Genomic DNA, 57,671 nt, shown 5'->3' on the forward strand with positions numbered 1-57,671 from the left:
AATAACCGATTCGAAGTAAAAAACATGTTCCAGAAGGTAAAAGATGAAAAAATTCTCTTCCTTAGGCATTCGCACAATAATATGCCGTTTTCGCACGATAATGTCTAATTTCGCACGATAAACTCGATTTTCGCACGATTCGCTAGGATTTCGCACAATAAGTGGTTCATAGCGAAAAATCTGGATCAGAGGCTAAGTGCGCAGTCCAAGACAGGGTCCATAGGCAAAACAAAAACACATTGTGCAGTATTAGCATATGCTCCTCTTTAAACCGCACTTAGTATGATTAAGGGAAAGGGAAATTTCCCCTTTTTCCACTACGTGCACTGTTTCATCAAGAAACGAAACATCATTCTCGGACACTTTACCTCAGATATTTCCAAAAAGGTATGGATAAATGGATATGTATCATCCGCTGCTGTTTTGATTAGGTCAAACCACCACTCAGTTTCATAACGCGCAATCATGCTCAAATTATATAGTAGTAGGTAATGGACCATGATATCTGGAATATTGCTTAGTTGGTCAAAGGATACATTGATCCCATATAACTTCTTAAAAAGGTGGTATCTGAAAGGGGGATTTAGTTCAGATTGCTTTCCATCAATTGTTAATTCATTTGGTATCCAATGGATAATCCCACCATTTTTTTCTTCAAGAAAATTCTTTAATCGCTTTTCACCCATATGGAAGGTATGTGTTAATTCTATAGGGATGTGCCAATTATCGTTCATTTTATTGAATAAAATAATATTTCGTTTACGATGAATAAATTGAAATAAATCATCCAGTTCTGGAATGAGGGCAAGTAAATCCCCCATTTTGAATTTTTCCCCTTCCAAATGGTTCATCTGGAACATTTTCTCAGCAAAATGGGTACATAAACCGTTTTTTTGTATCTTCACTTCGTCCTGAAAAAATTGATAGTTTCTTTTTTTCTTTTTTCTTGTCGATACTCCATGGGCAAGGACAGAAGTTGAATTAGGGTAATATGGATCAATGGTAAGCAGCCCGGCCTTGATTAAATGTACGAAGCCGTAAAATAGAAGAACGGGTTTTATGGAAAAAGGGGAGCTGTAGGCCTGTTTATAGTAGGTTTGTGCCTGTTCTAAATAGTACATGAATGGGTAACAATTATCATAGCTTTTTCTCTCGGCCTCTGTAGTGCACAGATGTAGATAACATTTTTTTAAATAAAATTGCACGGTGGAGGCGGATTGAAAATAATTGAATTTAAGCCATATTTCATCATGTTTCAACATAAAAATCCCCTCCGAATAATTTGAAAAATGGAACATCAACTGTATTCCTTGACAGTATTTTAACCAATTGATAACCTACTAATAATATTTTGGGCAGGGGGATAAAAAAATGTGGGAATCTAAGTTTGCTAAAGAGGGCTTAACATTCGATGATGTTTTGTTAATCCCGGCAAAATCTGAAGTTTTGCCAAAAGATGTCGATATGAAAGTAAAGTTGACTGATACTCTTCGTTTAAACATTCCTATTATCAGTGCTGGTATGGATACTGTAACGGAAGCAGCTATGGCTATATCCATGGCACGCCAAGGCGGAATTGGCGTCATTCATAAGAACATGAGTATTGAACGGCAGGCAGAAGAAGTGGACAAGGTAAAGCGCTCTGAAAGTGGAGTTATTACCGACCCATTTTTCCTCACCCCGGAACATCAAGTGTTTGATGCCGAACATCTCATGGCGAAATACCGAATCTCCGGTGTGCCCATTGTAAATAATGAAGAAGATCGAAAATTGGTTGGCATTATTACCAACAGGGATATGCGTTTTATCCAAGATTATTCCTTACCAATCACGGATGTCATGACGAAAGAGAACTTGGTGACAGCAGCCGTCGGAACATCACTTGAGCAAGCTGAGAAAATTCTGCAGGAGCATCGGATTGAAAAGCTTCCTCTCATTGATGAAGACGGAGTATTAAAGGGCTTGATCACCATTAAGGATATTGAGAAAGTAATTGAATTCCCGCATTCAGCGAAAGATGATAAAGGAAGACTGCTTGTTGCAGCTGCTGTCGGAGTATCAAAAGATACATTTACAAGAATAGAGCAGCTTGTAAAATCGCAAGTTGATGCAATTGTAGTAGATACTGCACATGGCCATTCTAAAGGTGTTATCGAAACTGTCCGTGAAATTAAGAAACAGTATCCCGACCTGAATATTATCGCAGGAAATGTAGCGACTGCCGAAGCAACCCGTGAATTGTATGAAGCAGGAGCGGATGTTGTCAAAGTTGGGATTGGACCTGGATCTATTTGTACGACCAGAGTTGTTGCAGGCGTCGGGGTTCCACAGATAACTGCAATCTATGACTGTGCTAGTGAAGCCAGAAAACACGGCAAAACGATTATCGCGGATGGCGGCATCAAATATTCCGGTGATATCGTTAAGGCTCTAGCTACCGGTGGACATGCTGTCATGCTTGGAAGCCTGCTTGCTGGAACATCTGAAAGCCCAGGAGAAACGGAAATCTTCCAAGGGAGAAGGTTTAAGGTATACCGCGGAATGGGTTCCGAAGGAGCGATGGAGAAAGGTTCAAAAGACCGTTATTTCCAGGAAGATGCAAAGAAATTTGTTCCTGAAGGAATTGAAGGGCGCGTTCCATATAAGGGGCCTCTTGCGGATACATTATTCCAGTTGACTGGAGGTCTTCGCGCTGGAATGGGTTATTGCGGAGCGGCTAGTCTCCACGATTTCCGCGAAAATGCGCAGTTTATCAAAATGACGGGCGCGGGCTTGCGTGAAAGCCATCCACACCAAGTTCAGATTACGAAGGAAGCACCAAACTATTCATTATCATAATGAGGGCGGGCTGATGCCCTAGTGGAAATGACAGGACTCTGAGCGAGTCCTGTCATTTTTTGTGAAAAGAGGTATAATTCCAATTTCCCCCGTAATGGAAATGACATATTTACAAGCTATTCATCCATGACCAACTATGTTAAAATGACAAACGGGTACATAATATTTGGAGGGTCTACTTTTGAAAAAACAAGCGCATAAACGGTTTATAGCTTTCTTCGTCATGGTCATCATGCTCATTACCACAATAAATGTCCCTGCAAAGGCTTCCGCTGAAGACGCATTGGACATTCATGCGGACGCTGCAATTATTGTGGAAGCAAGCACAGGGAAAATTTTATATGCAAAAAATGAAGATACTGCACTCGGAATTGCATCTATGTCTAAAATGATGACCGAGTATTTAATGTTTGAAGCTATCCAAGATAAGAAAATTAAATGGGACCAAGAACAGACAATCAGCGATTATGTTCATGAAGTTTCCATAGATACAAATTTATCCAATGTTCCGCTTGAGGCAGGAAAAAAATATACAATTAAGCAATTATATGAAGCCATGGCCATTTATTCGGCAAACGGAGCAACTATTGCTATTGCTGAGGCCATTGCAGGTTCTGAACAAAAATTCGTTGATCTGATGAATGCCAAAGCAAAAGAGCTTGGCTTGGAAAATTATAAATTTGTCAATTCAACTGGATTAAATAATAAGGATTTAAAAGGGAAGCATGTTAAAGGAACGGGTGCTGAGGAAGAAAATATTATGTCAGCGCGTGCCATGGCAAAATTGGCGTCACAGCTGTTGACTGATTATCCGGAAGTCCTAGAAACAACAAGCATTCCGGAAAAAACTTTCCCAGGAATGCCTGAAAAAATGAAAAACTGGAACTGGATGCTGCCATCCCTTATTTTCAGTTATGAAGGCGTTGATGGTCTAAAAACAGGAACAACTGACTTTGCGGGCTATTGTTTTACGGGTACGGCCAAGAAAAATGATATGCGGGTTATAACTGTTGTCATGAATGCCAAGGATAAAAACGGGAAAGGTGAATACAAGTCTCGCTTTGTGGAAACAAAGAAAATGTTGGACTATGCTTTCAACAATTTTTCTATGAAAGAACTCTATCCCGATGATTATCAAGTCAAAGGTCATGAGTCCCTCCCTGTTATTAACGGCAAAGAAAAGAAGGTTGCTATTCAATCAGACGCTCCGATCCAGGTTGTTATAAGGAACGGGGAAGAGAAGTCGTATAAGCCTGAATTCAAAGTGAATAAAAACCTTTTAAATAAGGATGGTCAATTGACTGCACCTGTGAAAAAAGGTGAAAAAATTGGATCCCTTGAATTAAAATATGAGGGTGAGCATGATTATGGATATATTAGCAAGCCTGCTTCAGCTAATATGGTAACAGTGGAAAAAGTGGAAAAGTCAAATTGGTTTGTCCTATCCATGAGAAGTATTGGCGGTTTTATTGGGGACGTATGGAACAGTGCTGCCAAGACTGTTAAAGGCTGGTTCTGATGTTGATGCAAGTTTTATAAAAAATTTGCATTTATATAGAGGATATAGTATAGTATCAGAAAATTGATATGAGCGAACGTGTAGAAAGGAAATAGTAGCAGGTAACGCGTCTTTCAGAGAGCCGGTGGTTGGTGAGAATCGGCAGCGCAACCCGCGAATCCATCCTTGAGCAAAATGCCGAATGCCTTGGCTAGTAAGCATTTTCGGGTCACACCCGTTATCCAATAAAGAGGAAAGCAGTATGCTTTCAATATGGGTGGCAACGCGGGTAAACTCTCGTCCCTTTTGGGATTGGGAGTTTTTTTGTTTTTTTAAAATGATTGGGAGGTTGTTATCATGTTGGAGATAAGATTACTTCGTGGAAATTTAGAGGAAGTGAAAAAGAAGCTGCAGCATCGCGGCGAGGATTTAGGAGATTTAGACAAGTTTGAGGATCTGGATCAAAAGCGCAGGGGAATCATTGTTCAGGCAGAGCAATTGAAAAGCAAAAGGAATGAAGTTTCCGAAAAAATCGCTCAGTTAAAAAAAGATAAGCAGAACACGGATGATCTGATTGTTGAAATGAGAGAAGTGGGGCAGCAAATCAAGCAGATGGACGGGGAGCTTCGTACTGTGGAAGACGAATTAGAAAAGATTCTCATGTCCATTCCAAATATACCGCATGAAAGTGTTCCAGTTGGAGAAACGGAAGACGACAATGTGGAAATCCGAAAATGGGGCGAGGTACGCGAATTTTTATTCGAACCGAAGCCACATTGGGATTTGGCGTCAGATTTGGGGATTTTGGACTTTGAAAGAGCTGCAAAAGTGACAGGAAGCCGCTTTGTATTTTATAAGGGACTGGGATCTAGGCTGGAACGGGCGCTAATCAATTTTATGCTCGATCTACACGTGGAAGAGCATGGCTATGAAGAGATGCTTCCGCCTTACTTGGTGAACCGCGCCAGTATGACGGGAACCGGTCAGCTTCCGAAATTTGCAGAGGATGCGTTTCATATAGACAGCGAGGACTTTTTCCTGATTCCGACCGCAGAGGTTCCGGTGACCAATTATTATCGGGATGAGATTCTTGATGGTTCACAGTTGCCTTTAAATTATGCTGCCTACAGCGCTTGTTTCCGTTCAGAAGCAGGCTCTGCGGGCCGTGATACTCGGGGATTGATTCGCCAGCATCAGTTTAATAAGGTGGAGTTAGTGAAATTTGTTAAACCGGAGGATTCTTACGATGAGCTTGAGAAATTGACCAGCCATGCCGAAAAAGTGCTCCAGCTTCTAAAACTGCCATATCGTGTAATGAGCATGTGTACAGGAGACCTCGGTTTTACTGCAGCCAAAAAATATGACTTGGAAGTTTGGATTCCAAGCTATAACACGTACCGAGAGATTTCTTCTTGCTCAAACTTTGAGGCATTCCAGGCAAGACGGGCAAATATTCGCTTCCGTACTGAACCGAAGGCCAAGCCGCAGCATGTGCATACGCTGAACGGGTCTGGGTTGGCAGTGGGAAGAACGGTTGCCGCTATTTTGGAAAATTATCAGCGTGAAGATGGCACGGTGGAGATTCCGGAAGTGCTTCGACCGTATATGGGAAATAAAGAAGTAATTGGATAAGGGGAGAAAGTATTCGCAGGATAATCCCCGTTTTTGAAAGATCAGAGCTCTACACAATTATTTCGATGTTACAAGAAGCGGCTCCAATTTTAGGAGCCGCCCTTTTTAATGATCTGATTATCTTAACTTCAGTGCCACTGATCAGACACCTAACGCTTTTCTTAGATATTTTTTTTTACATTAAAATTATCTGTAATCAGTAGCCAGTTTTGTGGGAAGGGAAGTCCGAGCTTCCAATAGCCGACACCACGGATGCCCAGTTCTTTGACCAGATTAAATTTTGCTTGTATGGACCGCGCATCTTCAAACCAAACCTCATGTTCTTTCCCGTCTTGGTCAGTATAATGGAAAAATGGTGCTTGTGCTTTTGTATCATATTCGATGGCAGCGTTGTTTTCCGCGGCGATTTGTATGGCCCTTTGAGGGCTGACGGCCGTTGCTGTCGTCCCTTGAACAAAGGGAAGTGTCCAATCGTATCCATATAGATTTTGGCCCATCATGATTTTTTCGGGTGGGATTTCGGTAATGGCGTATTCCAGCACATCTCTGACAGAGTTAATAGGAGATACGGCCATGGCAGGGCCGCCGCTGTATCCCCATTCATAGGTCATGATCAATGTATAGTCAACAATTTCTCCATGCGCCTTATAATCATGACCTTCATACCACTCACCTTTTTGTGTTGCACTTGTTTTTGGAGCCAGCGCAGTTGAAATGATAAATCCTTCCCGATGAAAAAGATCTTTGGCTCTTCGAAGAAAGTTATTATATGCTTCTCTGTCCTCGCCAGCTATTCTTTCAAAGTCAAAATGAATATCCGTAAATCCGACCCGCTTCGCTTCAGCAAGTATATTATTTAAAAATGTTGTTTGAACCTTTTCGTCTGTAAGGAGAATATGGACTAATTCCGTATTAAACTGTCCTTCTTCCTGATTGGCTAATACCATGGCAAGAGCTGTATTGTTTGCTTTTGCTATATCCGGGAATCTGTTAAGATTCGGGGGATCCAGCGATCCGTCTCGTTTTGGAAAATAAGAAAAGGGAGCTAGGTAAGTCAAATAGGGAGATGCTTCCCTTGCGCTGGATTCAAGCTGCGGTGATACTTCTCCAACCCGCCTCGGTTCCACATAGGCTAAAAACTCCCCATCTCTTTTTGCTCTTTGTGGAATGTAGAGTCGCAGTCCTACTTGAATAGGCTGGTTTACATGAATACCGTTAATTCGTGCCAATTCCTGATAGGAAATCCCAAATTTTTGGGCTATGGCCCACAGGCTGTCACCAGGCTGTACCCAGTAAAAACTGCCTAAAATAGGAATGACCAATGCTTGCCCAACGACCAACTGATCTCGATTGGGAAGTTGATTTGCTTCGGCAATAATGGCAGGAGAGATATTATAACGAGAGGCAATTGAGTTCAATGTCTCATTGGGCTCGACGACATGAATCTGCATGTTTTTCCTCCTTATAGCTGTTCAAAAATATATAATTCACCTTGTCCCATTGTATGTATTATGTAAAAATAAAAGACCAATCAATATTTTCAAAATCAGATACACTTAGGTGATACAAATGGAAAGAGAAGAAAAGTATATGCGATTAGCAATCGCTGAAGCAAAGAAAGCTGAAGAGATGCAGGAAGTTCCCATTGGAGCGGTCGTTGTACTCAATGACGAAGTAGTGGCTGCCGCCCATAACAGACGGGAGACGGATCAAAATGCTGTTGCGCATGCGGAACTGTTGGCTATTGAAGAAGCCTGTGAAAAATTGGGAACATGGAGGCTGGAAGAAGCCGAGTTATTTGTAACACTGGAACCTTGCCCGATGTGCAGCGGAGCTATTATTTTATCCAGGGTCAAAAAGGTTGTGTACGGAGCATCTGATCCGAAGGCTGGCTGTGCTGGAACATTAATGAATCTATTGACGGATGAACGGTTCAATCATCAAAGTGAGGTTATAAATGGAGTTTTGGGAGAAGAGTGCGGGAGGCTCTTGAGTGATTTTTTTCGATCCATTCGCCAAAAAAAGAAAAAGTTATAAGTGCAGGAGCAGCGACTGAGCGTTTTAACGGGATTTCTTAGTAATACATGAGCGTGACAGAAGCAGACAAAACTTTTGAACATCCTCTATTGAGTCATGGGAATTTTTGATAAAATGTAACAGACATTGATTTTTCATTGAAAAAGTAGTAAAATAGGTTATGCCGCGCTAGACGGGGAAGTAGCGGATCCCTGTACCCGAAATCCGCTCCAGCGGGGTTGAATCCCTTCCAGAGGCAGCTGTTTTGTCTGGTCTGCCTCAAGTAAGTGGTGTAGACACCCGGGTCCTGCGCAATGGGAACCCATGAATCATGTCAGGTCCGGAAGGAAGCAGCATTAAGTGGAACCTCTCATGTGCCGCGGGGCAGCCTGGGTCGAGCTAACTGCTTGAGTAACGCAGATGAAGCACTGTCGAAGGAAGGTGCGCGGTATTGACTAAGAAACGACAAACCCATTCGCAATTAAAGCGGATGGGTTTTTTGTGAGTAAAGAAAGTATAACTTGTTATGAAAAATTTAATTCAAAGGTAGCTTTTTCTTTGTTCAGCTACGACGTACAGGAAGTACTAGTGCAAGCGAAGCGACAGGACGTCGCGTTCTGATCCTGCAAGCGCCTAGCCCCTCGAGGTCACAAGCTGCTTCCCTGTGGTGGCTGAAGGACTGCCTCCTCGGGAATCGTCTTGTGCTTGTCGGGGCTAAACAAGGCGCTTGCGCTTTTCTTATGATTTGAAACCTAAACCGCTCTAAATCGTAATCAATATAACTGAAGAGAGGTGAATATTTTATGTTGAAAAAATATATCCTTCCTACTTTGATCCTTTTGTTTTTTATTCCATCGTCTGTTTATGCCGTTGACTTTTCAATCCCTGATGTGAAAATAGATGCCTATTTACAGGAAGACGGAGATGTCAATGTCAACGAACGACATACTTATACTTTTGATGGAAAGTTTAATGGCATTACCCGGGAAATATTCCCGAAAAAAGGTGCGGAAATAAGGGACTTAATGGCGAAGGAGAAAGAAAAAAGTCTAAAGGTGGAAAAAGAGGAAGAACTGTATAAAATTCACCGTAGCGGTAAGGATGAAACGATCCATGTAGATATACACTATATCATCAAGAATGGGATGGATAAGTATAACGATGTAACAGAATTTTATTGGCCATTTTTTGATGATCGAAATGAAGCTGATTATGGGAAAATGACCATTGCCATTCATCCCCCTCAACCGACAGATGATGCCATTGCGTTAGGGTATGAGTCGGCCTTTAAAACGGAGAACGTGGCAGATGATGGAACGGTCGTCTTTTCAATGGGAGAAGTGGAAGCCGGAGAAAATGGCGATGTAAGGGTTGCTTATGACTCAACATTATTTCCTGCTATGTCACTGACAGCAAATAGAGAAATGAAAGAAGAAATCGTCAGCGAGAAAAGAACGATGGAAGAGAACGCAATCATTTATGCGAAGAATAAAAGAAAGACGGCCTCAACAGCGATATGGGTTTTGGTAGGCTTCACCGCTTTGTTTGTAGTCATAGCTATGAATGAATTTAATCGATCCAAGCGGAAAAGGAAGGCTGCCATAGATGCCGTTTTTAATCAAAGACTAAAAATTCCTGAGCAGCAAATGAGTATGCCTGCGACTATCTTTTTTACAGACGAATTTCATAACAGTACGATAGCGGCAGGATTGATGGATCTTGTTCGTCAGGGTTATGTTAAACAGACAAAAGAGGGGTATTTCCAATTAATCAGTAGAGAAGCGGCAGAGGAGCATGAGAGGATTCTCATCAGTTTCTTATTCGATAAAATCGGATGGAACGGGGAGTTCTGCATGGATAACTTGGAAGAATTTATGGAAAATAAGAAAAACCACATGAAATACATCAATGAGATCAATAGATGGAAAGCGGCGGTTACAAATGAAACAAAGCAGGCTAGTTTATATGACCAAAGAAAAACAGTGAGAATAGCAGCTGGATTATTAAGCCTTTTTCCTTTTTGGTTTATCATTCTGTCGGCTAAATATGATCTTTTCTTATACATGACTTTATTTATTTTACTGTTTATTGTCTATTTGGGGTTTTCAATTTTTTACAAGTCTTTGGCAGTAAAAGGGATGCGCATGCAGGAAGAGTGGAGGAGATTGGTTAATGAATTTGATCGAATTTCTGATTGGAATTGGAAACTCTATAACGAAGATGACCGAATGCGGGCGATGATTTATTCACTTGGAATCGAAGGGGCAATCTCTGCCAAAATGAACAGAGTTCTCGATGAATCAGCCAGCTCTTCAAGCTTTTATCCGATGAACTGGTTAGTCTTGACGTCATCTTTTGATATGGCGGGAGAGCAGGCAAAAGACACAGTTGCATCTCAATCAAGCGGAAGCTCCTCTTCAGTTGGTGGTGGAGTTGGAGGCGGTGGTGGCGGATCAGGGGCATTTTAGCTGGTTCTTTCATCCCATTTATATCTTTTTTCAATGACACTCTTCCTGTGATTTCCCTTCGGATTAAGGTATAATACATTGTAGTACAAATAACTTTACAGGGAGGCAGAGCATGAGTTATCAAGCGTTATATCGAGTGTGGCGGCCGCAGGCGTTTGCGGATGTCATCGGGCAAGAACATGTAACAAAGACGTTGCAAAATGCTCTCCTCCAAGAAAAAATTTCGCATGCTTATTTGTTTTCCGGTCCCCGCGGAACTGGAAAAACAAGTGCAGCCAAAATAATGGCAAAAGCTGTTAACTGTGAAAAAATGCCAGTTGCTGAGCCGTGCAATGAATGTTCCGCTTGCCTGGGCATCACGGATGGTTCGGTTCCTGATGTCATTGAAATTGACGCGGCTTCGAATAACGGCGTGGAAGAAATTCGGGATATCCGGGACAAGGTCAAATATACGCCTAATGCGGTGAAGTACAAAGTCTACATCATTGATGAAGTACATATGCTGACTATTGGCGCATTTAATGCTTTGCTGAAGACATTGGAAGAACCGCCCAAACATGTTATTTTCATACTGGCTACGACAGAACCGCACAAAATCCCACTAACGATCATTTCTAGGTGTCAGCGCTTTGATTTTAAGAGAATTACTTCGCAGGATATCGCCGGGCGAATGTCGCATATTGCAAATGAAATTTCGTTGGAATATGATGAAAAGGCGCTTCAAACTATTGCAAGAGCTGCTGAAGGTGGTATGCGGGATGCACTGAGCCTGCTGGATCAGGCTATATCTTTCAGTACTGGGAAAGTTACTGTAGAAGATGCTTTAACTGTCACTGGATCCATATCACAAAACAGTTTGAACATGCTTGCACGTTTTATTCATGATAAAGAAGTTTCCGGAGCGCTCGGAATGCTGGAGGAACTGCTCATGCAAGGGAAGGATCCTTCCCGATTCACAGAGGACTTCATTCTGTATTTCCGGGACTTGCTGCTTTATAAGACAGCACCGAATTTGGATGAGATAGCTGAGCATGCGCTTCTTGACGAAGAATTTAAAACCCTTGCCGAAGAGATTCAGCCGCAGCAAATTTATGAATACATTGATATATTAAGTAAAACACAGCAGGAAATGCGTTTCTCTAACCATGCGCGCATTTATTTGGAAGTATGTCTGGTGAAGCTTTGCCAGACAGAAAGAGTGTTGGCTCAACCAGATGGCCCGCAGGTTCAGGAATTGCATAAGAAAATTGAAGCATTGGAAAAGGAAATCAAATGGTTGAAAAATAACAGCCAACCGATTGACAAGGCTCAAGGTCAGCCAGCACAACCTTCGAAAAGACCAGCCAAAAGTGCTGGAAAGGAATTCAGGGTCAATTCAGGTACTGTGACTCAAGTGTTGAAGGAAGCTACAAGGAAGCATCTGAATGATGTTAAAGGCCACTGGGGAGAATTTTTGAATATATTGAATCAACGTCAATTGCCTTCCCAAGTTGCTTTACTCAATGATGCCGAACCAGCTGCAGCATCGGCGGATGCCCTTGTTTTGAAATTTAAATATGACGTCATTTGTAAAATGGCTATGGAGAATCATTCGTTTATTCAAACGATCTCTCAAATCTTGGAAGAGCAGACAGGAACTAGTTTTAAAGTCATTGGAGTTCCTGAAGCCCAATGGAAAGAGATCCGGGAAGAGTTTTTACAATCGAACAAAAGTGATGGAGACGAAAGTAACGCGGAGGAGCAGGATCCGATCGTATCCGAAGCTTTGAAACTTGTTGGAAAAGATCTTTTAGAAATTAAAAATTAATCATGGTGGAGGTTGTTTATGATGCGAGGAATGGGAAATATGCAAGGCATGATGAAGCAAATGCAAAAAATGCAAAAGAAGATGGCACAGGCGCAAGAGGAACTTGGAGAAAAAAGAATTGAAGGCACAGCAGGCGGCGGAATGGTAAAAGTGATCGTTTCCGGCCATAAGGAAGTGCTGGAGGTTCAAATTGACGAAGAGGTTGTAGATCCGGAGGATATCGAGATGCTGCAGGATCTTGTGCTGGCAGCTACTAACGAAGCTTTAAAGCAGGCAGAAGAATTATCAAGCCAGACGATGGGACAATTTACAAAAGGATTAAACCTTCCTGGCTTCTAGGAGGTTACCATTATGCACTATCCAGAACCCATATCAAAGCTAATCGACAGCTTTATGAAACTGCCGGGAATCGGGCCGAAAACAGCAGCCCGCCTGGCGTTTTTCGTTCTTAATATGAAAGAAGACACCGTCCTTGATTTTGCAAAGGCCCTTGTCAATGCAAAAAGGGATCTCGGCTATTGTTCAATATGCGGTCATATCACTGACAAGGATCCATGTTATATTTGCGATGATCAAAGACGTGACCGCAGCGTCATCTGCGTCGTTCAGGAGCCGAAGGACGTCATCGCCATGGAAAAAATGAAAGAGTACAATGGTTTGTATCATGTCCTTCATGGATCTATTTCGCCGATGGAAGGCATTGGGCCGGAAGATATTAATATTCCTGATCTGCTGAAAAGGCTCCAGGATGAAACGGTCCAGGAAGTAATTTTAGCGACAAACCCGAATATCGAAGGGGAAGCTACGGCCATGTATATTTCCCGCCTTCTCAAGCCGTCGGGTATCACTGTGACAAGGATTGCCCATGGTTTGCCTGTCGGAGGAGATCTTGAGTACGCAGATGAAGTGACCCTCTCAAAAGCGTTGGAAGGTCGAAGAGAAGTTCTTTAAGGAGAGGTCTCATATATGTTCCGGAAACAAAAAATGCGTAAAGAGTTTGATCACAGGTTAATAGACCTCATGGGAATTATAAAAAAACAATGGGATCAAAAGAGCGACATGTGCAGATTGAGCTATGAGGAAAACGATGAATTGCAGTATCAGATGCGACTGGCAAAAGCAAAATATATTTTTTTGTTCCAGGAAGCAAAGAAACGAAAAATCTCAATTAAAGATCAATGAACCCCTTACCCAAAGAAAAGTTAGACTAAGTTTTTTATTAGAGAAAATATGTGTAGCTTCAGGGCCAGGCATCATTGGCGAAACTGTAATCACGGGGTCCCGAAAAGGCCTCACATCAAAAAATCGTCTTGTGCTTATCACTCAAGGCTGCACGTCTGGACTTTTCTAAATGTTCTTTTCGGACAATCCTTTCATACAATATTAAATAAGAATGAGAGGGTAGGAGGGGGAACGTTTGGATTCGATCTTGATCATTGCTTTGCTGATCGGCTTGATTATTTTTTTATTGATGGCTGTAAAGCCCGGAAGTGTTGTTAAAGTGATCGGTCAGTCATTCATAAAATTAATGATTGGTGCCCTGTTTCTATTTTTTTTAAATGCTGTCGGGAATCAGTTCGGGTTGTATATTCCTATTAATTTTGTGACCGCCGCCATTTCGGGTTTGCTCGGACTGCCAGGAGTTGCTGCATTGTCAGTCATTCAATTATGGATTATCGCGTGAAACATCCGTTAAATTGCGGATGTTTCATTTTCTTTTGAAAAAAATCCAGAGACAAACACGGCATCCGCTTTCTAGGCATAGAATGAAACAAATAGTTTTTTGAAAAGAAACACATAAAAGCCTCAGTTGTAAATGAATGTCTAGTTTCGCTGCATAAGAAATATTATTGCAAGCGAAGCGTCGGGATGTCGTGACTTGAACCTGCCAAAGCCGACCAGGCGCCATAGCGAAAGGACCATGTTGCAAGTAAGCTTATACGAGATTTATTTGAAAAAGCCAGTGGAACATCATAGAAGGCCTCTTATCAAAATTCAGCTTGCGCTTTTCTAACTGTTGTTAATTGTGTATACAATTTACCTGCGGTGGACATAATAAAAATGTGTGGAGGTGGAGAGATGGAAAAGTGCATAATTTGCAAAAAAGCACAGGATACGGGGATTCATCTTTATACATCTTTTATTTGTGCCGGGTGTGAGCAGGAGATTATTCAAACAGATTCAGATGATCCGAAATACAAATATTATGTGGAACAGATGAGGGTCATTAAAGAAACAAAAATTGTCACGTAAAACCGGGCTCCAACAGAATGGTGCCTGGTCTTTTTGTATTTGTTCAAAACAGTCACTATGTTTATTGGCATCCCGGTGTTATACTATACGCTGTAAACATTAGGGATCGGGGGAAGAGGTTGGATGAGCGGATTGTTTATCACATTGGAAGGGCCTGAAGGAGCTGGCAAAACAACCTTCATTGAAAAGCTGGTGAATGACTTGGCTGAAGCAGGGGTAAAGGCATTAGCCACAAGAGAACCTGGCGGAATTGAGATTGCTGAAAAAATTAGGACAATCATCCTTGACAAGGAACATACGGTGATGGATCCACGTACAGAAGCTTTGCTGTATGCCGCCGCACGCCGCCAGCATTTAACTGAAAAAGTCCTGCCTGCGCTTCAGGAGGGAAAAGTTGTCCTGTGTGACCGCTTTATAGACAGCTCTCTCGCTTATCAAGGGTATGCAAGAGGGATTGGAATCGATGAAGTATACAGTATCAATGAATTTGCCATTCAAGGCGCGATGCCAGATGTCACACTATATTTTGATATAGACCCGGAACTTGGACTGAAACGGATAGCCAGAAATGCAGGACGGGAAGTAAACAGGCTTGATCTAGAAAAAATCGAGTTTCACCATAAAGTAAGAGAAGGTTATCATCTTTTAATTCAGAGGTTTCCAGACAGGATCATTTTAATTGATGCTGCAGCTCCATTTGACTTAGTGTACCAAAACGCGAAAAAAATGATTGAAAGCCGGCTGGTACAAGAGGGAATACTCAATAAAGAATTTTAACGTAAATGTCGTTTTTTCGATGGAAAGTAGTTAACTGTAAACGAATAACAATGTCACATATACGATTAGCTGATATAATAAGAATAATAATAAATTTGTTTTTCACTTTATTTCAAGGAGTGAGCAGAATGAAATTAATTATGGCTGTAGTTCAGGACCAGGACAGCAACCGCCTCATGAATGCATTGGTTGAAAATAATTTCAGGGCAACAAAATTGGCAACGACTGGCGGTTTCTTGAAGTCCGGAAATACGACTTTTATGATAGGTACAGAAGATATTCGAGTAGAGAAAGCGCTTGAAGTCATTAGGGAAAGCTGCAAGTCACGTGAACAGTTGATGGCGCCTGTTTCTCCTATGGGAGGAAATGCTGATTCATATATTCCTTATCCAGTGGAAGTTTCGGTAGGAGGAGCAACTGTGTTTGTTCTCCCAATCGAGCAGTTCCACCAGTTTTAGGAGACGTCTATGAAAGTCAATGATATGGCCGGATCAAGAGCGGGGCAGTTTTCATCCATTCCTAGATCCGGCAGTACTGGAACCAAATTTTCCGAAGTGATTTCCCGTCAAGAGGTTCAGCTTTATAAAGAACAGCTAGACAAGTTGTTAGGAGATGTTTATGAAGCGGGGGAACGGCTGGGAAAATCAAGAAACTTCCAGGATTTAGTTAAATATAAAACACTTGTAAAGCAGCTTGTGAAGGAAACGGTTGAAACAGGCATGGAACTCAAGAAGTCACGCAGCTGGAACAGGTTTGCAGAAGGAAGAGTCCTTCAGACTGTCGAATTGATTGATGAGAAGCTAGTCGAGCTGACTGAAGAGGTTTTAAATAAAGAAAGGCAGTCCATCGACATTTTAGGAAGAATCGGTGAGATCAAAGGGCTGCTGATCCATTTATATACGTAGGTAGGTGAATACCGGAAGATATGAATTGGGATCAATTTGAAAAGGAGCAGCCGATTGCAGCTAGGCTTTTAAAAAACAGTCTGGTCCATCACCGGGTTGCCCACGCTTATTTATTCGAGGGTGAGCGGGGAACTGGCAAGAAAGCAGGCAGCCTGTTATTGGCAGCCAGCGTTTTTTGCGAGGAAAATGGACAGGGTGTATCTCCTTGCGGACAATGTGGAAATTGTAGAAGAATCAAAAGTGGAAACCATCCGGATGTTCATATTGTGGATCCGGACGGTCTTTCTATTAAAATAGATCAAATTCGTTCATTAAGAACAGAATTCAGTAAATCAGGTATGGAGTCGAGGAGAAAGCTGTATATTATTATAGACGCTGAAAAAATGACGGTTCAGGCGGCGAACAGCTTATTAAAGTTTTTAGAGGAGCCTCATTCCGAAACAACAGCCGTTCTTGTTACGGAGCAGCCGCAGCAATTACTCCCGACCATCATTTCACGCTGCCAATCTGTACCTTTCTATCCATTAAGACCTGAAATTTTTGCTGAAAAACTGGTAGAAGCAGGCATGCCAAAAGGAAAAACGGCTCTTCTGGCTGCACTCACAAACGACTTGCAAGAAGCGGTAAGACTAAATGAGGATGATTGGTTTGCACAAGCTAGAAAAATAGTGTTAAAATTATATGAAGTGCTGAATAATCCGCTCTATGCCATGACTTCGCTTCAAACCGATTGGATGGGGCATTTCAAAGAGAAAGCTCAGCATGATCTGGGGTTGTCTCTTTTATTATATATATATAAAGATATACTGAACATACAATTGGGGAAGGATCGGCAGCTCGTATATCCTGATTTGCGGCAGACACTTGAAAAGGATGCACTTCAAACCTCAATGAAACGACTGTCGAAACAAATGACTGCAATTTTGGAAGCCAAAAGAAAATTACACGCAAATATGAATCCTCAGCTGTTAATGGAACAGCTTGTGCTGAATTTGCAGGGGGGACCTTCTTTTGTATAACGTAGTAGGAGTCCGGTTTAAAAAAGCCGGTAAAATATATTATTTTGATCCGACGGATCATCCGGTCTGCAAAGATGATTACGTCATTGTGGAAACTGCACGCGGCATTGAATTTGGAAAAGCCGTGACCGAAAAGAAACAGGTCAGCGAACAGGATGTAGTGCTTCCATTGAAAAAAATTGTCCGGCTTGCAGATGGACAAGATCAACAGAATGTGGAATCAAACAAGCAAGCAGCTGAAGAAGCTTATCAGGTCTGTACGGAAAAAATCCTGGAACATCAGCTCGATATGAAGCTTGTGGATGTAGAGTACACATTTGACCGCAACAAGGTAATTTTTTATTTTACAGCTGACGGTCGCGTTGATTTTCGCGAGCTTGTAAAAGATTTGGCCTCTATATTCAGAACAAGGATTGAATTGAGGCAAATCGGAGTAAGGGATGAAGCGAAAATGCTCGGTGGAATCGGTCCGTGTGGGCGTATGCTATGTTGCTCAACTTTCTTGGGAGATTTTGAACCAGTATCAATCAAGATGGCCAAAGATCAAAATCTTTCCTTAAACCCGACGAAAATATCTGGTTTATGCGGCAGGCTGATGTGCTGTTTGAAGTATGAGAATGATGAATATGAAGCAGCGAAGGCTGCGCTTCCTGATGTAGGCGAGATCATCCATACACCGAATGGTTCGGGAAGAGTGGTCGGCTTAAATATATTGGAGCGCATTATGCAAGTGGAATTGTCTGACCAGGAGCGGGTTTTGGAATATACACTGGAAGAGATCATGAGTGAAAGTGTGACGTCTGTTCAGGCCACGGAATAATGAGGTGGTAAGGTGAAGGATAAAAAGGAATTCTTCGATTCAGTAAGCAATATGGAAATGCAGATCGGCCAATTGTATCAGCAGCTTGGTGAACTGAAGCAGTATCTGGTCGAGTTGATCGAAGAAAACCATGCGTTGAAGTCGGAAAATGACCAATTGCGCCGACATCTGGATCAAGGGATGGATAAGCCCAATCTCATATTGCCTGACGGAGAGAAGGACGAGCGCACTGTTGCTTTTGATCAAATGACTGAACCTGATATTGGAGAGGGCTATGATAATCTTGCCCGCCTTTATCAAGAAGGCTTTCATATTTGCAATGTTCATTTTGGCAGCCCGAGAAGGGATGAAGACTGCCTGTTCTGCCTTTCCTTTTTGACTAAAAAATAATTTGTTTATAAGAGGATGTTCAAAAAGTCACCAAATCATAACGACAAATCTTTCGTTGGTTTGTTTCTGTGCTGCACATGTATCTAAAAGCATACATTCCGTTGTGCAAACAAGCTGCCTCGATCTTTTGCTCCTATGGGCAACTTTTTGAACCCGCACTATAAGGCCTTCCTGTTCGAATGGGGAAGGCTATTTTATTGTAACTGTAATTGTGTAAAATTCAGCCGAATGCCCAGCTTCTCAAGATCAAAGCGATTCTCTGGAAACGGAAGAAAACTTCTCTCTTGGAAAACGATTGACTTGTCGCGCTTACCCGGGTGTTTCCGCTTTTTGGATTGGGGTGTTACTTACATGATTGACTTGATTGGCGATGAACGCCTGGATTATTTGCTGGCGGAAAACTTAAGGATTATCCAAAGTCCATCTGTGTTTGCTTTTTCTCTTGATGCCGTGCTGTTGGCCCGCTTTGCGTACATGCCGATTCAAAAAGGCAATATTATTGATCTATGCAGTGGTAATGGGGTTATTCCCCTTCTATTGAGCGGAAAAACAAAGGCAACCATCACGGGTGTGGAGATTCAGGAGCGCCTGTATCATATGGCGGAAAGAAGCATCAAATATAACCGTCTGGAAGACAGAATCCATATGATTCATGGAGACGTAAAAGAAATTACCCAAACACTTGGGCACGGAAAATATGATGTAGTTACGTGTAATCCGCCGTATTTTACTTCATCGGCGCCTTCCATTATCAATGAAAATGAATATTTGGCCATCGCTCGCCATGAGATTCTTTGTTCCCTAGAAGATGTTATACGGACAAGCAGCCAGCTTCTCCGGCAAGGTGGCAAAGCGGCTTTCGTCCATAGACCGGAACGGCTGATGGATATATTGACCCTTATGAGACAGTATCGCTTGGAGCCAAAGCGGCTTAGATTTGTTTATCCGAAGGCTGGGAAGGAAGCGAATACGATTTTAGTAGAGGGGATCAAAAATGGGAATTCCGGGTTGAAGGCCCTTCCGCCTCTGTTTGTCTACAATTACGAAAACGAGTATACTTCGGAAGTAAGAGAGATTCTATATGGAAAAAAATAGGCATTTTTTTTATGTACTGGAATGTAAGGATGGTTCCTATTACGGTGGTTATACAATAAACCCTTCCCGGAGGCTTTGCGAGCATAACAGTGGAAAGGCGTCTAAATATACCAGGACAAGGACGCCAGTGTCGATGATTTATGTGGAAGAATTTGAGGAGAAAGGCGAGGCATTGAAAGCGGAGTATGCTTTCAAGCAGCTGACGAGGTCAAAGAAAGAAAAATTCTTATGTGAGGCGGGTGAACGGAATGCACAGTCAGAAAAGTAATGAGTTTACGGATCAAGGCACTTTATATTTAATACCGACGCCGATCGGCAATTTGGAAGATATGACATTCCGGGCAATCCGACTGATGAAGGAAGCTGATCTAATTGCTGCGGAAGATACGCGGAACACCAAAAAGCTGTGCACTCACTTTGATATTCCAACGCCGCTTGCAAGTTATCATGAACATAATAAGGAGACAAGCGGGCGCCAGCTTGTTGAGCGGCTGTTAAAAGGGGATAATATAGCACTTGTTAGTGATGCAGGTATGCCTTGTATCTCAGATCCAGGTTATGAAATTGTCCAGGCGGCCATCGAAGCGGATATAGCAGTTATACCTGTCCCGGGCCCCAATGCTGCGCTGACTGCTTTGATTGCTTCGGGCATTAATCCACAGCCTTTCTATTTTTATGGGTTCTTGCCAAGAGGGAAAAAAGAGAGGAAAGCGGAGCTCGAAAAGCTGAAACGACAGGATGGGGCAATTCTTCTTTATGAGGCACCGCATCGATTAAAAGACACGTTAAAAGATATGGCTGCGGTCTGGGGAGACCGAGAAATTGTTTTGTGCAGGGAACTGACGAAGAAGTTCGAAGAATTCTTGCGTGGAACGCTTTTTTCTGCTGTTGAATGGGCGGAGAAGGGAGAAATCCGTGGGGAGTTTTGCATTGTTATAGAAGGCAGTAGTGATCCGAATTCCGGCGAAGGTCCGCCATGGTGGGGGCTTCTTGGATTGAAGGAGCATGTGGAACATTATATCGTAAACGAAAGCCTCACATCAAAAGAGGCGATCAAGCGGACGGCAAATGATCGTCAGCTCCCAAAACGTGAGGTTTATGAGGCATATCATATTCAAGGCAAGTAACATGAGTCTTTAAAAAGGGCTCATGTTTTTTTATTTTACCTTGATTTTTTTCAAAACTAGTGATAAATTTAGTCATACTTAATTCCGATTATTTTTATATGAAAAGGGTGAAATTAAGATGGCGAGAAATTTCAATGATTTATTTGATGCTTGGTCCGAAACGTATGATCAAACCGTTGTAGGTACTGACATAGAATATAAAGAAGTATTTGCATATTACGAACAGATTCTCGACGAGGTTGCAAAAAAATCAAAAGGGTATATAGTTGAATTTGGAGTAGGAACAGGGAATTTGACGGAGAAGTTTTTAAAAAATGGTTTTGACGTATACGGCGTTGAGCCATCGGAAGGAATGAGAAGCAGGGCAAAGGAAAAACTACCCAATGTTCCGATTGTCGAGGGTGATTTTTTGGAATTTCCTATGCCCGAAAAAAAACCGGATACAATCACAAGCACGTACGCTTTTCATCACTTGACGGATGAAGAGAAAGCGAAGGCAATTGCGCATTTCAGTGATATCCTCAACGAATCCGGGAAAATTGTGTTTGCCGATACTATTTTTATCGATGATGCTGCTAAACAAGCTATAATAAAAGAAGCTCTGCAAAACAATTATCAACGTCTTGCAGTTGATTTGCAGACAGAGTATTATACTACCATTCCAGTTTTAAAGAAAATATTTGAAGAAAACGGCTTTCAAGTCACATTCAAGCAAATGAATGCATTTGTGTGGCTGATAAATGCCGAGAAAAGGAGAGGGGATTAATGACTGAACAAAAGATGAACGTGGAGAGCTTCAATTTGGATCATACGAAAGTAAAGGCTCCTTATGTCCGTCTGGCGGGCGTAGTAGAAGGGGAAAACGGGGATATCATCCGCAAATACGACCTTCGATTCTGTCAACCGAATAAGGAGCATATGGAAATGCCTTCGATTCATTCATTGGAACATATGATGGCGGAGTTCAGCAGAAACCATTCCGATAAAATTGTTGATATCAGCCCGATGGGCTGCCAGACTGGATATTATTTATCTCTCGTCAACCATGATGATTATGAAGATGTATTAAATATCCTAGAAAAAACACTGCATGACGTATTGGTGGCAACTGAAGTTCCAGCCTGCAATGAAGTGCAATGCGGATGGGCGGCAAGCCATTCTTTGGAAGGTGCCAAAGAGCTTGCTAAGAAAATGCTGGCCAAAAGGAATGAGTGGACGGAAGTATTTGCATAGAAAAGTGATAGTGCTGATCTTCGCAGGCTGAAGTGTCTGATTATTAGGGCTAGACGAGTGCTGACGAAAGAGTGGTTTGCTTTCAGCAGCTTCCCGCTGATCATACTCAGCGGGTAACGGATGTACTATCGCTTTGCCTGCACTAGCACTTTTGATCTCCGAATACTGCGACGCTTTGTATAATATGTTGAACCACTATTATAATGGGCCACTTGCTGTTTCCAAGGACTGTAGTAATGTCCGGTAGCCATATTGAAAATTGCGGTTAAGCTCATTAAACCTATGTTTTAACTTTATTCAGCAGAAGTCTCCCACTTCTATAAGTGGTGAGATGAATGCATATTGGTATTGCATACAGTGGGGGTTCAAACCCCGGCTGAATAAAGTTAAAGCCTCCGGCGGATGCCACAGATTTTCAGAGGAAATTTATCGAGCGAAGCTCGATAAAATCTGGGCGCAAATACGCCAAGGCGCATTTGATGTGGCCGCCTCATATTTCTTATTTCAACAGTAAAAGGTCGAAGTAGAGATTTCCAAATAATAATCTTAAACAGCTTTAAATTTTTTAATTCAAACAGCAGTTTTATGATAACCGACTTTAATACCCATAGAAAAAAGCACATCCGAGTTGTATTTGAGTATTTAATACCCAAATTTCAACGAAGAGGTGCTTTTATTTTTCTTATTTTAATGGGGCAGTCCCGACTGAAGGGGCTTTTCTCAGCCTATTAATTATTCACTTTATCAAGACTAAATGATTCACTGATTTCTTGGATCAATTGCTCGGCACCTTCACGGCTTAAGACCAATTTTCCACCCGCAAAAAAGGCATTATCATCGGAAACATTGCCTGTAATATGGCAAGTCATGCTCGGTTTATATTTTTTCAGAATGATTTTTTCGTCATCTACGTAAATTTCCAGTGCGTCTTTTTCTTCAATCCCTAAAGTGCGCCTTAATTCAATAGGTATGACTACCCGTCCAAGTTCATCGACTTTTCGCACAATTCCGGTAGATTTCATACTACTTTTCCCCTCTCAAAAAAAACTTTATATCAAAAAATATGTTTTTTTACTACTTTATAATCAGATTTATCGTACCAGTCTTTCCAATTCCCGTCAATTAGAAGTTAAAAAAAATGTCAATTTTTTAGATAAAATTTCCTATGAATTCATGGTGCTAAATCGAGAAATTCTTCAAAGGACCTATTTTCGTGTTTCCTTGGTAACAGGTAAAGTTGCAGGAATCATTGATTTCACGTATATTTTTAGTGTAGAAGAGGACAAGATGCAAAGAATAGGTTTTGCATGTTATAAATGGCATCTGTTAGCGAGAGGGAGGAAATATGGTGAAGGAAAAACTCGAAACATTCTATTTGACAACCCCTATTTATTATCCGAGTGGGAATTTGCATATAGGCCATGCGTACACGACTGTAGCGGGTGATGCAATGGCGCGTTATAAGCGGATGCGCGGCTTTGATGTCATGTATTTGACCGGAACAGACGAGCACGGGCAAAAGATTCAGAAACAAGCAAATCTGGAAAATGTGACACCAAAAGAATACGTCGACAAGATTGTAAGCGGGATCCAGGAATTATGGAAGAAACTTGATATTTCCTATGATGACTTCATCCGCACAACTGAAGACCGCCATAAAGATGTTGTCCAAAAGATTTTCAAGCAGCTTGTAGATCAAGGGGATATTTATTTAGATGAATATGAAGGATATTATTGTACGCCTTGTGAATCCTTCTTTACAGAGCGGCAGCTTGAAAACGGCAACTGTCCCGACTGCGGACGTCCAGTGGAGCTTGTAAAAGAGGAGTCCTATTTCTTTAGAATGAGCAAGTATGTGGACAGACTTCTTCAATATTATGAAGACAATCCTGAATTCATCCAACCTGAATCAAGAAAAAACGAAATGATTAATAACTTCATTAAACCAGGTCTGGAAGACTTAGCGGTTTCCAGAACGACATTTGACTGGGGCATCAAGGTTCCAGGTGATCCGAAACATGTCATTTATGTTTGGATTGATGCGCTCACCAACTATATTACTGCGCTTGGTTACAGATCAGACGATGACTCCAAATATCTTAAATATTGGCCAGCGGATGTCCATATTGTTGGGAAAGAGATCGTTCGCTTCCATACTATTTATTGGCCGATTATGCTCATGGCGCTTGATCTACCGCTTCCGAAAAAGGTTTTTGCCCATGGTTGGCTGCTTATGAAAGACGGAAAAATGTCCAAATCCAAAGGAAATGTTGTCGACCCGGTTATGCTGATCGACCGCTATGGATTGGATGCAGTTCGTTATTATTTATTGAGAGAAGTGCCGTTTGGATCTGACGGTGTATTTACTCCTGAAGGGTTTGTTGAAAGAATCAATTATGATCTCGCTAATGATCTTGGAAACCTATTGAATAGAACAGTTGCGATGATCAATAAATATTTTGATGGAGAGATTCCTTCCTACGAAGGGATTGTTACACCGTTTGATCAAGACCTCCTGAATGTGAACACCGAAGCAGTAAAAAAATATGAGGAAGCAATGGAAAACATGGAATTTTCTGTTGCCCTTGCCTCCATTTGGCAGCTAATTAGCAGAACAAATAAGTATATTGATGAAACAGAGCCTTGGATTCTTGCAAAAGATGAGGAAAAACGTCATGAATTAGGCAGCGTGATGGTTCATTTGGCAGAGTCACTCAGGAGAGCAGCTATTTTACTACAGCCGTTCCTCACACAGACGCCGAAAAAGATTTTTGAACAGCTTAATATTATGGACGAGCAATTCCAAACATGGGAAAGCCTTGAAACGTTCGGCAATATCCCTTCCGAGACGAAAGTTGTATCAAAAGGAAAACCTATTTTTCCTAGACTTGAGATGGAAGAGGAAATTCAATACATCAAAGATCAAATGAAAGGTCCTGCCGCTCCAGAAAAAGAGAAAAAGCAAGAGGAAAAACCAGAGCAGACTCCTGAGATTACAATTGATGAATTCAGGAGAGTGGAATTCAGAGTAGGTCAGGTCATTGAATGTGAGCCGGTGAAGAAAGCGGACAAATTGCTTAAATTGCAGCTTGATCTAGGATATGAAAAGAGACAGGTAGTTTCGGGCATTGCAGAATTTTATAAGCCGGAAGATTTAATCGGGAAAAAATTGATAGTTGTCGCAAACCTAAAACCGGTTAAATTGCGCGGGGAACTTTCACAGGGAATGATCCTTGCGGGAGAAAAAGACGGTATCTTATCGGTTGCATCGGTAGATCAAAGTCTTCCAAACGGAGCGATTGTAAACTAACTTTAATATATATAAATTTTCAGTTAAATCTATAAATGTTGATAACATAGAGGGTATGGCGGACTAAATGCTGAGTTTAAGCCATTTCTCTATGTTCTTTTTTTGTAATCTAAATGTTAGCTTACTGTGACTTATGTTACTTTAAATTACTTTATACTCTATTGAAGGAGATTGAGCCATGTTATTTGATACACACGTCCATTTAAACGATGAACAATTTAATGAGGATCTTCAAGAAGTGATTGAACGGGCCAAGGAGGTAGGAGTCTCCCATATGGTCGTTGTCGGATTCAATAGATCTACTATAGAAAGAGCGATCAGTCTGGTAGAGGAATACAATTTCCTCTATGCTAGCATCGGATGGCATCCGGTGGATGCTATTGATATGACAGATGAAGACTTGGCTTGGATTGAAGAGTTGTCGGCTCATCCCAAAGTTGTGGCATTGGGTGAAATGGGGCTTGATTACCATTGGGATAAATCACCTCATGACATTCAACAAGAAGTTTTTCGTAGGCAAATTCGCCTGGCTAAAAAATTGAAGCTTCCGATTATCATACATAACCGTGATGCGACTAAGGATGTTATTCAAATTTTAAGGGAAGAAAATGCCGAAGACATCGGAGGTATTATGCACTGTTTTAGCGGGAGTGCAGAAACTGCCAAGGAATGCATTGAAATGAATTTCTATATTTCACTGGGCGGGCCCGTCACTTTTAAAAATGCCAAAAAGCCTAAGAGAGTAGCCGAGGAGGTTCCGCTTGATCGGATGCTGATTGAAACAGACTGCCCTTATCTTGCTCCGCATCCTTATCGGGGAAAAAGGAATGAACCGGCATATGTCAAGCTGGTTGCTGAACAGATTGCTGAGTTGAAAGAAATCAGCTTTGAGGAAGTTGCAAATAAGACAACAGAAAATGCAAAGAAACTGTTCGGTATAGATTGACTGGCTTAAACAAATAAAATTTTACTTCTTTAACATGGCTAATACCAAAGGTATCAGCTATTTGGGGAAGGAGGAGGAGTTTTTTCTTTGAGTACAGAATTGAAAAACCGAAGGAAATTAGGGTTAGTAATGGCCAGTTTTCTGGTGTTCACTGCTACCCTTATGATTTTAATTATTGAAGGAACGAAAAAGACGGTCGCCGTTACACTTAATGGTGAGCAGATTGTAGTCAAAACTCATGCGGGAACGGTTGGCGAAATGCTGGAAGAGCTTGATGTTGATGTAAAAAACACAGATTACTTATCACACGCCCCGAACTCGGTAGTTCAAGACAATCAATCTCTTATTTGGGAGCCCGCTAAGCCGGTAACACTTACGGTTGGGGATGATTCAGAGAAAGTCCTGACCACCGCAAAAACAGTGCTGCAGCTTTTAAATGAAGAAGATATAAAGCTTGGCGAACATGATAAAATCAATATATCGCCTGCAAAAAATATCATTCCTGATATGACAATTGAAATCGAAAAAGCGTTCCAAGTCGTTTTACATAACGGAAAGAACGAAGAAAAGCTATGGACCACTTCGACTACGGTCGCTGACTTTTTACAACAGCAAGATGTGGAGCTGGGAGAATTGGATCGTGTGGAACCTGGATTGGATGAAATTGTAACTCCTGACAAGTCCATTGATATCATCAGAGTAGAAAAGGTCACCGATGTAGTGGAAGAGCGGATCGATTATGATGTTGTCACGAAAGAAGACGGAAGCCTTGAAAAGGGAACAGAAAAAGTTATCCAAGAGGGCCAAGAAGGTCTAGTGAAAAAAGAGTTTGAACTAATAAAAGAAAACGAAAAAGAAGTCAAACGTACACTCGTTTCCAAAGAAAAAATGAAAGAAAGCAAAGATAAAATTGTAGCTGTCGGAACGAAAATCACAGCTGCCCCTGCTGCCGAAGAGAAAGCTTCTTCAGCAGATTCTAAAGCTTCTCAAGCTGCCAAAGCTTCAAATTCTGCACCTGAGAGCGAAGGAAAAGAAATCTACATGAATGCCACAGCTTATACAGCGGATTGTAACGGCTGTTCTGGTGTTACTTCCACCGGAATCAATTTGCGTTCTAATCCGGATGCAAAAGTAATCGCGGTGGATCCAAGCGTTATTCCACTGGGGTCCAAAGTATGGGTGGAAGGTTACGGCTATGCTGTAGCAGGAGATACTGGTGGAGCGATCAAAGGAAACAGGATCGACGTCCACGTTCAATCAGAAGGGCAGGCAAGCAGTTTCGGCAGAAAAAATGTTAAAGTACGTATCATAGACTAAGCAGAGGAGAGTCCCCTCTGCTTTTTCTTTTTTTATGTAAAGCGGGTTATAATAAGACAGTAGTAAAACTGTTTTATCGGAGGAAACATGAAGATTAAGGAAATTATCGTAGTGGAAGGAAAAGATGATACAAGCGCCATCCAGCGGGCGCTGGATGCAGATACGATCGAAACGAACGGTTCGGCCATTTCCGAAGAGACACTGGAGAAAATCAGATTGGCCCATGAAAAAAGAGGAGTCATTATTTTAACTGATCCTGATTTTCCGGGAGAAAAAATCCGCAAGACCATCATTGAGCATGTACCTGGATGCAAGCATGCTTTTATCGATAAAAAAGATGCACGCCCGAAAAATGGCCGTGGAATTGGTGTAGAGCACGCTTCTCCTGAAGTCATTCGCCTGGCTTTGAAGGATGCCCATCTCATGGTGAATACAAAAACGGAGGATATTACCAGGGAAGACTTGATCGATGCGGGATTGATTGGAGGAACAGAGGCCGCAAGCCGCAGGGGAAGACTAGGAGAGCTGTTGAAAATCGGCTATACAAATGGCAAGCAACTGCACAAACGGCTCATGATGTTTCAAATCTCCCGCCAGGAGTTTGCAGAAGCCCTTGAACACGTATTACGGGAGGAAGAACAATAATGCAAAAAGACATCGCGACACCGGTCAGGACAAAAGAGATTATGGAAAAATACGGTTTTTCTTTTAAGAAAAGCTTGGGACAGAATTTTTTAATCGATCCAAACATTTTACGGAATATAACGGAATATGCAGGCTTAACAAAAGAAACAGGTGTCATTGAAATCGGGCCAGGAATCGGGGCATTGACGGAACATTTGGCAAGGACGGCCAAAAAGGTTGTCGCTTATGAAATCGATCAGCGTCTTCTGCCAATTTTGGCAGATACACTTGCACCATACGACAATGTGAAAATCATCCATGAGGACATTTTGAAAGCGGACATCCATCAAATGATTGAAAAAGAGTTTGCTGAGGTAAAAGAAATCATGGTGGTGGCCAATCTCCCTTATTATGTAACAACGCCGATTATTTTAAAGTTGCTTGAAGAGAAGCTGCCTATACGAGGAATCGTCGTCATGCTGCAAAAGGAAGTGGGAGACCGCATTGCAGCGAAGCCAGGAACGAAGGAGTACGGCTCTCTTTCGATTGCCATTCAATATTACACCACGGCAGAGACCGTAATGATCGTTCCGAAATCAGTCTTTGTTCCGCAACCTAATGTAGACTCTGCGGTCATTCGGATGCTGCTGAGAGAGCGCCCCGCTGTGTCTGTGAAAGACGAGCGTTTTTTCTTTCACATTACCAAAATGTCATTTGCCCAGCGAAGAAAAACGCTGATGAACAATTTAACGAGTGGTCTGCCTGATGGGAAGAAGAGAAAATCAGATATTGCCAGTGCCCTTGAACTTGCCGGAATAGAGCCGTCAAGGCGGGGGGAAACCTTATCAATGGATGAATTTGCTGCGCTGAGCGAAGCGCTCTATCCCTTGTTTAGCGACTAGAATGAACAGACACAATGAGCAGGCAAACAGCATAGCCTATGACAGATAGATAAATAGCGCTGTTTATTGGAGTTGACGACCGTGATATCAATAAATACGATTGTCGGCCGCTTGTCTCACCAATGTGATCTTTTATTTCGAGTCATCGACATTCAGGAGATTGACGGTCAAACAACAGCAATACTATACGGGGAAGATTACCGCCTTATCGCTAATGCGCCTATCGAAGACCTTGTCCCTTTTACAGAAGAAGAACAGTTGACCAGGTCTTCAAAAGTCCGAACCCTTGAGGAGCAGTCCTGGGAGTTATTTCAGCAGGACCTTGATCTTGTAAGATCCCAACTGGAATACACAGCCACCGAAGGATATAAGAGGGAATATAATTACTTTCAGATGCCCGGCCGCGTTCTTCATCTGGATGGAGATCCGAACTATTTAAAAAGATGCTTAGAGCTTTATTCGAAAATTGGAGTTGCAGTTAAGGGGGTACACTGCAACGAAAAAGAAATGTATAAGCATATCCCTTCACTGATTGATTCGTATCGGCCGGATATTCTCGTCATTACAGGGCATGATGCCTATTCAAAAGCAAAAGGGAAAAAAATAGATTTAAATGCCTACCGTCATTCAAAATACTTTGTTGAAGCCGTGAGGGAAGCGCGGAAGAAAGTCCCGCATCTTGATCAGCTTGTCATTTTTGCTGGTGCCTGCCAATCTCATTTTGAATCCCTTATATTTGCAGGAGCAAATTTCGCAAGTTCACCCCAGCGAGTCAATATCCATGCATTGGATCCTGTTTACATCGTTTCAAAGATTAGTTTTACACCTTTTACAGAAAGGATCAATGTATGGGATGTTCTCCGGAATACACTGACAGGGCAAAAGGGATTGGGAGGGCTAGAAACAAAGGGAGTACTCAGGCACGGGATGCCTTATAGGCCGCTTAGCGAAGATGAGTAGTATTTAGTGTCAGCATTGGGATATTCGCCAATGCTTTTTTTTTCGAAAGAATTTATTTGAGGACTGATTTCGACAGTGTCATAGGCTCCTAAGCCGCACTACTTAAGCTTTTCTAAAGTCAATACATATTATCCTTTTAGTGAGATATACTACTATTGTTGGAAAAAGGGGCTTCTTGTAGAAAGAAAATGATTGACAAATATGAGCATTCATTGATAAAATAATTTATTTATTTGACGTTTATTCAACCGCGTGTTATAATGAAAAACAGTGAGGTGGAGCGAAAAAATGCCGAAAACATTAGCGAGCATTAAAAAATCCCTTGATTCAAATTTGGGCAAGAGATTAATGTTAAAAGCCAATGGAGGACGTAGGAAAACGATCGAACGTTCCGGTGTATTGGCAGAAACATATCCATCAGTTTTTGTAGTTGAATTGGATCAGGACGAAAATGCATTTGAACGGGTGTCTTACAGTTATGCAGATGTTCTGACCGAAACGGTTGAACTTACTTTTTACGATGAAACATCAGGAAATATAGCAATAGGGCAGCAGTAAACCAATTAGGTTTACTGCTGTTTTTATTTGTGTGGCCGACGTGGGATAAAACTTGTTGGTGAAAGTGCACTGCTGGCTTGACAGTAAGAGTTGTTAACTAATGGAGCTTACCGATAGACTGGGTATTCCTGTGACGTGTCATCCATCTTTCCGACGAGAGATCTAAATTTTCTTCTTGAAAACTTTCTTATGTTTGCCAGACTGAAGGGTTTTTGCCTTTCTTGGATATTCGCTTTTGTTCCTGCACAAAATACAAGAGCGGATGTAAAGGGGGAAATGGCTTTGGGAAGAAGAAGAGGAATCATGTCGGATCAATTGAAAGTCGAGTTGGCAAAAGAGTTGGGCTTTTATGATGTCGTCCAGAAAGAAGGATGGGGCGGTATTAGGGCTAGGGATGCAGGAAACATGGTAAAGCGTGCAATTGAAATAGCAGAACGTCAGCTCAGCCAAACGGACAGTCGTGAAGGATGATTACTTTAAGCCTAAAGACACTGAACAAATACCATCCGCAAGAGCCGAGGCGAACAAAAGCCTTGGCTTTTCTAATTCTTTTTCCCCCTCTTGGAGTTCGTGAATTGTTCGTGGTAAAATGAACATTATGTGAGGAATTGAGACGAACATAGGTGCCTAGGATCATTTTTTCCTTTTTAAAAAAAGGAGGAACCGGAGGCCTCTGTTACTCAGTTAAGTGAAGTAGGTGAGTGTGAATGAAGCTTTTGGTAAAGGCACCGGCAAAAATCAATTTATCTTTGGATGTCCTAGGAAAGCGGGAAGATGGTTATCATGAGGTAGAGATGGTCATGACGACGATTGATCTAGCAGACCGGTTGGAATTGACCGAAATCAGTGAAGACTATGTGGGCATCCTTTCCCGTAATCGTTTTGTGCCAGCCGACGAACGAAATCTAGCCTATCAAGCGGCTAGACTTTTAAAAGAAAGATATCAAATAAACAAAGGCGTAGAAATATCTATAAATAAAATCATTCCGGTCGCTGCCGGTTTGGCAGGGGGCAGCAGTGACGCCGCAGCAACATTAAGGGGTTTGAACGAACTGTGGGACCTCGGATTGACATTGGATGAACTTGCCGAGCTAGGAGCGGAAATTGGATCGGATGTTTCTTTTTGCGTGTATGGCGGAACGGCATTGGCTAAAGGAAGAGGAGAAAAAGTGACAAAGCTTCCTGCACCCCCGGCCTGCTGGGTGGTCCTGGCGAAGCCAGCCATTGGAGTGTCCACTTCCGAAATATACCGAAACCTGGATGTCAGCAGTATTCGGCATCCACATACGACGGGGATGATCCAGGCTCTAGAGAACAATGATTACGAAGGTGTATGCGAGAATATGGCAAATGCCTTGGAGAGTGTCACTCTTCATATGTATCCGGAAGTTTTACACATTAAAAAGCAAATGGAAAGGTTCGGAGCCGATGCTGTGCTCATGAGCGGCAGCGGGCCTACCGTATTTGGCCTGGTACGCCATGATTCCAGACTGCAACGAATATATAATGGCCTTCGAGGGTTTTGTGACCAGGTATTTGCGGTCAGGATGCTGGGGATGTAGAGCGTGGAAGCTTGAAAAGCTTCTGACGGATAAGGAAGTGTGAGCAGAGCTAGCGAATGTTGAAGCAGGTATTATTAGCCTTCAACAGCGGCATCCTGCTTTTTGCTCCACAACATCTTTATAGTATTAGCTAGATGACAGGACCACATCGTGCGCTATATTCTGTGTGGTTTCGTCAAGATTCAGCATTTCCTGCACAGTGAAGGCGCTAGGGTGCTCTGGCTGTTTAGACCGATAGTCGAGAGTGAGAGACAATCAAAAAAGTAGGGCGCCTACCACGCTTAAGATCAAGGCAAGAGCAAAGGAAGGAACTTTGCAAAACTTATAGTCATGCGAAAAACGAAATAAATGTGAGAAAATCAATTTTTATTGTGCGAATGCCATTTTGATGAGTATCCCAGCTTGTTTTATTTAAAATTTTTCTTCTTGCGCTTGCCTAAAAACGTACAATTGTGTATATTTTCTTTAATAATATTCGCGTTACGTTGCACGGGAGGTTACATAATGAAGTTTCGCCGTAGCGAGCGGCTCGTTGATATGACGCATTATTTGATGAATCATCCTCGGGAGCTTGTTTCCTTAACATGGTTCGCCCAGCGGTACCAGTCAGCTAAGTCCTCCATAAGCGAGGATTTGGTGATCATTAATGATATATTTAAGCACCAGGGCATCGGTATACTACAGACGGTTCCGGGCGCTGCAGGCGGTGTCAAATACTTTCCGATGGTCAAGAAAGAACAGGCGACTGAATTTGTGGATAGTCTATGCCATTTAATTGCCGACCCAGAACGTTTATTGCCCGGAGGTTACCTGTATATGGCCGACCTTATGGGTGATCCGAAAATATTGAATGAAGTGGGAAGGTATCTAGCTGCAGCGGTAGCGGGCAAAAAAGTGGATGTCATTATGACAGTTGCTACGAAAGGAATTCCGATTGCCCAGGCTGTGTCTTCTTTTTTAAATGTTCCATTCGTAATTGTCAGACGGGATACGAAGGTGACGGAGGGACCGACGGTGACGATTAATTATGTCTCTGGTTCTTCCAAAAGGATTCAAACGATGGTCTTGTCAAAAAGGAGCCTGAAAGAAGGAGCAAATGTCCTGATTGTCGATGATTTCATGAAGGCCGGTGGAACCATTAACGGCATGGTCAATCTTTTGGACGAATTCCAAGCTTCCGTAGCTGGTATCGCTGTATTGGTAGAATCTGAATATGAGGAAGAAAGATTGGTTGAGGATTATATTTCCTTGGTCAAGTTGACGGATGTAAACACAAAAGAAAAACAAATCAATGTCGTCCAAGGCAATTATTTTTCTAAAATGACCAATTTTTTATAGAAAGGACTGTTGTATATGCGTAAAGTAGAAACGAACCAGGCACCTGCTGCCATCGGACCGTACTCACAGGGAATCATTGTCAATAATATGTTCTACAGCTCTGGTCAAATTCCATTGACACCAGAGGGGGATCTTGTCGGAGAGACTGTCGAGGAACAGGCACACCAAGTTTTCCGTAATGTCCAAGGGGTATTGGAAGCAGCCGGGGCATCATTAGAGACCGTTGTTAAAACGACTCTATTTATTAAAAATATGGATGATTTCAGTACAATCAATGAGATTTATGCCCAATATTTTTCTGAGCATAAGCCAGCTCGCTCCTGTGTAGAGGTAGCAAGGCTGCCAAAAGACGTTCTCTTAGAGATGGAAGTTATTGCTTTAGTAAAATAAAAATGAATCGCCGTATAGAAAGCGGCGATTCCATTTGAATCTTTAAGTAAGCGCTTCAATGTGTTTTTCTAGAAAAGTATCATGTTGCAAATGACAGCGCTTGCGTTTTTCTAGTAATATGAAAGATTCTAAAAAATTTATTTAATTAAAGAAGGAGAATCCTAAAGTTTGTTGAATACATAGATATAGTATTTATTTAGAGCGAGAAGGTGGTGAACACAATGGAAGTAACTGATGTAAGACTGCGCCGTGTTAATACGGAAGGCAGAATGAGAGCGATTGCCTCAATTACCCTTGATGATGAATTTGTTGTTCACGATATTCGTGTGATTGACGGAAACAACGGGCTCTTTGTAGCTATGCCAAGCAAGCGCACTCCTGATGGAGAATTCAGGGATATCGCCCATCCGATCAATTCGAACACCAGAAATAAAATTCAGGATGTCGTTTTAGCAGAATACCAGCGTTTGGGTGAAATAGAAGAACCGGAATTAGAAGAAGCCGGCGCTTCCTAATTATATAAAAAAGCATCGGGAGCCTACCTTTGGAGTATGGCTCTTTTTCATTGTGGCCAATTTAAAGCGATTATTTACTTCTCATTTGAGACTGATAAATTTGCCTTTTCATTATAACAAGCCTCGTCCAAGATGTTCCAGTAACCTCGGCGCCGCAGGACGTCGCATTTTAAGACGACTAACGCTTTTGATCTTTCCTTGAAAAAAACCGAATTTTAAGCTATATTCATAATGGAAAAAAATTATTGGGGGACCTTTTATGATAAATAGATTCGCTGTAATATTGGCAGCGGGGCAAGGCACCAGAATGAAGTCCAAGCTATATAAAGTTCTTCATCCGGTTTGCGGTAAACCGATGGTAGAACACGTGGTGGATCATATTTCACAGCTCGAAGTGAACCATGTCGTAACGGTTGTGGGATACGGTGCGGAAATGGTCAAAGAGCGTCTGCAGGGAAAAAGTGATTTTGTGATTCAGGAGGAACAACTGGGAACAGCGCACGCGGTAATGCAAGCGAAGGATGCGTTAGGCGATAAAAGAGGCACAACGCTGATCATTTGCGGAGACACGCCGCTGATTACGGTAGAGACGATGTCCGCTTTGATGAAGCAGCATGAAGAAACCGGAGCAAAAGCGACGGTACTAACAGCTCATGCCGAAGATCCAACTGGTTATGGAAGAATCATTCGCAATGCAGATGGCGATGTTGCAAAAATTGTCGAGCATAAGGATGCAAATGAGGAAGAATTGAAGGTCAAAGAAATTAATACAGGTACATATTGCTTCGATAATGAAGCCCTGTTTGAGGCCCTTGACAATGTATCCAATGAAAATGCTCAAGGCGAATACTATCTTCCTGACGTGATAGAAATATTAAAGGCGAAAAACGAGCTTGTGACTGCCTATAGTACGGAGGACTTTGAGGAGACCCTTGGAGTAAACGACCGAATTGCGCTTGCTGAAGCTGAAAGAATCATGAGAGCCCGCATTAACAAAAAACATATGAAAAATGGTGTAACCATTATCGATCCAGCCAATACTTACATTGATACAGATGTGGTCATTGGAAGTGATACTGTTATTTTACCTGGAACAGTCATTCAGGGAGCGTCAAAGATAGGTGAAGGCTGTGAAATAGGTCCAAACTCTGAAATAAACAATTGTGAAATTTCTCACAATACTTTTGTACAGCAGTCGGTCCTTTCTGACAGTTCTATCGGAAGCAATGTCAAAATCGGTCCGTTTGCCCACATCCGCCCTGATTCGGACATACAGGATGAAGTAAAAATAGGGAACTTTGTTGAAATTAAAAAGACTTATTTCGGAAAAGGAAGCAAAGCTTCGCATTTAAGTTATATCGGAGATGCAGAGGTAGGAAGAAATGTGAACATTGGCTGCGGCTCGATTACTGTCAATTATGATGGAAGAAATAAGTTTTTGACTAAAATAGATGATGATGTATTCGTGGGCTGTAACTCAAATCTGGTGGCGCCGGTCACAGTAAATGAAGGGGCCTATATTGCTGCAGGCTCTACGATTACTGATGATGTTCCGGAATCAGCACTGGCAATTGCACGTGCGCGTCAAGTCAATAAAGAAAACTATGTAGAAAAGCTAAAATCTAATAAATAAAATGGAGGCTCCTCATGTCGAACCAATATCTTGACCCTACATTGAAAGTTTTTTCTTTAAATTCCAATCGTACCCTATCAGAGGAAATTGCAGAGGAAATTGGATTAGAGCTTGGTAAATGTACGGTCAGCCAATTTAGCGATGGAGAAATTCAAATCAATATCGAAGAAAGCATTCGTGGGTGCGATGTCTATGTCATCCAATCAACAAGTAAACCAGTAAATAAAAACTTGATGGAGCTTCTCATCATGATTGACGCTTTGAAACGTGCGTCCGCAAAAACAATTAATATTGTCATGCCTTATTATGGCTATGCACGCCAGGACCGGAAAGCTCGCGCAAGGGAGCCGATCACTTCTAAACTTGTTGCCAACCTAATAGAAACCGCTGGTGCAACTCGTGTCATCACGCTTGATTTGCATGCACCGCAAATTCAGGGCTTCTTTGATGTTCCGATTGACCATTTGATGGGTGTTCCAATTTTGGCTGATTATTTTAAAGAGAGAGAAATGGTAAATGGTGATCTTGTAATCGTATCTCCTGACCACGGAGGAGTTACACGTGCGAGAAGACTCGCAGACCGCTTGAAAGCTCCAATTGCTATCATTGACAAGCGCCGCCCACGTCCAAATGTTGCGGAAGTCATGAATATCGTAGGTAATGTAGAAGGAAAAACGGCCATCTTGATTGACGATATCATCGACACAGCTGGAACGATTACTTTGGCGGTCAATGCGCTGAAAGAAGCAGGGGCAAAAGAGGTGTATGCTTGCTGCACACACCCCGTTCTCTCCGGCCCGGCCATTGAGCGCATCCAAAATTCAGACTTGAAGGAACTGGTAGTAACCAACTCCATTCCGTTGCCTGAAGAAAAGAAAATCGACAAGATTAAAGAACTTTCTGTAGCTACGCTAATTGGCGAGGCTATCATCCGAATTCATGAAAATAAATCTGTAAGTACTTTATTTGACTAAAACGATCACTTAATATGAGCATAACAAGCCAATTGCTTTTTTGCCTTTGAAGCGATTGGCTTGTACTCTTAAGCTGATGGGTGGAGCTTGGATATTTGATAGAATAAACGTTATTTTCTGGTCTGAGACTCCATGGTTTATTCTTGGTCACTAACTTGAACGTTTATTTCATCCATTCGACGCCAACAATTTGCAACTCTATTTTTTCATAAAAATTTAGAAAATTGATTTTCTTCCCGCCTAGAGGTTTAACTTAATGTATGTTAAGGTATATATATGGATAGTGTACTTTTGACAACATTATGTTAGGAGAAGGTGCTAAATGGTTAATGTATTGAAGGCAAAAGAAAGGACAAGCGATCGACATTCCCAGATTAGGGAGTTGAGGGAGCAGGGAGGTATTCCGGCAATTGTTTATGGCTATAAGACGGAAAATACCCCTATTTCCATCAACAATGCGGAATTTACGAAAACGATGCGTGAGGTGGGCCGAAACGGCGTTATTAGCCTCGATGTTGAAGGAAAAAAGCTAAATGTCGTCTTGCATGAATACCAGGAAGACCCTATCAAAAAAGAAGTAATCCATGCCGACTTTTTAGCCGTTGATATGTCCCAGGAGATCGAAGCGAATGTCCGCGTCGAATTATCTGAAGATGCAGAAGGGGTAAGAAACGGAGGGGTACTTCAACAAATCCTCCATGAAGTTGTTGTTACAGCAAAGCCGGATGAAATTCCAGAAGTCATCAGTGTTGATATTTCCGGGCTTGGAATTGGTGAAACAATTTCTATCGCTGAAATCCGCGGAAATTATTCAATCACGATCAACCACGAGGATGATGAACCGATTGCTACGATTCTGGCTCCAAGAGTGGAAGAACCGGCGGAAGAAGGTGCTGAACCGGCAGGAGAAGCAGCCGATTCAGAAACGGAAGAAGCCTAAATTATACGAAATACAGGCGCAACCAAAGCGGTTGCGCTTTTCCCCGCTTGTGTAAAACACAAGTACTTGAAAGGCAAGGATCTGGTTTAACTTCATTCAGCAGAAATCTCCCACTCCTATAAGTGGTGAGATGAATGCCTATTGGTATTCCATTCAGTGGGGGTTCAAACCCCGGCTGAATAAAGTTAAAGCCTCCGGCGGACGCCACAGATTTTCAGAGGAAATTTATCGAGCTTAAGCTCGATAAAATCTGGGCGCAAATACGCCAAGGCGCATTTGATATTCATTCGGATCCGTTGCCTTATAAGTTTGTCCGTCAAATGGACAGTCATTTAGTATAAAAAAACGTCTGCCGAAAATGTTTGGGGTGTATGGGATGAAGTTGATAGTTGGACTGGGTAACCCTGGTTCTCGTTATGAAAAAACAAGGCATAATATTGGATTTGAAGTTATCGATGAGTTGGCTTCCCGTAATGGAGTTAAACTAAATGAATCAAAGTTTAACGGTTTGTACGCTAATATTCACACAAATGGTGAAAAAGCCATATTATTAAAACCACTAACATATATGAATTTATCAGGGGAAAGTATTCGTCCGCTGGCGGATTATTACAAGATACCTGTTGAAAATATACTTGTCATTTATGATGATCTTGATTTGCCGGTCGGAAAAATTAGGCTGAGGCAAAAAGGTAGTGCTGGTGGCCATAATGGCATGAAATCAACCATCCAGCATTTGGGTACACCGGAGTTCAACCGGATCAGGATCGGAATTAATCGGCCTCCGGAAGGGATGAAGGTTCCCGATTATGTATTAGGAAGGTTCTCTAGTGATGAGTGGGATAACATGCAATCCGTCATTCAAATATGTGCGGATGCATGTGAAGAGTGGATGGAAAAGTCATTTCTTGAGGTAATGAACAGATTTAACTCCAATGGATGAATAACTTCTGGCACAGGCGTTCATACTAAAAATGAAATTTGCCTTGCCAAGGAGTGATTGGTATGACTGTCCATTACTTTTGCCGCCATTGTTCGGCAAAGTTAGGTTCTATTGAAAATCATATACTACAATCCCATCAATTGGGTTTACACAAACTAACGGAAGAAGAGAGACAGGAAATGGTCACATATCAAACGGACGGAGACCTTCATATTCAGGTAATATGTGAGGATTGCCACGAGGCTTTCTCACGCAATCCTGATTTGCACCAATATGATCATCTGATCCATTAAAAGCTTTGGCATTGCCCAAAGCATTTTTCCGTTTCGATATTTGTTCTATTTTCTGGAAAGAGGAGAAAGTCATGCATGGTTTACGAGATTTGATTGTACAGCAAAGTGAACTACAGTCAGTGATTGCAGGAGTTAAGGAAGGCATACGCGAACAGCTTGTGGCAGGTCTTTCAGGGTCGGTGCGAGCTTTGTTGATAGCGGCGGCTGCAAAAGAAACAAACAAATCACTCATTGTTGTTACACATAACTTACTTCAAGCACAAAAACTTTATGAAGACCTTACACAATTGGTTGATGAGAATCAATTGTTTTTATACCCTGCAAATGAGCTGATTGCATCCGAACTCGGTGTAGCGAGCCCGGAGCTCAGATCACAGCGGATTGAGACATTGAATCATATGGTGTCTGGCCGTCAGGGTGTTTTTGTCGTGCCGATGGCTGGGCTTAGAAAAAAACTGCCGCCTGCTGATGCTTGGAGAAAACTGCAGCTCCATATTGAAGTCGGTTCTGAGTTGGATTTAGAGAAGGAACTGCCATTGCTGGTACAAATGGGTTATAACCGGGCAGATATGGTCAGTGCTCCGGGGGAATTCAGCATCAGAGGCGGGATTTTGGATATTTACCCACTGACTGAGGATGACCCTGTTAGGATTGAGCTCTTTGATGTAGAAGTCGATTCCATCCGGACGTTTTCCATTGAGGATCAGCGTTCAAAAGAGAAGCTGTCACATGTTGTGATCGGACCAGCTACGGAGTCTCCTGTTGATGCGGGGAAGCTCTCTCATGCGGCGGATAAGCTCGAAAAAAGTCTGGCTAATTCACTAAAAAAGGTAAAAAAAGATATAACCAAAGAACAATTGATGCAAAATATCAAAGCTGATATCGAGCAGATGAGAAATGGGCAAAAACCTGAACAATTTTTCAAATATATGCAATTGGCCTATGATCCTGCTGCAAGTTTGCTAGACTATGTTTCTCGCGACGCCCTTTTGATATTGGATGAGTTGAGCCGAATTCAGGAAATGAATGAACGCCTTGAAAAAGAAGAAGCGGAATGGTTCATGTCTGTCCTGGAACATGGGGAGATTACCCATGACATGGAGATTGCTCACTCCTTGAACGAACTGTTGGCTAATTCTCCACTACCAAGGATTTATTTATCATTATTTTTGCGGCATATTCCGAATACGAGCCCGCAAAATATTGCAAATGTGCCGTGTAAGCTCATGCAAAATTTCCACGGACAGATGCATTTGCTTTCAGCAGAGGTAGAGCGTTGGAGAAAAAATGGCATGTCTGTCGTTTTTCTTGCGCCTGATGAAGAGCGGAGCCAAAAAATGCAGTCTGTTTTGCGAGATTATGGGATGGAAGCCGCCATTGTGGAGGAACCCGAGAAATTTGCCGGTACCCAAATTATCAATGGCACATTGAATACGGGCTTTGAGCTTCCGTCGTTAAAATTGGCGGTGGTAACTGAGGAAGAGGTTTTCAATAAGAAAACTAGGAAAATGAAACGTCGGCAAAAACTGTCTAATGCCGAGCGCATCAAAAGCTATTCCGAATTGAATATTGGTGATTATGTGGTCCATGTCAATCATGGTATTGGTAAGTATTTGGGCATAGAAACCCTGGAATTAAAAGGCGTCCATAAAGATTACTTGCATATTTCCTACCAGGGGAACGATACCTTGTACGTGCCGGTAGACCAGATTGAGTTAGTCCAAAAATATGTCGGTTCAGAAGGCAAAGAACCGAAAATGTACAAACTGGGCGGCAATGACTGGAAACGGGTTAAGAAAAGAGTCGAGTCGTCGGTCAAAGATATCGCAGATGAACTGATAAAACTATACGCCGAGCGAGAATCGACAAAAGGGTATGCCTTTTCTCCTGACAGTGATATGCAGCGGGAGTTTGAATTGTCTTTCCCTTATCAGGAAACAGATGACCAGTTAAGATCTATTACCGAGATTAAACGGGATATGGAAAGGGAACGCCCGATGGATCGGCTGCTTTGCGGAGACGTTGGCTACGGAAAAACAGAAGTTGCCATCCGAGCAGCTTTCAAAGCAATTATGGATGGAAAGCAAGTGGCTATTCTTGTTCCGACTACGATCTTGGCTCAACAGCATTTTGAAACAATCAAAGAAAGGTTTAACGATCACCCTATCAATATTAGCCTGCTGAGCCGTTTCAGGACGAAAAAGCAGCAGACAGAAACCTCCAAAGGTTTGAAAAACGGGACGATTGATCTTGTCATCGGTACCCATCGACTTTTATCAAAAGACATTAAATTTGCAGATTTGGGCCTTCTAATTGTGGATGAAGAACAGCGCTTTGGTGTGACTCACAAGGAAAAAATCAAGCAGTTGAAAACCAATGTGGATGTGCTGACTTTGACTGCGACCCCTATCCCGCGGACACTTCATATGTCCATGCTCGGAGTACGGGATCTGTCCGTCATTGAAACACCACCGGAAAATCGTTTTCCTGTTCAGACATATGTGATGGAGTATAATGGGATTTTTGTAAAAGAAGCGATTGAACGCGAGCTAGCCCGCGATGGACAGGTATATTTCCTTTATAACCGTGTGGAAGACATTGAAAGGAAAGCGGAGGAAATTTCTATGCTTGTACCTGATGCACGCGTTGCCTATGCTCATGGACAAATGGGAGAATCGGAGCTTGAATCTGTCATTCTAAGCTTTTTGGACGGAGAATTTGATGTGCTTGTCACGACGACAATTATCGAAACAGGTGTGGATATACCGAGTGTTAACACATTAATCGTCCATGATGCGGACCGCATGGGGCTCTCCCAGCTGTATCAGCTAAGAGGACGGGTCGGTCGTTCCAACCGGGTAGCCTATGCTTATTTCACGTACCGCAAAGATAAAGTTTTGACCGAAATTGCGGAAAAAAGACTCCAGGCCATTAAAGAATTTACTGAACTTGGATCAGGTTTTAAAATTGCCATGCGAGATTTATCCATACGGGGCGCAGGTAACCTGCTTGGAGCTCAACAGCATGGGTTCATTGATTCTGTCGGATTTGATTTATACTCCCAAATGCTGAAAGAGGCGATCGAACAGCGTAAGGGAGACGCTTCTTCTGATATTGCCCCATCCTTTGAAGTGGAATTAGATTTAGATGCTTATATTCCAGATGCCTATATTTCTGACAGCCAGCAGAAAATTGAAATGTATAAGCGATTCCGCAATGTAGAATCATTGGAAGAAGTGGATGAGCTCAAGGAAGAAATGATCGACCGCTTTGGCGATTATCCGGAGCAAGTGGGATATTTATTTTCAGTTGCCGAAATGAAAGTACATGCTCGTTTCAGCAAGCTTGAGTCAATCAAACAGTCCAAAGGCGAGATCGTGATTTATTTCTCGGAGGAAGGCACGAATGAGATTGATGGAAGAAAAGTATTCCAAGTAACGAACGCGCATGGCCGGATTGTGGGTCTTGGTATGGAGGGCAGCCGATTGAAAATAACCTTGCAAATTAGCCGTCTGGCGACAGATGAATGGTTGTCCATTGTCATGGATATCGTTAAAGAACTGACTACAGCCAAAAAGACGGAAGCGACTGTTTAGGGATTGGGCGCATTGTTACTATATGGTTGAGCGAAGCATCAAGGATTTACCCGAACCCGATTGTTTGCCGACAGGAATGGCGTTATATAAAACGGTCTTAATATTAGGAGGCTCCATAACCACCTGCCAAAATTAGGCACTCATTTCATCAGAAAAAGCTAAAAAAAGAAATTTGACCCAAAAATGAACAGTTTATGAATAGAACCTATTTTTTTGAAAGATACTATTTCCAACAACGCAAGGCAATGAATTGAAAAAGAAGTTCTTGCAGGAAAGTGAAAAGGGATTTCTTATTAATAGGCTCCCTTATGTTCAATTTTGGATATTCCGGAAATCATCTGATGAAAGAGAGGCAACTTTGTGATGAAGGCAACAGGAATAGTTCGTCGTATTGATGATCTGGGAAGAGTAGTGATACCTAAAGAAATTCGAAGGACACTCAGGATTCGGGAAGGAGATCCACTTGAAATTTTTGTGGACCGTGAAGGAGAAGTCATACTTAAAAAATATTCCCCGATTAATGAATTGGGTGATTTTGCAAAAGAATATGGTGAAGCATTGTTTGACAGTCTCGGCAGCTCTGTCTTAATTTGTGACAGGGATGCGGTAATAGCTGTGGCCGGCAGCTCGAAAAAGGATTACATGAATAAAAATAACAGTGAAATGATTGAGCAGGCTATGGCGAACAGAGCGTCTAAGCTGGAAACTACCACTGGTACCTTGGCTCTTGTAGAGGGTGTAGAGGAAGAGATTGCTTCTTATGCGATTGCACCTATCATTGCAAGCGGTGATCCTATCGGCGCGGTTGTCATTTTTTCCAAAGATAAGACCATCGGGGAAGTTGAGCAAAAGTCGGCTGAAACCGCGGCAAGCTTTTTGGCCAGGCAAATGGAATCTTGAACTAATATTTTTAAAAAAGGAACGGGCTTGGCTTTTTTGCCAGGCCCGATTTCATTTTATAAAGTAAATGCCTAACTTTGATGTATTAACGCAAGCGAAGCGTCGCATCCCAAGCTCACCGACGCTACAGGACGGCAATAGGATCAAGTCCGATACTGTGGTGACTGAGGAACGGTCTTCGTACAATTCGCCATGCTCTCTTAAAAGGATTTTGGCGATATTTTGGGAATATATCAAATCATCAAGCGAAATTTGATATTATCGCTTGGATTCTGTTTTAGCGACCACTCGTCGACTAATCCATATATGGTATAATTGCTTCCGGATGAAATTATGCAGAAAGGCGAGGGAGAGCTTGCCGGATGATTCACGACAATTGATGAAAGGCGCTGTCATTTTGACGTTAGCAGCTTTCATCATTAAGATTTTAAGCGCGGTATACCGCGTCCCTTTTCAAAATATTGTAGGTGACACAGGCTTTTACATATATCAGCAGGTATATCCGTTGTATGGCATCGCTTCTGTCCTAGCGGCTTCCGGCTTTCCGGTGATCATTTCGAGAATTGTAGCGAAAAAAGTTGCTGAAAACGAAGAGGGGCAAGCGGATTTGCAGCGGATATTACAAACAATATTTATTGTACTGTTCATTGTTGGAGTCAGTTTGTTCCTGTTTGTATTTTTCGGTGCCAAAGCAATTGCCGGCTGGATGGGAGACCCATTACTTGCACCTGTTGTCCAAGTTATTGCTTTTCCATTTTTGCTATTACCATTTCTTTCGGTATGGAGAGGGGTTTTTCAGGGAAGTGGAAATATGGCTCCGACCGCGGTCAGTCAGGTCACGGAGCAGTTCATCAGGGTGGCTGCCATCTTAATCATCTCCTATTTTCTCGTTAACAAAGGCTTCTCTCTCTATGAAACAGGGCGCGGAGCCTGGACAGGAGCAGTTGTTGGCGGGTTGGCAGGTCTTGTTATAATGAGTAGTTACGTGCGGAAAACAGGGTTAAATGTGTTTTCTTTTCAACGCCTTTCTATACGGGAATTACTGTCTGTAGGAAAAATAGTAGTTTTCTATGGGACGGCCATTTGCTTTAGTGGTCTTCTTTTAATTTTGTTCCAATTGGTCGATTCGTTGAACTTGTACACGCTTCTTGTACAATCAGGCTGGCAAATGGAAGAGGCGAAGTCATTGAAAGGCGTTTTCGATCGCGGGCAGCCGCTTATTCAGCTTGGTACAGTTGCGGCGACTTCGATGTCGCTGGCGCTTATTCCAGCAGTGACGACAGCCTGGACGCAAGGGAATACAGAAATTCTTCAGAAGAAAGTGATGACAACCTTGAAGGTAAGCCTGGCTGTCGGTTTGGGGGCGGCTGTTGGGCTGATGAATATCATCAAGCCGACTAACATCATGCTTTTTAAAAATGCAGATGGTTCAGGAGTTCTGGCTGTTTTGGCCTCGGCTATTTTGTTAGCTTCGATTATTATCACTTTATCGGGGGTTCTACAGGGACTTGGCCAAATGATGGCACCGGCTAAATATATATTGTTGGGAACCGTGTGCAAGTATTTCGGAAATCTTGTCCTCGTCCCTATGTTTGGGTTGGCAGGTGCTGCTTGGGCGACAGTCATTGGTTTGCTCGTAGTTTGCCTGTTAATTATGTTGAAATTGAATAGTTATTTTCCCATTCGGTCCGTTCTTTGGCATTCATTTCCCCGCCTTACATCAGCGGCGGTTGCGATGACCATTGTTTTGCAGATATGGCTGTTCGTTCTTAATCAGCTGGGCATGCAGGGGCGTCTTTTCAATGCGATTGTTGCTTTGACAGGTGTGGTCATTGGGGGGCTTGCCTATCTTGTAGTCATGATGCAAATGAACTTGTTTACAGAAGAGGAAATCAGCCATGTTCCATATTATTCCAAGCTTAAAAGATTCATTAGAATTGGACAAAAAGAAAGGAGGCAAAAGTGATGAACAATATTCGAGTGGCGGGATTGGGTGCAGGAGATCTGAACCAGCTTCCCCTTGGCATCTATAAACTATTGAAAGAGACAGATCATTTATTTTTAAGGACAAAGGAGCACCCAGTGATCAAACAACTGGAAGAAGAAGGGGTTTCCTACCATTCCTTTGACGATATATATGAAAAGCACGATCAATTCGAGGCGGTGTATGAAGAAATTACGGAGTTGCTGCTTGAGGAAGCAACTAAAAGAGACATTGTTTATGCGGTGCCCGGTCATCCGCTGATTGCCGAAAAAACGGTCCAACTCTTATTGGAAAGAAGTGCTGCTCGCGGAATTAATGTAACGGTTGAGGGGGGACACAGCTTTCTGGATGCTTTGTTCACCGCCGTTCGCTTAGATCCTATTGACGGTTTTCAACTACTGGATGGGACAATGATGAAGCGGGAGGATATACAAATCTCACAGCACGTTATCATTGCACAAGTATATGACCAAATGGTTGCGTCAGATGTCAAGCTCACATTGATGGAAAAATATCCGGACGATTATGAAATCACCGTTGTGACAGCAGCGGGAAGTTCTAACGAGAAGATCAGGACTATTCCATTGTATGAATTGGATAGACAGCCTTTTTTGGATAATTTAACAAGTGTATATGTTCCTCCGGTTATATCAAGGGAGCTTTCTTTAAAAGAGTTTTCCACATTGAGGGAGGTTATTGCTGATCTGCGTGGACCAGAAGGGTGTCCTTGGGACAAAAAGCAGACGCACCTCTCTTTGAAAAAATATTTGATAGAAGAGTCATATGAGCTGCTTGATGCCATAGACCGCGATAACATTGACGACATGATCGAAGAGCTTGGGGATGTACTGCTGCAGGTAATGCTTCATACACAAATCGGCGAGGATGAGGGCATGTTTTCTATCGAAGATGTGCTCGAGGGCATTTCGAGAAAAATGATTCGCAGGCATCCTCATGTATTTGGAGAAACAAAAGCGGAAAATGCAGATGAAGTCGTTGTCAACTGGGAACAGATCAAAGCGAAAGAAAAAGGGAAGCAAATAAACAGTGGCTCACTTCTTGACCAAATCGAAAAGGGGCTTCCGGCTTTGCTTCGCGCTTATGAAGTTCAAAAGTCTGCAGCGAAGGTAGGCTTTGACTGGGACAATGCGGGAGAAGCCATGGAAAAAGTAAAAGAGGAGACAAAGGAATTTGAGGAAGTGCTGGCGAAACAAGAAAAGAGGCGCCAATTAGAGGAAGTGGGGGACCTTCTTTTTGCAGTCGTTAATGTGGCTCGTCTTGCTAAAATCCATCCTGAGGAGGCATTGCAGGCAACCAATGAGAAGTTTTATAGACGGTTCGCTTTCATCGAGGAGGAAGTAAGGAAAAGTGGGCGGCCATTTGATGATTTTTCACTTGAGGAATTAGATCTGTATTGGAATGAAGCAAAAAAACAAGGAAAATAGAAGGTGAATAAAGTGGCAACGATGCGGCTGGATAAATTTTTAAAAGTGTCACGGCTAATTAAAAGACGGCCTCTTGCCAAGGAAGTTGCGGACAAGGGGAGAATTTCAATCAACGGCCAGCAGGCGAAGGCAAGCTCTAATGTGAAAGTAGGGGATGAGCTGTCCATTCGCTTTGGCCAAAAAATTGTCACGGTCAAAGTGGAAGAACTTCAGGATTCCACGAAGAAAGAAGACGCGGCCAATATGTACCGCCTGTTGAAGGAAGAGCGGATAGAGGAAGAATAATGACAGAAAATCGGGTGCGGATTGGAAGCACTCGATTTTTTATTTATGAGAAAAGGGGCTGATATGGATGTTACACACGATGATTTTATTTGTATTAGCGGGGATTGCCGAGGTTGGCGGAGGCTACTTGATCTGGCTTTGGCTACGGGAGGGACGGCCGTTGTATTGGGGTGTTCTAGGGGGAACGGCTTTGGCCCTCTACGGTGTTATTGCCACCTTTCAGGCATTTCCAACATTTGGACGTGTATATGCGGCATACGGAGGTGTGTTTATCATTTTATCCATCTTATGGGGGTGGGGAATCGATAAAAAGACACCTGATCTATATGATTGGGCAGGCGCCAGTATCTGTTTGATCGGTGTGGCAGTGATTCTTTTTGGTCCGCGGAATTAGATGTGTAAGGGCTTGTTCTATTCGCTTCCCTCGAGACATAAATATGTATAAAATCCGTGCGAAAAAGAGGGATGAAGATGAGCCAATATTACGATCCAAATCAAGCTGGAAAAGGAACTGTGCCTGATCATGATCTGGTGATGCGGGGCCGCAGGTTAATTGATATTACGGGTGTAAAGCAGGTAGAAAGCTTTGATAATGAGGAATTCTTACTTGAAACTGTCATGGGATTTCTGGCAATCCGGGGCCACAGCTTGCAAATGAAAAATCTGGATGTTGATAAAGGCATCGTTTCTATCAAAGGGAAAGTCTATGATATTGTTTACCTCGATGATCATGATGGAGGGAAAGCTAAAGGGTTCTTTGGCAAGTTGTTCAAATGAGTCTTCCTGTCCAATTTTATACGCTGCTTGCCATGATTGGAATGGGAAGCCTCTTTGGTGCTACGCTTGATACGTACCAGCGGTTTTTAAAACGGGGAAAGAGAAAAAGATGGATTGTCTTCTTGAATGATCTCCTGTTCTGGTTCATACAAGGGATCCTCATCTTTTACGTTCTTTTTTTGGTCAATTCCGGGGAGGTGCGATTTTATCTTTTTTTGGCACTCCTATGCGGTTTTTCGGCTTATCAGGCCCTTTTTAAACAAATTTATCTGAAGCTGCTGGAATCACTGATCCAATTGGTTAGAGCCATAGCCAGATTCATATACAGGACGGCTTATTTATTGGTGTACAAGCCTTTCAAAGGATTGTACCTTTTGATCATTGCTATTATTCTTTATGTATACGGCCTCTTATTGTCTCTTGTAAAAATTGTCTGGATAATGGTAAAATGGTTGGTAAAGACTGTTTTTAAGCCATTTGTATGGATGTTGAACAAGGTCATCCCTGAATCAGTGAAATTATTTGTTGCCCAATTGCGAAAAACAATAGCAGGATATTTAAAAGGTAGCAAGAATATAATCATCAAAGCTTTGAATTTTTTTCGAAAAAAGAGATAGGAGGCTTATGGATGGGTGTTAAGCCAAAAAACACTGTTACACTGGAAAATAAATATTTGATGGAACAAGAGGCTTCTGCACGTTCGGCAGTCAGAAGACGGAAACTATTGGTCCGACGCCTGTCCGTTTTCCTCGTATTCACCATTGTAATTTGCACTTTGCTGATTTCAACCCTAGTTTCAAGGGAGTCTGCCTTGGAAGCAAAGAAAGAAGAGAAAGCTCTGGCGGAAGCAAAGTTGGCCAAACTCGAGAAGAAGCAATTGATGCTTGAAAACGAGATTTTAAAACTAAATGATGATGAATATATTGCGAAGCTTGCCAGAAGTGAATATTTCCTCTCTGATAAAGGTGAAATCATTTTTAACATTCCAAAAGAAAAAGAAAAGGATTAAAAGGGCTCATATTGACACTTTTTTTTTTATTTCGCTATAATATAAAGTAAGGTTTATTTTTGTAAACACTTTAAGGAGGATAAATTTTTTTATGTCGATTGAAGTAGGCAGCAAGGTACAAGGTAAGGTTACAGGCATCACTCATTTTGGGGCGTTTGTTGAGTTGCCCGGGGGCTCGACAGGACTTGTTCACATTAGTGAAGTAGCCGACAATTATGTTAAAGATATCAATGAGCACCTAAAAGTTGGCGAAGAAGTACTTGTAAAGGTCTTAAATGTTGAGAAGGATGGGAAAATTGGGCTTTCAATCCGCAAAGCCAAAGATCAGCCTCCTTCCCGTTCAAGACAAGGAAGAGCGAACGATTTTCGCCCAAAAGAAAGTTTCGAGCAAAAGATGAATCGCTTCTTGAAAGAAAGCGAAGATCGGTTGTCATCTTTAAAGCGCCATACCGAGTCTAAACGAGGTGGACGTGGCTCCAAGAGAGGTTAACTTGCTGTCTCTTTAACGTATAGACCAGACGGTCCTGACGAGGTAAAGAAAAGCATACCACCGGACTTATTCCATATGAAGAGCAAAAAGCGAAAGAACGATGAAAAAGTTCTTTCGCTTTTTTTTTGAAGATAAGAAAGTTTTTTAGGTTTAACAATTTGAACAAAGTGCTTTGTTGTCCAGCTCCAGCGCTTATCGACTAGCAGACTTCGCGACAATGTGTTCCTGCGGCGCAGCGTATTCGAAGATGTTAACCTCACCTCGTCACAAAGCTGCACGAATCTTACTCAAAGAAGCTTCTCAGTGGTAATCCGGTAAGGTGCTTTCCTACGATAAGTCAACATCGGCTCTGACATACAGGAAGTACTAGTCCAAGCGAAGCGACAGGATGTCGCGTCCTGAGCCTGTCAGCGCTTGTTGCCCCTAAACGCCGTCTTCCACTTTTTCAGCTCAGTCTGTACGTCGATGACAGGGCGCTTTCGCTTTTCTTTTACTTGTCAAAAATCTTTCCTCTGATGAATCCTTCCCTTTTGAGCCCTTTCGACGCTCCTTTTCCCTGCTCGACTTTCCTGGTTTATAGCTTATCTTATTGCCCGAATTAGTCGAACGAAACTTGGGCACACACCCTTTAAAGTGACAAAGTTTTAGGATATGCCCCTTTATAATGGGAACCAATTATTTATTTGCGGGGAGAGATGAAAAATGGAAAAGGGAGATCAAAGTATCGTCGAATCCGTCGGGACTGCAAATTTGCAAGGGACAGACCTTGATTTTTCAACAGGATTAAAGAGGCTCCAGCAGAAAGTAGAGTATTTGTTTTTTCAAAAAGGGCTTGCACTGCTGATTGTTAGCATTTTGCTTGGACGAGCATTGATCTTGTCGCAATTGACTCCGTTCGCTTTGCCATTTTTTGCAGCTATTTTTATGACAAAAAGAAAAAACGCTCCTCTGGTGTTGTTTGGCCTGTTGGCGGGTTCTCTGACCATATCCATAGGAAATACTTTATTTATTTTTTCCGTCTGCGCTATTTTTCTTGTAAGCTTTCGCTTGCTGGAAAGGCTGCACACCATGCCCATTAAAGCCATGCCTTATTATGTATTCTTTATTTCCCTCTTTACCAAGTGCCTTTTCATATATGCTGGAAATGGACAGGTTTTTACAAACTATGATGCTCTCATGGCGGCGGTGGAAGCTGGCCTATCGTTGGTTCTTGTCTTTATCTTCATTCAAAGCACCCCTTTCCTGACGGCAGGAAAAAGAGCGAAGGCGTTAAAGGCGGAGGAGGTCATCAGCTTAATTATCATGCTGGCATCCGTCATGACGGGCACGATCGGATGGGCCATATATGGCTTGTCCATTGAACATATTTTATCCAGGTATCTAGTAATCTTATTTGCTTTTACAGCCGGTGCCACTGTCGGTTCTACCGTTGGCGTTGTGACAGGGCTTATTTTTAGCCTTGCGAGCATGTCCAGCTTTTTTCAAATGAGCCTGCTTGCGTTTGCCGGATTGCTAGGGGGGCTGCTTAAAGAAGGAAAACGGGTCGGAACTGCGGTAGGTCTTCTTGTAGCTACTTTGCTAGTTGGTATATATGGAGAGGAAAATGGAGTCCTGGCATTGACTATGTATGAATCATTTGCCGCTGTTATCCTCTTATTCCTTACTCCGTATTCATTGATAGAAAAACTTGCACGACATATTCCAGGCACGGCCGAATATGTACAGGATCAGCAGCAATATGCAAGAAAAGTCCGTGACATCACTGTTCGGAGAGTGGAACAGTTTTCTTCTGTTTTTGAAGCGCTTTCGGACAGCTTCTCTGAACCGGAAAAATGGAAGGATTCCGTTGATGACGAACAAGAATTTGATCTGTTTTTGAGCAATGTTACTGAAAAAACCTGCCAGATGTGTTTCAGAAAAGACAAATGCTGGGGAGAGCACTTTGATAAAACATATGACCTAATGAAAAATATTATGCATGAAATAGATGAAGAATCAGGGGTGCTTCCGAGACCGGTTTGCCTCCAACTGGAAAAACATTGCAACAGGGCAGGAGCCGTGAAGAATGTCATTCATCAGGAATTGGCAGTTTACCAGGCTAACCAAAAGTTGAAACGTCAGGTGCAGGAAAGCAGGAAACTTGTGGCGGAACAGCTTTTAGGTGTTTCTGAAGTAATGGGAGACTTTGCTAGAGAAATTAAGCGCGAACAGAATAACCATCACAAACAGGAAGAAATGCTACTGGATGCCCTTCAAGATTTTGGAATTGATATTGAATATGTGGAAATTTACAACCTGGAAGCTGGTAGTATTGATATTGATGTGATGATTCCGGATTGGTACGGAAATGGGGAATGCGAAAAACTGATTGCTCCGCTCATTTCGGACATCATGGGCGAAACAGTTGTTGTTCAAAACAAGGAAGATGCCGAATTTGCAAATGGGTATCATTACGTGACCATGCGATCCGCCAAAGCCTATGTGGTTGAGACAGGGGTAGCCCACGCAGCAAAAGGGGGAGGCTTTCTTTCAGGCGATAGCTATTCAACAATTGAACTGGGGGGAGGGAAATTTGCACTTGCTATAAGCGATGGTATGGGTAACGGAGAGAGGGCTCATAGAGAAAGCAATGAAACATTGAAGCTTTTACAAAAGATTCTCCAGTCAGGCATTGAGGAAAAGGTAGCTATAAAATCGATCAATTCTGTCTTATCTTTAAGGACTGACGATGAAATTTTCTCTACCCTGGACTTAGCCATGATTGATTTGCAAACGATTGAAGCCAAGTTTCTAAAAATAGGATCTACACCGAGTTTTATCAAACGGGGGAATAAAATTAAAAAAATCGAGACGAGTAACTTGCCAATCGGAATATTGGAGGAATTTGACTTTGATGTTGTCACGGAGCAGCTTCGGGATGGAGATTTGATTATCATGATGAGTGACGGCATATTTGAAGGGCCAAAGCATGTGGAGAATTATGAATTGTGGATGAAAAGAAAGCTGAAAGAGCTACAGACAAGTGATCCACAGGCTATTTCCGACCTCATCATGGAGGAGGTGATCCGAACTCGTTCAGGTGTAATACAAGATGATATGACGATCGTAACGGCAGAAATAAAGCGGAACACGCCAAAATGGGCTGCAATCCCTGTTAGAAATAAAGCATCTAGGTTGTCTGGAGCAAGCTAGTTCAAGATTGGGGTCAGACCCCGGTATAAAAACCTCCTGATCCGGCGAGGATGATAGCATATCAGACGGCTGTGGCCGTGGACGGAAATGGAGGAAATGAATGTGAAAAAAGGCACGTTAAAACAAATTTTACTTATTACAGATGGATGCTCTAATCAGGGGGAAGATCCGGTAGCCATGGCATCTCTGGCACAGGAAAAAGGCATTACCGTTAATGTGATTGGCGTGTTGGAAAATGATGCAATAGATGAAAAAGGGATGGCAGAAATCGAAGGAATTGCAATGGCTGGTGGCGGAATCAGTCAAATTGTTTATGCGCAAGCATTGTCTGAAACCGTTCAGATGGTTACAAGGAAAGCGATGACGCAGACCTTGCAAGGTGTTGTGAATCGGGAGCTGCGGCAAATTTTGGGAAGTGATACATCCCTTGAAGAGCTTCCTCCTGACCAGAGGGGAGAAGTGATGGAGGTGGTGGATGAACTGGGCGAAACATCTGACTTAGAAGTTCTGGTTCTGATCGATACAAGCGCCAGTATGAAATTCAAGCTGCCGACCGTTCAGGAGGCGCTCCTTGATTTGTCTCTAAGTTTGAATGCGCGTTCAGGGAAAAATTCTTTTTCTATTTATGTTTTCCCTGGCAAGCGAGAGGAAGTGAGCAGGCTGCTGGATTGGACGCCTCAGCTTGATAAGCTGACCAGTATTTTTCCGAAACTGGCTGCAGGCGGGGTTACACCTACAGGGCCAGCACTTCGTGAAGCTGTTGCTTCTTTCGAAAAAAACCGCTCATTAAGGGGGCTTTTTCTGCGAGATGAAGAACAATTCCTGGATGAAACAATGTAACTTTTCGCTGGGGACTGTTGTGGATGGTAAATGGCACGGACAGCGTTATACCATTATCAGGAAACTGGGCAGTGGGGCTAACGGTGTTGTATACCTTGCGAAAGGAAAAGATGGTAATGTTGCGTTAAAAATGAGCGATGACAGTATGTCCATCATATCGGAAGTAAATGTGCTCAAAGCTTTTTCGAAGGTCCAAGGGCCAGTCCTTGGACCTTCTTTGTTGAATGTGGATGATTGGGAAAAAGGAAACCGAAAGCCGATCCCCTTTTATGTAATGGAGTATATTGAAGGGGATGACTTGCTCACCTTTATTCGTCACAAAGGTCGACATTGGGCAGGAATATTGATTGTGCAACTGTTGGATATTTTGGAGCAGATGCATAGGCAGGGCTGGGTTTTTGGTGATCTGAAGCCTGAAAATCTAATAGTATCTCCTCTCAGGACAAGGATTCGCTGCATTGATGTAGGGGGAACAACAAAAAAAGGGCGTTCAATCAAAGAATTTACGGAGTTTTTCGACAGAGGCTATTGGGGACTGGGTTCTAGAAAGGCGGAGTCTTCCTACGATATCTTTTCAACAGCGATGCTCATGATCAATGTATATTATCCTAGCATGTTTACACGAAAAGGGAACGGGCTGGCCCAATTAAAGGAAATGATTAAAAGGGAGCCGGAGCTTCACAGGTTTGAACCTGAGTTGCTTAAAGCACTTGAAGGGAAATACCAAAATGCTGGAGAGATGAAAAACGAATTGCTTAGAAAGCTCTCTATTCGGAATTCCAGGTCCCAAATACACTCAATGAAAAAGCGGAAAAGCCAGGGAAAAAAGAGCTCGATGCGTGAGACAGCGGGCGTTCTGATGATTACGTCATTTTTGTACGGATTATACATATATTTATTTTTATTATAGAGGGAAGTTTCGTGAGGTTCCATTGTGAAAATGGTAAACTAATGGATATAAATAGCATTTTTATTTATAAGAGGAAGTTCAAAAGGTCACTAAAATGATAGGCTGTAAATTTCCGCTGTTTCTGTTTTGCCTCGATCTTCTTGCTTCTGGATTTGACAATTTTTTGAACACGTACTATACAAGTAGGGGAATAGATGACCTGATGTTGGACTTTGAGAGAAAGACATTAAACTTTATTAAAAGACACGGGCTACTAAACCGTGGAGAACTTGTCCTGGCTGCTGTGTCCGGAGGACCGGATTCGATGGCCATGCTTGATTTTTTGTTAAAAAGACAGGGGATTTTCGACATTAATTTAGCGGTGGTCCATGTAGACCATATGCTTCGTGGGAAGGAATCTGCTCAGGATCTGGAATACGTAAAAGCCTACTGTAAGCAGAATGGACTGGAATTGAAGGCATCTTCCATCGATATCAAAAAGAAAATGGAGATGGGGAATAAAGGGATGCAGGAGACCGCAAGGGAGTATCGTTACCGTTTTTTTGAGACTGTCATGAAGGAACTTGGTGCTGATAAGCTTGCTGTTGCGCAGCATGCAGATGACCAAATGGAAACGATCCTCATGCGCTTAACGAGGGGGAGCAGCGGCAAGTCGCGTGCTGGAATCCAGTCGACCAGGCGATTTGGCAACGGAGAATTGATCCGCCCGCTTCTCGGAGTGACGAAAAAGGAAATCGAAGGATACTGCGCTTTTCACCAATTGAAGCCCAGAATTGATCCCAGCAATGAACAGCCAGCCTACACAAGGAATCGTTTTCGAATGGATGTGCTGCCGGTCCTCAAACGAGAAAATCAACAAGTTCATGAACATTTTCAGCGATTCAGCGAAGAGTTACTGGAAGATGAAGCTTATTTGGAAATGCTGGCCGAACGCGAAATCAAGGCGGTAACCGATTTTGAAAAAGGAAAAATTCGGCTGGATATCCGTTCTTTTTTACAAATGCCTTTGCCTTTACAAAGAAGGGGGATTCATCTAATATTAAGCTATCTTTATAAGAAAAATATAACCCATGTAACTGCTTGGCATGCTGGATTGATCGGGAAGCTACTGCAAGGGGAAAACCCTTCAGGAAAGCTGAATCTCCCCCTTGGATTAAACGTCATCCGTTCTTATGGTCATTGTGTTTTTACGTTTGAGGAAACGAAACTGGCACAAGATTATGAATATGAAATCAGTGCTGGCCAGGAAATCCTCCTTCCGAATGGAGGGACGGTCCGTATGGAAAATACATCGGGTGCTTTTGCAGGCGGCGATGAAGATTTTATCCTTTTGAAGGCACAAGATTTAAATCTGCCGCTTATTGTACGGACCCGAAGGCCAGGAGACCGGATCATGGCCAAAGGATTGGAAGGAACGAAAAAATTAAAAGATTTATTCATTGATGAAAAAATCCCCAGATTCCAGCGGGACAGCTGGCCGGTTATAACCGACCAGCGAAATCAGATACTGTGGGTTCCAGGATTAAAAAAATCCTTATACGACGTAGGACCTCAAGGCCATGGACGATATATATTGTACTACAGAACCTCTGGAGGGCAGCAAAGCCAATGAAAAACGACATTGAAAGAGTATTGATTACGGAAAAGGAAATTGATGAAAAAATCCGAGAGTTTGGTGCTCAACTCACGGAGGAATACGACGGCCGTTTTCCACTTGTCATTGGTGTATTAAAAGGAGCCATGCCATTCATGGCAGATCTTCTGAAAAGGGTCGATACTTATTTGGAAATGGATTTTATGGATGTTTCGAGTTACGGTATGTCCACAACCTCTTCCGGAGAAGTGAAAATCTTAAAGGATTTGAATACGCCTGTTGAAGGTAGGGACATTTTGATTATTGAGGATATCATTGACAGTGGCGTCACGCTGAGTTATCTTGTGGAGTTATTCCGCTACAGGAAAGCAAAATCGATTAAAATAGTGACATTGCTTGATAAACCGGAAGGAAGAAAAGCAGATGTGAAAGCCGACTATGTGGGTTTTGTTGTTCCAAATGCTTTTGTTGTAGGCTATGGGCTCGATTATGCGGAGAAGTACCGGAACCTTCCTTATATAGGGGTTTTGAAACCAGAGGTATATGGCAATAATGACAACTAATGAATGAGAAGCAAAATTGCAATGGAGATTTGTTGTAAAGTCCGAAATGACTATGATACTATTGAATATAGTTTTTTGACCGTGGGAGGAGGCTAGGGATGAACCGGATCTTTAGAAACACAATCTTTTATTTACTTATTTTTCTCGTTCTCATCGGGATTGTCAGTTGGTTCAACAATACCAATGAAACGACAAATAATATAACGTATAAAAAGTTTATCACACACTTGGAAAATGGCGATATCAAAGAATTTTCCATACAGCCTGAAAGAGGCGTCTATGAAGTCGTCGGCCAGTTGAAAAACGCCAAAGAAGGCGAGCGTTTCATAACATATGTGATGAACAACCCGGCAATGCTTGACCGGATTGATGCTGCTGCATCTGAGGTTGAAGTTATGCCGGCAAAAGAAACAAGTGGCTGGGTGTCTTTCTTTACAACTATCATCCCATTTATCATCATCTTTATTTTATTTTTCTTCTTGCTCAATCAGGCACAAGGTGGCGGAAGCCGTGTCATGAACTTTGGAAAAAGCAAAGCGAAGCTTTATAGCGAGGAGAAGAAGAAAGTCCGCTTTAAGGATGTAGCGGGTGCTGATGAAGAGAAGCAGGAATTGGTGGAAGTAGTAGACTTTTTGAAAGACCCAAGGAAGTTCTCTGATCTAGGGGCACGGATTCCGAAGGGGATTCTGCTTGTTGGACCACCAGGAACAGGTAAAACCTTGCTTGCGCGAGCGGTTGCCGGGGAAGCGGGTGTTCCGTTCTTCTCAATCAGTGGTTCCGACTTTGTTGAAATGTTTGTAGGTGTCGGTGCGTCCAGGGTTCGTGATTTATTTGAAAATGCGAAAAAAAATGCGCCGTGTATGATTTTTATTGATGAAATTGATGCTGTCGGCCGCCAACGTGGCGCCGGTCTTGGTGGGGGACACGACGAGCGGGAACAGACATTGAACCAGTTGCTCGTTGAAATGGATGGATTTGGTGAAAACGAAGGTATTATCATCAT

The 57,671-nt window shown here is 42.4% G+C and carries 59 protein-coding genes, 1 other RNA gene and 1 other annotated feature (1 of these 61 running past the window's edge); of the genes, 57 read left to right on the top strand and 3 right to left on the bottom strand.

Annotated features, from left to right (window positions below; translation table 11 throughout):
* Positions 1-317: 317 nt before the first annotated feature.
* Positions 318-1,262, bottom strand: coding sequence for a YaaC family protein (locus tag D5F11_RS20975; RefSeq protein WP_120118070.1), 945 nt, complete (start codon positions 1,260-1,262; stop codon positions 318-320).
* Between the two features lie 109 nt (positions 1,263-1,371).
* Here D5F11_RS20975 and guaB point away from each other — a divergent pair, with 109 nt between their 5' ends.
* The 3 genes from guaB to serS all read left to right on the top strand — a co-directional run bounded on the left by guaB (position 1,372) and on the right by serS (position 5,968).
* The gene (gene guaB / locus D5F11_RS20980; protein ID WP_120118071.1) at positions 1,372-2,838 is read left to right on the top strand and encodes an IMP dehydrogenase; all 1,467 of its coding nucleotides are present in this window, start codon (positions 1,372-1,374) and stop codon (positions 2,836-2,838) included.
* 223 nt (positions 2,839-3,061) lie between these two features.
* On the top strand, positions 3,062-4,357 hold the full coding sequence (locus tag D5F11_RS20985; protein ID WP_126646652.1) for a serine hydrolase: 1,296 nt from the start codon (positions 3,062-3,064) through the stop codon (positions 4,355-4,357).
* A 72-nt stretch (positions 4,358-4,429) separates the two neighbouring features.
* Positions 4,430-4,644, top strand: a binding site (T-box leader).
* 49 nt (positions 4,645-4,693) lie between these two features.
* Entirely contained in the window at positions 4,694-5,968 is a 1,275-nt protein-coding gene (gene serS, locus D5F11_RS20990) for a serine--tRNA ligase (RefSeq protein WP_120118073.1), read from the top strand.
* 161 nt (positions 5,969-6,129) lie between these two features.
* Here serS and D5F11_RS20995 read toward each other — a convergent pair whose 3' ends face one another.
* On the bottom strand, positions 6,130-7,419 hold the full coding sequence (locus D5F11_RS20995; RefSeq protein WP_126646651.1) for a glycoside hydrolase family 18 protein: 1,290 nt from the start codon (positions 7,417-7,419) through the stop codon (positions 6,130-6,132).
* A gap of 118 nt (positions 7,420-7,537) precedes the next feature.
* Here D5F11_RS20995 and tadA point away from each other — a divergent pair, with 118 nt between their 5' ends.
* The 21 genes from tadA to D5F11_RS21100 all read left to right on the top strand — a co-directional run bounded on the left by tadA (position 7,538) and on the right by D5F11_RS21100 (position 22,392).
* Positions 7,538-8,005, top strand: coding sequence for a tRNA adenosine(34) deaminase TadA (gene tadA, locus D5F11_RS21000; protein WP_373316083.1), 468 nt, complete (start codon positions 7,538-7,540; stop codon positions 8,003-8,005).
* A gap of 163 nt (positions 8,006-8,168) precedes the next feature.
* Positions 8,169-8,433, top strand: an RNA gene (gene ffs, locus D5F11_RS21005) — signal recognition particle sRNA large type.
* Between the two features lie 354 nt (positions 8,434-8,787).
* Positions 8,788-10,452 (top strand): DUF2207 domain-containing protein, encoded by a 1,665-nt coding sequence (locus D5F11_RS21010; RefSeq protein ID WP_120118075.1) that lies wholly within the window; start codon positions 8,788-8,790, stop codon positions 10,450-10,452.
* Between the two features lie 112 nt (positions 10,453-10,564).
* Positions 10,565-12,259 (top strand): DNA polymerase III subunit gamma/tau, encoded by a 1,695-nt coding sequence (gene dnaX / locus D5F11_RS21015; protein ID WP_120118076.1) that lies wholly within the window; start codon positions 10,565-10,567, stop codon positions 12,257-12,259.
* A gap of 21 nt (positions 12,260-12,280) precedes the next feature.
* Positions 12,281-12,598: a YbaB/EbfC family nucleoid-associated protein gene (locus tag D5F11_RS21020; protein ID WP_120118129.1), complete on the top strand. Its 318-nt coding sequence runs from the start codon at positions 12,281-12,283 to the stop codon at positions 12,596-12,598.
* Positions 12,599-12,610: 12 nt separating this feature from the next.
* Complete coding sequence (recR, locus tag D5F11_RS21025) at positions 12,611-13,210, top strand: recombination mediator RecR (RefSeq protein WP_120118077.1); 600 nt, start codon at positions 12,611-12,613, stop codon at positions 13,208-13,210.
* A gap of 15 nt (positions 13,211-13,225) precedes the next feature.
* Positions 13,226-13,441, top strand: a complete 216-nt coding sequence (locus tag D5F11_RS21030; protein ID WP_120118078.1) for a YaaL family protein — start codon at positions 13,226-13,228, stop codon at positions 13,439-13,441.
* 235 nt (positions 13,442-13,676) lie between these two features.
* On the top strand, positions 13,677-13,943 hold the full coding sequence (locus tag D5F11_RS21035) for a pro-sigmaK processing inhibitor BofA family protein (protein ID WP_120118079.1): 267 nt from the start codon (positions 13,677-13,679) through the stop codon (positions 13,941-13,943).
* Positions 13,944-14,338: 395 nt separating this feature from the next.
* Positions 14,339-14,512, top strand: coding sequence for a sigma factor G inhibitor Gin (locus tag D5F11_RS21040; RefSeq protein WP_120118080.1), 174 nt, complete (start codon positions 14,339-14,341; stop codon positions 14,510-14,512).
* Between the two features lie 123 nt (positions 14,513-14,635).
* A complete protein-coding gene (gene tmk, locus D5F11_RS21045; RefSeq protein WP_120118081.1) occupies positions 14,636-15,289 on the top strand; it encodes a dTMP kinase in 654 nt (217 codons plus the stop codon).
* Positions 15,290-15,417: 128 nt separating this feature from the next.
* A complete protein-coding gene (locus tag D5F11_RS21050) occupies positions 15,418-15,747 on the top strand; it encodes a cyclic-di-AMP receptor (protein ID WP_018708571.1) in 330 nt (109 codons plus the stop codon).
* Between the two features lie 9 nt (positions 15,748-15,756).
* Positions 15,757-16,194, top strand: a complete 438-nt coding sequence (locus D5F11_RS21055; RefSeq protein WP_120118082.1) for a YaaR family protein — start codon at positions 15,757-15,759, stop codon at positions 16,192-16,194.
* Positions 16,195-16,214: 20 nt separating this feature from the next.
* Positions 16,215-17,213 (top strand): DNA polymerase III subunit delta', encoded by a 999-nt coding sequence (holB, locus tag D5F11_RS21060; protein WP_120118083.1) that lies wholly within the window; start codon positions 16,215-16,217, stop codon positions 17,211-17,213.
* Entirely contained in the window at positions 17,206-18,033 is an 828-nt protein-coding gene (locus D5F11_RS21065) for a PSP1 domain-containing protein (protein WP_120118084.1), read from the top strand. Before holB ends, D5F11_RS21065 begins: the two co-directional genes overlap by 8 nt.
* Positions 18,034-18,084: 51 nt before the next feature.
* Complete coding sequence (gene yabA, locus D5F11_RS21070) at positions 18,085-18,423, top strand: DNA replication initiation control protein YabA (protein WP_225221018.1); 339 nt, start codon at positions 18,085-18,087, stop codon at positions 18,421-18,423.
* Positions 18,424-18,774: 351 nt separating this feature from the next.
* A complete protein-coding gene (locus D5F11_RS21075; RefSeq protein ID WP_120118086.1) occupies positions 18,775-19,518 on the top strand; it encodes a tRNA1(Val) (adenine(37)-N6)-methyltransferase in 744 nt (247 codons plus the stop codon).
* Positions 19,505-19,786, top strand: a complete 282-nt coding sequence (locus tag D5F11_RS21080; RefSeq protein WP_120118087.1) for a GIY-YIG nuclease family protein — start codon at positions 19,505-19,507, stop codon at positions 19,784-19,786. Before D5F11_RS21075 ends, D5F11_RS21080 begins: the two co-directional genes overlap by 14 nt.
* Positions 19,767-20,645 carry a 16S rRNA (cytidine(1402)-2'-O)-methyltransferase gene (gene rsmI / locus D5F11_RS21085; protein WP_185830832.1) on the top strand — a complete coding sequence of 293 codons (879 nt, stop codon included), beginning with the start codon at positions 19,767-19,769 and terminating at the stop codon, positions 20,643-20,645. Before D5F11_RS21080 ends, rsmI begins: the two co-directional genes overlap by 20 nt.
* Before the next feature lie 118 nt (positions 20,646-20,763).
* Positions 20,764-21,411, top strand: coding sequence for a class I SAM-dependent DNA methyltransferase (locus D5F11_RS21090; protein WP_120118089.1), 648 nt, complete (start codon positions 20,764-20,766; stop codon positions 21,409-21,411).
* Positions 21,411-21,878, top strand: coding sequence for an S-ribosylhomocysteine lyase (locus D5F11_RS21095; RefSeq protein ID WP_120118090.1), 468 nt, complete (start codon positions 21,411-21,413; stop codon positions 21,876-21,878). Before D5F11_RS21090 ends, D5F11_RS21095 begins: the two co-directional genes overlap by 1 nt.
* 331 nt (positions 21,879-22,209) lie before the next feature.
* A complete protein-coding gene (locus D5F11_RS21100) occupies positions 22,210-22,392 on the top strand; it encodes a hypothetical protein (protein WP_120118091.1) in 183 nt (60 codons plus the stop codon).
* A 214-nt stretch (positions 22,393-22,606) separates the two neighbouring features.
* Here the strand turns inward: D5F11_RS21100 and D5F11_RS21105 are convergent, their stop codons facing one another.
* The gene (locus D5F11_RS21105) at positions 22,607-22,900 is read right to left on the bottom strand and encodes an AbrB/MazE/SpoVT family DNA-binding domain-containing protein (protein WP_120118092.1); all 294 of its coding nucleotides are present in this window, start codon (positions 22,898-22,900) and stop codon (positions 22,607-22,609) included.
* Positions 22,901-23,226: 326 nt separating this feature from the next.
* Between D5F11_RS21105 and metG the strand changes: the two genes are divergently transcribed.
* The 33 genes from metG to ftsH all read left to right on the top strand — a co-directional run.
* Positions 23,227-25,188 carry a methionine--tRNA ligase gene (gene metG / locus D5F11_RS21110; RefSeq protein ID WP_120118130.1) on the top strand — a complete coding sequence of 654 codons (1,962 nt, stop codon included), beginning with the start codon at positions 23,227-23,229 and terminating at the stop codon, positions 25,186-25,188.
* A 178-nt stretch (positions 25,189-25,366) separates the two neighbouring features.
* Positions 25,367-26,134: a TatD family hydrolase gene (locus D5F11_RS21115; protein ID WP_120118093.1), complete on the top strand. Its 768-nt coding sequence runs from the start codon at positions 25,367-25,369 to the stop codon at positions 26,132-26,134.
* A gap of 87 nt (positions 26,135-26,221) precedes the next feature.
* Positions 26,222-27,451 (top strand): resuscitation-promoting factor, encoded by a 1,230-nt coding sequence (locus D5F11_RS21120; protein ID WP_120118094.1) that lies wholly within the window; start codon positions 26,222-26,224, stop codon positions 27,449-27,451.
* Positions 27,452-27,538: 87 nt separating this feature from the next.
* The gene (gene rnmV / locus D5F11_RS21125) at positions 27,539-28,096 is read left to right on the top strand and encodes a ribonuclease M5 (protein ID WP_120118095.1); all 558 of its coding nucleotides are present in this window, start codon (positions 27,539-27,541) and stop codon (positions 28,094-28,096) included.
* Positions 28,096-28,977, top strand: a complete 882-nt coding sequence (rsmA, locus tag D5F11_RS21130; RefSeq protein ID WP_120118096.1) for a 16S rRNA (adenine(1518)-N(6)/adenine(1519)-N(6))-dimethyltransferase RsmA — start codon at positions 28,096-28,098, stop codon at positions 28,975-28,977. Before rnmV ends, rsmA begins: the two co-directional genes overlap by 1 nt.
* Positions 28,978-29,061: 84 nt before the next feature.
* Positions 29,062-29,937, top strand: coding sequence for a sporulation peptidase YabG (yabG, locus tag D5F11_RS21135; protein ID WP_120118131.1), 876 nt, complete (start codon positions 29,062-29,064; stop codon positions 29,935-29,937).
* A 288-nt stretch (positions 29,938-30,225) separates the two neighbouring features.
* Positions 30,226-30,495, top strand: a complete 270-nt coding sequence (veg, locus tag D5F11_RS21140; protein WP_018708554.1) for a biofilm formation stimulator Veg — start codon at positions 30,226-30,228, stop codon at positions 30,493-30,495.
* A gap of 282 nt (positions 30,496-30,777) precedes the next feature.
* On the top strand, positions 30,778-30,966 hold the full coding sequence (locus D5F11_RS21145; protein ID WP_120118132.1) for a small, acid-soluble spore protein, alpha/beta type: 189 nt from the start codon (positions 30,778-30,780) through the stop codon (positions 30,964-30,966).
* Positions 30,967-31,202: 236 nt separating this feature from the next.
* Entirely contained in the window at positions 31,203-32,057 is an 855-nt protein-coding gene (gene ispE, locus D5F11_RS21150; protein WP_120118097.1) for a 4-(cytidine 5'-diphospho)-2-C-methyl-D-erythritol kinase, read from the top strand.
* A 504-nt stretch (positions 32,058-32,561) separates the two neighbouring features.
* Positions 32,562-33,395, top strand: coding sequence for a pur operon repressor (gene purR, locus D5F11_RS21155; protein ID WP_120118098.1), 834 nt, complete (start codon positions 32,562-32,564; stop codon positions 33,393-33,395).
* Positions 33,396-33,410: 15 nt separating this feature from the next.
* Positions 33,411-33,785, top strand: coding sequence for a RidA family protein (locus D5F11_RS21160; RefSeq protein ID WP_120118099.1), 375 nt, complete (start codon positions 33,411-33,413; stop codon positions 33,783-33,785).
* A 221-nt stretch (positions 33,786-34,006) separates the two neighbouring features.
* Complete coding sequence (spoVG, locus tag D5F11_RS21165; protein WP_120118100.1) at positions 34,007-34,300, top strand: septation regulator SpoVG; 294 nt, start codon at positions 34,007-34,009, stop codon at positions 34,298-34,300.
* 259 nt (positions 34,301-34,559) lie between these two features.
* On the top strand, positions 34,560-35,933 hold the full coding sequence (gene glmU / locus D5F11_RS21170) for a bifunctional UDP-N-acetylglucosamine diphosphorylase/glucosamine-1-phosphate N-acetyltransferase GlmU (RefSeq protein ID WP_120118101.1): 1,374 nt from the start codon (positions 34,560-34,562) through the stop codon (positions 35,931-35,933).
* A gap of 14 nt (positions 35,934-35,947) precedes the next feature.
* Positions 35,948-36,907 carry a ribose-phosphate diphosphokinase gene (locus D5F11_RS21175; protein WP_120118102.1) on the top strand — a complete coding sequence of 320 codons (960 nt, stop codon included), beginning with the start codon at positions 35,948-35,950 and terminating at the stop codon, positions 36,905-36,907.
* 322 nt (positions 36,908-37,229) lie between these two features.
* Positions 37,230-37,847 (top strand): 50S ribosomal protein L25/general stress protein Ctc, encoded by a 618-nt coding sequence (locus D5F11_RS21180; protein WP_120118103.1) that lies wholly within the window; start codon positions 37,230-37,232, stop codon positions 37,845-37,847.
* Positions 37,848-38,223: 376 nt separating this feature from the next.
* Positions 38,224-38,790, top strand: a complete 567-nt coding sequence (gene pth / locus D5F11_RS21185) for an aminoacyl-tRNA hydrolase (RefSeq protein ID WP_120118104.1) — start codon at positions 38,224-38,226, stop codon at positions 38,788-38,790.
* Between the two features lie 62 nt (positions 38,791-38,852).
* Positions 38,853-39,083 carry an anti-sigma-F factor Fin gene (fin, locus tag D5F11_RS21190; protein WP_120118105.1) on the top strand — a complete coding sequence of 77 codons (231 nt, stop codon included), beginning with the start codon at positions 38,853-38,855 and terminating at the stop codon, positions 39,081-39,083.
* Positions 39,084-39,154: 71 nt separating this feature from the next.
* On the top strand, positions 39,155-42,679 hold the full coding sequence (gene mfd / locus D5F11_RS21195; protein WP_120118106.1) for a transcription-repair coupling factor: 3,525 nt from the start codon (positions 39,155-39,157) through the stop codon (positions 42,677-42,679).
* Between the two features lie 363 nt (positions 42,680-43,042).
* Positions 43,043-43,579 carry a stage V sporulation protein T gene (gene spoVT / locus D5F11_RS21200; RefSeq protein ID WP_120118133.1) on the top strand — a complete coding sequence of 179 codons (537 nt, stop codon included), beginning with the start codon at positions 43,043-43,045 and terminating at the stop codon, positions 43,577-43,579.
* Positions 43,580-43,934: 355 nt separating this feature from the next.
* Positions 43,935-45,545, top strand: coding sequence for a putative polysaccharide biosynthesis protein (locus tag D5F11_RS21205; protein WP_185830833.1), 1,611 nt, complete (start codon positions 43,935-43,937; stop codon positions 45,543-45,545).
* Positions 45,545-47,008 carry a bifunctional methyltransferase/pyrophosphohydrolase YabN gene (gene yabN, locus D5F11_RS21210; RefSeq protein WP_120118108.1) on the top strand — a complete coding sequence of 488 codons (1,464 nt, stop codon included), beginning with the start codon at positions 45,545-45,547 and terminating at the stop codon, positions 47,006-47,008. The genes D5F11_RS21205 and yabN overlap by 1 nt, the downstream gene beginning before the upstream one ends.
* Positions 47,009-47,029: 21 nt before the next feature.
* A complete protein-coding gene (locus D5F11_RS21215; RefSeq protein ID WP_120118134.1) occupies positions 47,030-47,293 on the top strand; it encodes an RNA-binding S4 domain-containing protein in 264 nt (87 codons plus the stop codon).
* Between the two features lie 67 nt (positions 47,294-47,360).
* Positions 47,361-47,687 carry a YnfA family protein gene (locus D5F11_RS21220; RefSeq protein ID WP_120118109.1) on the top strand — a complete coding sequence of 109 codons (327 nt, stop codon included), beginning with the start codon at positions 47,361-47,363 and terminating at the stop codon, positions 47,685-47,687.
* A gap of 77 nt (positions 47,688-47,764) precedes the next feature.
* Entirely contained in the window at positions 47,765-48,070 is a 306-nt protein-coding gene (gene yabP, locus D5F11_RS21225; protein WP_120075636.1) for a sporulation protein YabP, read from the top strand.
* The gene (gene yabQ, locus D5F11_RS21230; RefSeq protein WP_120118110.1) at positions 48,067-48,687 is read left to right on the top strand and encodes a spore cortex biosynthesis protein YabQ; all 621 of its coding nucleotides are present in this window, start codon (positions 48,067-48,069) and stop codon (positions 48,685-48,687) included. The genes yabP and yabQ overlap by 4 nt, the downstream gene beginning before the upstream one ends.
* Positions 48,688-48,698: 11 nt before the next feature.
* Positions 48,699-49,079 carry an FtsB family cell division protein gene (locus D5F11_RS21235; RefSeq protein WP_120118111.1) on the top strand — a complete coding sequence of 127 codons (381 nt, stop codon included), beginning with the start codon at positions 48,699-48,701 and terminating at the stop codon, positions 49,077-49,079.
* Positions 49,080-49,170: 91 nt separating this feature from the next.
* Positions 49,171-49,569 (top strand): S1 domain-containing RNA-binding protein, encoded by a 399-nt coding sequence (locus D5F11_RS21240; RefSeq protein ID WP_120118112.1) that lies wholly within the window; start codon positions 49,171-49,173, stop codon positions 49,567-49,569.
* Positions 49,570-50,271: 702 nt separating this feature from the next.
* On the top strand, positions 50,272-52,761 hold the full coding sequence (spoIIE, locus tag D5F11_RS21245; protein ID WP_120118113.1) for a stage II sporulation protein E: 2,490 nt from the start codon (positions 50,272-50,274) through the stop codon (positions 52,759-52,761).
* A 102-nt stretch (positions 52,762-52,863) separates the two neighbouring features.
* Positions 52,864-53,601, top strand: coding sequence for a vWA domain-containing protein (locus D5F11_RS21250; protein ID WP_120118114.1), 738 nt, complete (start codon positions 52,864-52,866; stop codon positions 53,599-53,601).
* Positions 53,570-54,511 (top strand): serine/threonine protein kinase, encoded by a 942-nt coding sequence (locus D5F11_RS21255; protein ID WP_120118115.1) that lies wholly within the window; start codon positions 53,570-53,572, stop codon positions 54,509-54,511. The genes D5F11_RS21250 and D5F11_RS21255 overlap by 32 nt, the downstream gene beginning before the upstream one ends.
* Before the next feature lie 94 nt (positions 54,512-54,605).
* The gene (tilS, locus tag D5F11_RS21260; protein ID WP_245998282.1) at positions 54,606-56,123 is read left to right on the top strand and encodes a tRNA lysidine(34) synthetase TilS; all 1,518 of its coding nucleotides are present in this window, start codon (positions 54,606-54,608) and stop codon (positions 56,121-56,123) included.
* Positions 56,120-56,668 carry a hypoxanthine phosphoribosyltransferase gene (hpt, locus tag D5F11_RS21265; RefSeq protein WP_120118117.1) on the top strand — a complete coding sequence of 183 codons (549 nt, stop codon included), beginning with the start codon at positions 56,120-56,122 and terminating at the stop codon, positions 56,666-56,668. The genes tilS and hpt overlap by 4 nt, the downstream gene beginning before the upstream one ends.
* Before the next feature lie 98 nt (positions 56,669-56,766).
* Positions 56,767-57,671: the 5' portion of an ATP-dependent zinc metalloprotease FtsH gene (ftsH, locus tag D5F11_RS21270; RefSeq protein WP_120118118.1), read on the top strand. It continues 1,111 nt past the right edge of the window; only the first 905 of its 2,016 coding nucleotides appear in the window; its start codon is at positions 56,767-56,769; its stop codon lies off the right edge, out of view.

The organism is Siminovitchia terrae (genome assembly GCF_003605405.2).
GTDB classification, from domain to species: Bacteria; Bacillota; Bacilli; order Bacillales; family Bacillaceae_C; genus Siminovitchia; species Siminovitchia terrae.

Coding starts and splice junctions, on each gene's coding strand:
- D5F11_RS20975 (WP_120118070.1), bottom strand. CDS start 1,262: ATGTTGAAACATGATGAAATATGGCTTAAATTCAATTATTTTCAATCC.
- guaB (WP_120118071.1), top strand. CDS start 1,372: ATGTGGGAATCTAAGTTTGCTAAAGAGGGCTTAACATTCGATGATGTT.
- D5F11_RS20985 (WP_126646652.1), top strand. CDS start 3,062: ATGGTCATCATGCTCATTACCACAATAAATGTCCCTGCAAAGGCTTCC.
- serS (WP_120118073.1), top strand. CDS start 4,694: ATGTTGGAGATAAGATTACTTCGTGGAAATTTAGAGGAAGTGAAAAAG.
- D5F11_RS20995 (WP_126646651.1), bottom strand. CDS start 7,419: ATGCAGATTCATGTCGTCGAGCCCAATGAGACATTGAACTCAATTGCC.
- tadA (WP_373316083.1), top strand. CDS start 7,538: ATGGAAAGAGAAGAAAAGTATATGCGATTAGCAATCGCTGAAGCAAAG.
- D5F11_RS21010 (WP_120118075.1), top strand. CDS start 8,788: ATGTTGAAAAAATATATCCTTCCTACTTTGATCCTTTTGTTTTTTATT.
- dnaX (WP_120118076.1), top strand. CDS start 10,565: ATGAGTTATCAAGCGTTATATCGAGTGTGGCGGCCGCAGGCGTTTGCG.
- D5F11_RS21020 (WP_120118129.1), top strand. CDS start 12,281: ATGCGAGGAATGGGAAATATGCAAGGCATGATGAAGCAAATGCAAAAA.
- recR (WP_120118077.1), top strand. CDS start 12,611: ATGCACTATCCAGAACCCATATCAAAGCTAATCGACAGCTTTATGAAA.
- D5F11_RS21030 (WP_120118078.1), top strand. CDS start 13,226: ATGTTCCGGAAACAAAAAATGCGTAAAGAGTTTGATCACAGGTTAATA.
- D5F11_RS21040 (WP_120118080.1), top strand. CDS start 14,339: ATGGAAAAGTGCATAATTTGCAAAAAAGCACAGGATACGGGGATTCAT.
- tmk (WP_120118081.1), top strand. CDS start 14,636: ATGAGCGGATTGTTTATCACATTGGAAGGGCCTGAAGGAGCTGGCAAA.
- D5F11_RS21050 (WP_018708571.1), top strand. CDS start 15,418: ATGAAATTAATTATGGCTGTAGTTCAGGACCAGGACAGCAACCGCCTC.
- D5F11_RS21055 (WP_120118082.1), top strand. CDS start 15,757: ATGAAAGTCAATGATATGGCCGGATCAAGAGCGGGGCAGTTTTCATCC.
- holB (WP_120118083.1), top strand. CDS start 16,215: ATGAATTGGGATCAATTTGAAAAGGAGCAGCCGATTGCAGCTAGGCTT.
- yabA (WP_225221018.1), top strand. CDS start 18,085: ATGGAAATGCAGATCGGCCAATTGTATCAGCAGCTTGGTGAACTGAAG.
- D5F11_RS21075 (WP_120118086.1), top strand. CDS start 18,775: ATGATTGACTTGATTGGCGATGAACGCCTGGATTATTTGCTGGCGGAA.
- D5F11_RS21080 (WP_120118087.1), top strand. CDS start 19,505: ATGGAAAAAAATAGGCATTTTTTTTATGTACTGGAATGTAAGGATGGT.
- rsmI (WP_185830832.1), top strand. CDS start 19,767: ATGCACAGTCAGAAAAGTAATGAGTTTACGGATCAAGGCACTTTATAT.
- D5F11_RS21090 (WP_120118089.1), top strand. CDS start 20,764: ATGGCGAGAAATTTCAATGATTTATTTGATGCTTGGTCCGAAACGTAT.
- D5F11_RS21095 (WP_120118090.1), top strand. CDS start 21,411: ATGACTGAACAAAAGATGAACGTGGAGAGCTTCAATTTGGATCATACG.
- D5F11_RS21100 (WP_120118091.1), top strand. CDS start 22,210: ATGAATGCATATTGGTATTGCATACAGTGGGGGTTCAAACCCCGGCTG.
- D5F11_RS21105 (WP_120118092.1), bottom strand. CDS start 22,900: ATGAAATCTACCGGAATTGTGCGAAAAGTCGATGAACTTGGACGGGTA.
- D5F11_RS21115 (WP_120118093.1), top strand. CDS start 25,367: ATGTTATTTGATACACACGTCCATTTAAACGATGAACAATTTAATGAG.
- rnmV (WP_120118095.1), top strand. CDS start 27,539: ATGAAGATTAAGGAAATTATCGTAGTGGAAGGAAAAGATGATACAAGC.
- rsmA (WP_120118096.1), top strand. CDS start 28,096: ATGCAAAAAGACATCGCGACACCGGTCAGGACAAAAGAGATTATGGAA.
- veg (WP_018708554.1), top strand. CDS start 30,226: ATGCCGAAAACATTAGCGAGCATTAAAAAATCCCTTGATTCAAATTTG.
- ispE (WP_120118097.1), top strand. CDS start 31,203: ATGAAGCTTTTGGTAAAGGCACCGGCAAAAATCAATTTATCTTTGGAT.
- purR (WP_120118098.1), top strand. CDS start 32,562: ATGAAGTTTCGCCGTAGCGAGCGGCTCGTTGATATGACGCATTATTTG.
- D5F11_RS21160 (WP_120118099.1), top strand. CDS start 33,411: ATGCGTAAAGTAGAAACGAACCAGGCACCTGCTGCCATCGGACCGTAC.
- spoVG (WP_120118100.1), top strand. CDS start 34,007: ATGGAAGTAACTGATGTAAGACTGCGCCGTGTTAATACGGAAGGCAGA.
- glmU (WP_120118101.1), top strand. CDS start 34,560: ATGATAAATAGATTCGCTGTAATATTGGCAGCGGGGCAAGGCACCAGA.
- D5F11_RS21175 (WP_120118102.1), top strand. CDS start 35,948: ATGTCGAACCAATATCTTGACCCTACATTGAAAGTTTTTTCTTTAAAT.
- D5F11_RS21180 (WP_120118103.1), top strand. CDS start 37,230: ATGGTTAATGTATTGAAGGCAAAAGAAAGGACAAGCGATCGACATTCC.
- pth (WP_120118104.1), top strand. CDS start 38,224: ATGAAGTTGATAGTTGGACTGGGTAACCCTGGTTCTCGTTATGAAAAA.
- fin (WP_120118105.1), top strand. CDS start 38,853: ATGACTGTCCATTACTTTTGCCGCCATTGTTCGGCAAAGTTAGGTTCT.
- mfd (WP_120118106.1), top strand. CDS start 39,155: ATGCATGGTTTACGAGATTTGATTGTACAGCAAAGTGAACTACAGTCA.
- spoVT (WP_120118133.1), top strand. CDS start 43,043: ATGAAGGCAACAGGAATAGTTCGTCGTATTGATGATCTGGGAAGAGTA.
- yabN (WP_120118108.1), top strand. CDS start 45,545: ATGAACAATATTCGAGTGGCGGGATTGGGTGCAGGAGATCTGAACCAG.
- D5F11_RS21215 (WP_120118134.1), top strand. CDS start 47,030: ATGCGGCTGGATAAATTTTTAAAAGTGTCACGGCTAATTAAAAGACGG.
- D5F11_RS21220 (WP_120118109.1), top strand. CDS start 47,361: ATGTTACACACGATGATTTTATTTGTATTAGCGGGGATTGCCGAGGTT.
- yabP (WP_120075636.1), top strand. CDS start 47,765: ATGAGCCAATATTACGATCCAAATCAAGCTGGAAAAGGAACTGTGCCT.
- yabQ (WP_120118110.1), top strand. CDS start 48,067: ATGAGTCTTCCTGTCCAATTTTATACGCTGCTTGCCATGATTGGAATG.
- D5F11_RS21235 (WP_120118111.1), top strand. CDS start 48,699: ATGGGTGTTAAGCCAAAAAACACTGTTACACTGGAAAATAAATATTTG.
- D5F11_RS21240 (WP_120118112.1), top strand. CDS start 49,171: ATGTCGATTGAAGTAGGCAGCAAGGTACAAGGTAAGGTTACAGGCATC.
- spoIIE (WP_120118113.1), top strand. CDS start 50,272: ATGGAAAAGGGAGATCAAAGTATCGTCGAATCCGTCGGGACTGCAAAT.
- D5F11_RS21255 (WP_120118115.1), top strand. CDS start 53,570: ATGAAGAACAATTCCTGGATGAAACAATGTAACTTTTCGCTGGGGACT.
- tilS (WP_245998282.1), top strand. CDS start 54,606: ATGATAGGCTGTAAATTTCCGCTGTTTCTGTTTTGCCTCGATCTTCTT.
- hpt (WP_120118117.1), top strand. CDS start 56,120: ATGAAAAACGACATTGAAAGAGTATTGATTACGGAAAAGGAAATTGAT.